Source organism: Bacteroides caccae (assembly GCF_002222615.2).
Taxonomy (GTDB): domain Bacteria; phylum Bacteroidota; class Bacteroidia; order Bacteroidales; family Bacteroidaceae; genus Bacteroides; species Bacteroides caccae.
The window spans coordinates 3,684,823-3,742,493 of the sequence record NZ_CP022412.2 but is presented as its reverse complement, the minus strand read 5'-3'; the positions used below and the strand labels follow the sequence as shown (position 1 = coordinate 3,742,493).

57 protein-coding genes and 3 pseudogenes (2 of these 60 only partly in view) are annotated in these 57,671 nt (G+C 41.7%); 47 read left to right on the top strand and 13 right to left on the bottom strand.

The features are described from left to right. Window positions 1-397, top strand: partial view of an AraC family transcriptional regulator gene (locus tag CGC64_RS15455; protein ID WP_005678022.1) — the end only. It extends 428 nt beyond the left edge of the window; 397 of the gene's 825 nt are visible here — the last part of the coding sequence; its start codon lies off the left edge, out of view; its stop codon occupies window positions 395-397. An 81-nt stretch (window positions 398-478) separates the two neighbouring features. Continuing rightward, window positions 479-895: a pyridoxamine 5'-phosphate oxidase family protein gene (locus CGC64_RS15450; protein ID WP_005681421.1), complete on the top strand. Its 417-nt coding sequence runs from the start codon at window positions 479-481 to the stop codon at window positions 893-895. Between the two features lie 133 nt (window positions 896-1,028). On the opposite strand, the gene CGC64_RS15445 is transcribed toward CGC64_RS15450, so the two are convergent. After that, complete coding sequence (locus tag CGC64_RS15445) at window positions 1,029-1,304, bottom strand: putative quinol monooxygenase (RefSeq protein ID WP_032855226.1); 276 nt, start codon at window positions 1,302-1,304, stop codon at window positions 1,029-1,031. Window positions 1,305-1,774: 470 nt separating this feature from the next. Here CGC64_RS15445 and CGC64_RS15435 point away from each other — a divergent pair, with 470 nt between their 5' ends. The 11 genes from CGC64_RS15435 to CGC64_RS15390 all read left to right on the top strand — a co-directional run bounded on the left by CGC64_RS15435 (window position 1,775) and on the right by CGC64_RS15390 (window position 11,721). Further along, the gene (locus CGC64_RS15435; RefSeq protein ID WP_005678027.1) at window positions 1,775-2,476 is read left to right on the top strand and encodes an SIMPL domain-containing protein; all 702 of its coding nucleotides are present in this window, start codon (window positions 1,775-1,777) and stop codon (window positions 2,474-2,476) included. A gap of 12 nt (window positions 2,477-2,488) precedes the next feature. Continuing rightward, window positions 2,489-2,644 (top strand): hypothetical protein, encoded by a 156-nt coding sequence (locus tag CGC64_RS18995; RefSeq protein ID WP_162532074.1) that lies wholly within the window; start codon window positions 2,489-2,491, stop codon window positions 2,642-2,644. 80 nt (window positions 2,645-2,724) lie between these two features. Continuing rightward, window positions 2,725-2,874 (top strand): hypothetical protein, encoded by a 150-nt coding sequence (locus CGC64_RS19345; protein ID WP_005678030.1) that lies wholly within the window; start codon window positions 2,725-2,727, stop codon window positions 2,872-2,874. Window positions 2,875-3,077: 203 nt separating this feature from the next. After that, window positions 3,078-3,392: a hypothetical protein gene (locus CGC64_RS15425; RefSeq protein WP_005678031.1), complete on the top strand. Its 315-nt coding sequence runs from the start codon at window positions 3,078-3,080 to the stop codon at window positions 3,390-3,392. Between the two features lie 86 nt (window positions 3,393-3,478). Continuing rightward, window positions 3,479-5,635, top strand: coding sequence for a TonB-dependent receptor (locus CGC64_RS15420; RefSeq protein WP_005678033.1), 2,157 nt, complete (start codon window positions 3,479-3,481; stop codon window positions 5,633-5,635). Continuing rightward, the gene (locus tag CGC64_RS15415; protein WP_005678034.1) at window positions 5,635-6,117 is read left to right on the top strand and encodes a DUF4625 domain-containing protein; all 483 of its coding nucleotides are present in this window, start codon (window positions 5,635-5,637) and stop codon (window positions 6,115-6,117) included. The genes CGC64_RS15420 and CGC64_RS15415 overlap by 1 nt, the downstream gene beginning before the upstream one ends. A 141-nt stretch (window positions 6,118-6,258) precedes the next feature. Beyond that, window positions 6,259-6,855: a cytochrome c nitrite reductase small subunit gene (gene nrfH / locus CGC64_RS15410; protein WP_005678035.1), complete on the top strand. Its 597-nt coding sequence runs from the start codon at window positions 6,259-6,261 to the stop codon at window positions 6,853-6,855. Between the two features lie 42 nt (window positions 6,856-6,897). Next, window positions 6,898-8,379 carry an ammonia-forming cytochrome c nitrite reductase gene (gene nrfA, locus CGC64_RS15405; protein ID WP_005678036.1) on the top strand — a complete coding sequence of 494 codons (1,482 nt, stop codon included), beginning with the start codon at window positions 6,898-6,900 and terminating at the stop codon, window positions 8,377-8,379. 11 nt (window positions 8,380-8,390) lie between these two features. Then, the gene (locus tag CGC64_RS15400; protein WP_005678037.1) at window positions 8,391-9,626 is read left to right on the top strand and encodes a cytochrome c biogenesis protein ResB; all 1,236 of its coding nucleotides are present in this window, start codon (window positions 8,391-8,393) and stop codon (window positions 9,624-9,626) included. Beyond that, complete coding sequence (locus CGC64_RS15395; RefSeq protein ID WP_005678038.1) at window positions 9,623-10,414, top strand: cytochrome c biogenesis protein; 792 nt, start codon at window positions 9,623-9,625, stop codon at window positions 10,412-10,414. The genes CGC64_RS15400 and CGC64_RS15395 overlap by 4 nt, the downstream gene beginning before the upstream one ends. 29 nt (window positions 10,415-10,443) lie before the next feature. After that, window positions 10,444-11,721 (top strand): alginate export family protein, encoded by a 1,278-nt coding sequence (locus CGC64_RS15390; RefSeq protein WP_005678040.1) that lies wholly within the window; start codon window positions 10,444-10,446, stop codon window positions 11,719-11,721. Window positions 11,722-11,793: 72 nt separating this feature from the next. Here CGC64_RS15390 and CGC64_RS15385 read toward each other — a convergent pair whose 3' ends face one another. After that, window positions 11,794-12,483, bottom strand: a complete 690-nt coding sequence (locus CGC64_RS15385; RefSeq protein WP_005678041.1) for a Crp/Fnr family transcriptional regulator — start codon at window positions 12,481-12,483, stop codon at window positions 11,794-11,796. A gap of 324 nt (window positions 12,484-12,807) precedes the next feature. Here CGC64_RS15385 and CGC64_RS15380 point away from each other — a divergent pair. The 5 genes and pseudogenes from CGC64_RS15380 to CGC64_RS15360 form a co-directional block, all read left to right on the top strand. Further along, window positions 12,808-13,143: pseudogene (locus tag CGC64_RS15380) on the top strand (site-specific integrase); the annotation flags it as partial. 37 nt (window positions 13,144-13,180) lie between these two features. Then, complete coding sequence (locus CGC64_RS15375; protein WP_032855260.1) at window positions 13,181-13,489, top strand: MobC family plasmid mobilization relaxosome protein; 309 nt, start codon at window positions 13,181-13,183, stop codon at window positions 13,487-13,489. Beyond that, a complete protein-coding gene (locus tag CGC64_RS15370) occupies window positions 13,479-14,438 on the top strand; it encodes a relaxase/mobilization nuclease domain-containing protein (RefSeq protein ID WP_005678045.1) in 960 nt (319 codons plus the stop codon). Before CGC64_RS15375 ends, CGC64_RS15370 begins: the two co-directional genes overlap by 11 nt. Window positions 14,439-14,471: 33 nt before the next feature. Then, on the top strand, window positions 14,472-14,876 hold the full coding sequence (locus CGC64_RS15365) for a hypothetical protein (protein ID WP_081447308.1): 405 nt from the start codon (window positions 14,472-14,474) through the stop codon (window positions 14,874-14,876). Further along, complete coding sequence (locus tag CGC64_RS15360) at window positions 14,876-16,171, top strand: restriction endonuclease subunit S (protein ID WP_050396682.1); 1,296 nt, start codon at window positions 14,876-14,878, stop codon at window positions 16,169-16,171. The genes CGC64_RS15365 and CGC64_RS15360 overlap by 1 nt, the downstream gene beginning before the upstream one ends. Window positions 16,172-16,201: 30 nt before the next feature. On the opposite strand, the gene CGC64_RS15355 is transcribed toward CGC64_RS15360, so the two are convergent. Then, a complete protein-coding gene (locus tag CGC64_RS15355) occupies window positions 16,202-17,005 on the bottom strand; it encodes a tyrosine-type recombinase/integrase (protein WP_005678049.1) in 804 nt (267 codons plus the stop codon). Window positions 17,006-17,094: 89 nt separating this feature from the next. Between CGC64_RS15355 and CGC64_RS15350 the strand changes: the two genes are divergently transcribed. Further along, on the top strand, window positions 17,095-17,538 hold the full coding sequence (locus CGC64_RS15350; protein ID WP_005678051.1) for a restriction endonuclease subunit S: 444 nt from the start codon (window positions 17,095-17,097) through the stop codon (window positions 17,536-17,538). On the opposite strand, the gene CGC64_RS15345 is transcribed toward CGC64_RS15350, so the two are convergent. From CGC64_RS15345 to CGC64_RS15315, 7 genes are all read right to left on the bottom strand, one after another. After that, window positions 17,533-18,954 carry a restriction endonuclease subunit S gene (locus tag CGC64_RS15345; protein ID WP_005678055.1) on the bottom strand — a complete coding sequence of 474 codons (1,422 nt, stop codon included), beginning with the start codon at window positions 18,952-18,954 and terminating at the stop codon, window positions 17,533-17,535. The genes CGC64_RS15350 and CGC64_RS15345 overlap by 6 nt on opposite strands. 5 nt (window positions 18,955-18,959) lie before the next feature. After that, the gene (locus tag CGC64_RS15340) at window positions 18,960-20,111 is read right to left on the bottom strand and encodes a PDDEXK nuclease domain-containing protein (protein ID WP_032855263.1); all 1,152 of its coding nucleotides are present in this window, start codon (window positions 20,109-20,111) and stop codon (window positions 18,960-18,962) included. A gap of 4 nt (window positions 20,112-20,115) precedes the next feature. After that, window positions 20,116-21,534, bottom strand: coding sequence for a type I restriction-modification system subunit M (locus CGC64_RS15335; protein WP_005678059.1), 1,419 nt, complete (start codon window positions 21,532-21,534; stop codon window positions 20,116-20,118). A gap of 3 nt (window positions 21,535-21,537) precedes the next feature. Beyond that, a complete protein-coding gene (locus CGC64_RS15330; RefSeq protein ID WP_005678060.1) occupies window positions 21,538-23,154 on the bottom strand; it encodes an HNH endonuclease domain-containing protein in 1,617 nt (538 codons plus the stop codon). Between the two features lie 4 nt (window positions 23,155-23,158). Continuing rightward, complete coding sequence (locus tag CGC64_RS15325; RefSeq protein WP_005678061.1) at window positions 23,159-25,864, bottom strand: type I restriction endonuclease subunit R; 2,706 nt, start codon at window positions 25,862-25,864, stop codon at window positions 23,159-23,161. 89 nt (window positions 25,865-25,953) lie between these two features. Beyond that, on the bottom strand, window positions 25,954-26,160 hold the full coding sequence (locus tag CGC64_RS15320) for a helix-turn-helix domain-containing protein (RefSeq protein WP_005678062.1): 207 nt from the start codon (window positions 26,158-26,160) through the stop codon (window positions 25,954-25,956). A gap of 293 nt (window positions 26,161-26,453) precedes the next feature. Then, window positions 26,454-27,308, bottom strand: a complete 855-nt coding sequence (locus CGC64_RS15315) for an AraC family transcriptional regulator (RefSeq protein WP_005678064.1) — start codon at window positions 27,306-27,308, stop codon at window positions 26,454-26,456. A gap of 133 nt (window positions 27,309-27,441) precedes the next feature. On the opposite strand from CGC64_RS15315, the gene CGC64_RS15310 reads away from it, so the two are divergent. The 4 genes from CGC64_RS15310 to CGC64_RS15295 all read left to right on the top strand — a co-directional run bounded on the left by CGC64_RS15310 (window position 27,442) and on the right by CGC64_RS15295 (window position 33,112). Beyond that, window positions 27,442-28,071, top strand: a complete 630-nt coding sequence (locus tag CGC64_RS15310) for a nitroreductase family protein (protein ID WP_005678065.1) — start codon at window positions 27,442-27,444, stop codon at window positions 28,069-28,071. 119 nt (window positions 28,072-28,190) lie between these two features. Then, on the top strand, window positions 28,191-28,730 hold the full coding sequence (locus tag CGC64_RS15305) for a flavodoxin family protein (protein ID WP_005678067.1): 540 nt from the start codon (window positions 28,191-28,193) through the stop codon (window positions 28,728-28,730). A gap of 252 nt (window positions 28,731-28,982) precedes the next feature. Continuing rightward, entirely contained in the window at window positions 28,983-29,804 is an 822-nt protein-coding gene (locus CGC64_RS15300; RefSeq protein ID WP_005678068.1) for an MBL fold metallo-hydrolase, read from the top strand. 20 nt (window positions 29,805-29,824) lie between these two features. After that, the gene (locus CGC64_RS15295) at window positions 29,825-33,112 is read left to right on the top strand and encodes a S41 family peptidase (RefSeq protein WP_005678070.1); all 3,288 of its coding nucleotides are present in this window, start codon (window positions 29,825-29,827) and stop codon (window positions 33,110-33,112) included. A gap of 84 nt (window positions 33,113-33,196) precedes the next feature. On the opposite strand, the gene CGC64_RS15290 is transcribed toward CGC64_RS15295, so the two are convergent. After that, a complete protein-coding gene (locus CGC64_RS15290; protein ID WP_005678071.1) occupies window positions 33,197-34,954 on the bottom strand; it encodes a 1-deoxy-D-xylulose-5-phosphate synthase in 1,758 nt (585 codons plus the stop codon). A gap of 455 nt (window positions 34,955-35,409) precedes the next feature. Here CGC64_RS15290 and CGC64_RS15285 point away from each other — a divergent pair, with 455 nt between their 5' ends. The 9 genes and pseudogenes from CGC64_RS15285 to CGC64_RS15245 all read left to right on the top strand — a co-directional run bounded on the left by CGC64_RS15285 (window position 35,410) and on the right by CGC64_RS15245 (window position 44,277). Next, window positions 35,410-36,441, top strand: coding sequence for an alpha/beta hydrolase (locus CGC64_RS15285; protein WP_005678072.1), 1,032 nt, complete (start codon window positions 35,410-35,412; stop codon window positions 36,439-36,441). 67 nt (window positions 36,442-36,508) lie between these two features. Further along, window positions 36,509-37,372 (top strand): DUF3737 family protein, encoded by an 864-nt coding sequence (locus CGC64_RS15280; RefSeq protein WP_005678073.1) that lies wholly within the window; start codon window positions 36,509-36,511, stop codon window positions 37,370-37,372. Window positions 37,373-37,375: 3 nt separating this feature from the next. Next, window positions 37,376-38,533 (top strand): MalY/PatB family protein, encoded by a 1,158-nt coding sequence (locus CGC64_RS15275; RefSeq protein WP_005678074.1) that lies wholly within the window; start codon window positions 37,376-37,378, stop codon window positions 38,531-38,533. A gap of 516 nt (window positions 38,534-39,049) precedes the next feature. Beyond that, window positions 39,050-40,156: pseudogene (locus tag CGC64_RS15270) on the top strand (PD-(D/E)XK nuclease domain-containing protein); the annotation flags it as partial. A 41-nt stretch (window positions 40,157-40,197) separates the two neighbouring features. Beyond that, a pseudogene (locus tag CGC64_RS15265) lies at window positions 40,198-40,365 on the top strand (carboxymuconolactone decarboxylase family protein); the annotation flags it as partial. Between the two features lie 539 nt (window positions 40,366-40,904). Next, a complete protein-coding gene (locus tag CGC64_RS15260; protein ID WP_005678077.1) occupies window positions 40,905-42,032 on the top strand; it encodes an OmpA family protein in 1,128 nt (375 codons plus the stop codon). Between the two features lie 56 nt (window positions 42,033-42,088). After that, window positions 42,089-42,604, top strand: a complete 516-nt coding sequence (locus CGC64_RS15255; protein ID WP_005678078.1) for a hypothetical protein — start codon at window positions 42,089-42,091, stop codon at window positions 42,602-42,604. A 152-nt stretch (window positions 42,605-42,756) separates the two neighbouring features. Next, on the top strand, window positions 42,757-43,713 hold the full coding sequence (locus tag CGC64_RS15250) for a manganese catalase family protein (RefSeq protein WP_005678080.1): 957 nt from the start codon (window positions 42,757-42,759) through the stop codon (window positions 43,711-43,713). 261 nt (window positions 43,714-43,974) lie between these two features. After that, window positions 43,975-44,277 (top strand): hypothetical protein, encoded by a 303-nt coding sequence (locus tag CGC64_RS15245; protein WP_005678083.1) that lies wholly within the window; start codon window positions 43,975-43,977, stop codon window positions 44,275-44,277. A gap of 84 nt (window positions 44,278-44,361) precedes the next feature. Here the strand turns inward: CGC64_RS15245 and CGC64_RS15240 are convergent, their stop codons facing one another. Next, complete coding sequence (locus tag CGC64_RS15240) at window positions 44,362-44,628, bottom strand: hypothetical protein (RefSeq protein WP_005678084.1); 267 nt, start codon at window positions 44,626-44,628, stop codon at window positions 44,362-44,364. Window positions 44,629-44,888: 260 nt separating this feature from the next. Here CGC64_RS15240 and CGC64_RS15235 point away from each other — a divergent pair, with 260 nt between their 5' ends. The 3 genes from CGC64_RS15235 (at window position 44,889) to CGC64_RS15225 (ending at window position 45,742) form a co-directional block, all read left to right on the top strand. Further along, the gene (locus tag CGC64_RS15235; protein WP_005678085.1) at window positions 44,889-45,149 is read left to right on the top strand and encodes a GlsB/YeaQ/YmgE family stress response membrane protein; all 261 of its coding nucleotides are present in this window, start codon (window positions 44,889-44,891) and stop codon (window positions 45,147-45,149) included. A gap of 30 nt (window positions 45,150-45,179) precedes the next feature. After that, window positions 45,180-45,476, top strand: a complete 297-nt coding sequence (locus tag CGC64_RS15230) for a YtxH domain-containing protein (protein WP_005678086.1) — start codon at window positions 45,180-45,182, stop codon at window positions 45,474-45,476. Between the two features lie 77 nt (window positions 45,477-45,553). Further along, window positions 45,554-45,742 (top strand): hypothetical protein, encoded by a 189-nt coding sequence (locus CGC64_RS15225; RefSeq protein WP_005678087.1) that lies wholly within the window; start codon window positions 45,554-45,556, stop codon window positions 45,740-45,742. 65 nt (window positions 45,743-45,807) lie between these two features. Here the strand turns inward: CGC64_RS15225 and CGC64_RS15220 are convergent, their stop codons facing one another. Beyond that, window positions 45,808-46,740 carry a YihY/virulence factor BrkB family protein gene (locus tag CGC64_RS15220; protein ID WP_005681397.1) on the bottom strand — a complete coding sequence of 311 codons (933 nt, stop codon included), beginning with the start codon at window positions 46,738-46,740 and terminating at the stop codon, window positions 45,808-45,810. Window positions 46,741-46,927: 187 nt separating this feature from the next. Between CGC64_RS15220 and CGC64_RS15215 the strand changes: the two genes are divergently transcribed. The 12 genes from CGC64_RS15215 to CGC64_RS15165 all read left to right on the top strand — a co-directional run. Further along, window positions 46,928-47,119 (top strand): hypothetical protein, encoded by a 192-nt coding sequence (locus CGC64_RS15215; RefSeq protein ID WP_005678089.1) that lies wholly within the window; start codon window positions 46,928-46,930, stop codon window positions 47,117-47,119. Between the two features lie 160 nt (window positions 47,120-47,279). After that, window positions 47,280-48,407 carry an OmpA family protein gene (locus tag CGC64_RS15210; protein WP_005678090.1) on the top strand — a complete coding sequence of 376 codons (1,128 nt, stop codon included), beginning with the start codon at window positions 47,280-47,282 and terminating at the stop codon, window positions 48,405-48,407. A 193-nt stretch (window positions 48,408-48,600) separates the two neighbouring features. Beyond that, on the top strand, window positions 48,601-49,674 hold the full coding sequence (locus CGC64_RS15205) for an STM4015 family protein (protein ID WP_032855268.1): 1,074 nt from the start codon (window positions 48,601-48,603) through the stop codon (window positions 49,672-49,674). 5 nt (window positions 49,675-49,679) lie between these two features. Then, window positions 49,680-50,690: an STM4014 family protein gene (locus CGC64_RS15200; protein WP_005678092.1), complete on the top strand. Its 1,011-nt coding sequence runs from the start codon at window positions 49,680-49,682 to the stop codon at window positions 50,688-50,690. Beyond that, a complete protein-coding gene (locus CGC64_RS15195; protein ID WP_005678093.1) occupies window positions 50,677-51,531 on the top strand; it encodes an STM4013/SEN3800 family hydrolase in 855 nt (284 codons plus the stop codon). The genes CGC64_RS15200 and CGC64_RS15195 overlap by 14 nt, the downstream gene beginning before the upstream one ends. Continuing rightward, window positions 51,528-52,802, top strand: a complete 1,275-nt coding sequence (locus tag CGC64_RS15190; protein WP_005678094.1) for an STM4012 family radical SAM protein — start codon at window positions 51,528-51,530, stop codon at window positions 52,800-52,802. The genes CGC64_RS15195 and CGC64_RS15190 overlap by 4 nt, the downstream gene beginning before the upstream one ends. Window positions 52,803-52,840: 38 nt before the next feature. Further along, the gene (locus CGC64_RS15185; protein WP_032855231.1) at window positions 52,841-54,370 is read left to right on the top strand and encodes an STM4011 family radical SAM protein; all 1,530 of its coding nucleotides are present in this window, start codon (window positions 52,841-52,843) and stop codon (window positions 54,368-54,370) included. Window positions 54,371-54,448: 78 nt separating this feature from the next. Beyond that, the gene (locus CGC64_RS19025) at window positions 54,449-54,604 is read left to right on the top strand and encodes a hypothetical protein (RefSeq protein ID WP_005681386.1); all 156 of its coding nucleotides are present in this window, start codon (window positions 54,449-54,451) and stop codon (window positions 54,602-54,604) included. A gap of 62 nt (window positions 54,605-54,666) precedes the next feature. Further along, the gene (locus CGC64_RS15180; RefSeq protein WP_005681385.1) at window positions 54,667-55,230 is read left to right on the top strand and encodes a Crp/Fnr family transcriptional regulator; all 564 of its coding nucleotides are present in this window, start codon (window positions 54,667-54,669) and stop codon (window positions 55,228-55,230) included. An 86-nt stretch (window positions 55,231-55,316) separates the two neighbouring features. After that, entirely contained in the window at window positions 55,317-55,643 is a 327-nt protein-coding gene (locus tag CGC64_RS15175) for a DMT family transporter (RefSeq protein ID WP_005678097.1), read from the top strand. A 228-nt stretch (window positions 55,644-55,871) separates the two neighbouring features. After that, window positions 55,872-57,236, top strand: a complete 1,365-nt coding sequence (locus CGC64_RS15170; RefSeq protein ID WP_005678098.1) for an MATE family efflux transporter — start codon at window positions 55,872-55,874, stop codon at window positions 57,234-57,236. A 224-nt stretch (window positions 57,237-57,460) separates the two neighbouring features. Next, window positions 57,461-57,671: the 5' end (the start) of an AraC family transcriptional regulator gene (locus tag CGC64_RS15165; RefSeq protein ID WP_005678099.1), read on the top strand. It continues 677 nt past the right edge of the window; only the first 211 of its 888 coding nucleotides appear in the window; it begins with the start codon at window positions 57,461-57,463; its stop codon lies off the right edge, out of view.

Sequence of the window (57,671 nt, the reverse complement as noted above, 5' to 3'; positions counted from 1 at the left end):
ATATTTGTTGTCGTATCTGTCTCGTCATTATGAGTCTGCCGATTCTCATATTGTTGTGGCGGTGGATATAATCAATCAGTTCGGAGGAAAACGTCCTGTTCGTAGTTTGATCGATGAGGTCTGTTTGTGTCAGCGCCATTTTGAACGGAAGTTCAAGTATTATACCGGATTCACTCCGAAAGAATACAGCCGTATTGTCAAATTCAAGAATGCCGTAGAATTGTTAAGGAATACAACATCTCCCAATTTATTGACTACGGCAGTGAATGCGGGATATTATGACTTGGCGCATTTCTCAAAAGAGATTAAGACATTATCGGGCAGCACTCCTGCCTCATTTCTTTCGATTACAATACCGGATGATACGACGTTGACCTATATCGAACCGCAAAAGTAGGTTTGTAAAAGTCGATTTTTTACAATAGAACAGAGGTTTATGCCATTATCTTTGCAGGTATAATATAAATCCAATAAGATTATGTCAACAAAAACAATGAAAGAGAAAGCAACCGAGTTGTTGCAGAGATGTGAAGTTGTAGTGCTTGCTTCTGTAAACAAAGAGGGATATCCCCGTCCTGTGCCGATGAGCAAGATTGCAACAGAGGGAATTTCTACTATTTGGATGTCTACCGGAGCGGACTCATTAAAGACTATCGACTTTCGTAAGAACCCGAAAGCCGGATTATGCTTTCAGGATAAGGGAGACAGCGTAGCCTTAACGGGAACTGTAGAAGTGGTAACGGACGAGAAAATGAAAAAGGAACTTTGGCAGGACTGGTTTATCGAGCATTTCCCCGGTGGCCCTACCGACCCGGGCTATGTACTGCTGAAATTTGAATCGAATCACGCGACTTATTGGATTGAAGGGACATTTATTCATAAGAAACTGGACTAGTCCTTCATACATTCTTATTCCCGTGGGATATGGAAATATAAAAAGAGAGAAACATTCTTTCCTTCCGAAGAAGAATGTCTCTCTCTTTCTGATGATAGTTGGATAGATAGTATATCTATTCTCCGTGTTTCATTTAGAATTCGAACTTCTCCAGTTTCATTTCAGCTAATTCCTGAATGATACCTACATATTTGCCGAAATGCGGAGACTTCTCGTGAGTTGCCAATACCTCAGCATTCTGCCATGTTTCACAAATCATGAAAACGTCGTGACGGGTACTGCTTTCGAAAGTATCATAAGCAATGCATCCTTCTTCCTTTAAAGAGCAAGTAGTTAGTTCCTTAGCTGCTTCAATCGCTTTTTCGCGGTTTGTCTCGCTTACGCGGACGAAAACATTCAATCTAATCATAGTCTTTATTATTAAATGATTAAAAATAGCTTTATCACATCTTGGTGAATAAATCGCAGGCAAAGATACTATTTTTGTGCTTTGTCGGATAGCTTGTTCTTTAAATTTCATCAAAACGTCATATAATCATCAAAAAAAACGATTATATTTATTCTGGAATCAAAAAGCAACTATTTTGGACGCAACTCTTAATTTTTTTCTGGCTTAATATTAGCCTCACGAACCACAGGCTAATTTCTTTCGTTTGAGTAATTCCACTCGAGCCGTTTTTCATTTTGTTATTTACTGCATAGTTTCTTTTCTTTTGGGCAAACAGCCTTATAAGTATAAAGTAAAGAAAGGAGATGTTATTTTGATACATAGAAAGTGCTTGTTTGATATTTTAGAATGAAGTTCGTAATATGGATTTTTTTTATAGCTTTGTGAACTGATGGCATATAAAAAGTAATAACACCCTAATAATCGAAGATATGAGAAAAGTATTTTTATTGGCTTTTGCCTTGTTCGCATGGAATATCCTTGCCAATGCTCAGGAAAGTGATGAAAGATATATTGAAGTGACCGGTTCTTCGGAGATAGAAGTCGTCCCGGACGAAATACACTTTCTGATTCAGATAAAGGAATACTGGGAAGAAGAATATACGGGTAAATCAAAGAAAGAGGAAGATTTTCGGACGAAAGTGCCGTTGACTGTGATAGAGAAAGATTTGCGTAAAAGTTTGCGTAAAATAGGAATATCGGATGAGGCTATCCGTACGCAGGAAGTAGGGGACTATTGGCGTCAGAGAGGGAAGGAATTCCTGATTGGCAAACAACTGGATATTCGTCTTACGGATTTCGAGCAAATCAATTCCATTATCCGGTCTGTCAATACATGGGGCATTGAATCAATGCGTATCGGGGAACTGAAACATAAGGACTTGCCGATGTATAGGAAGCAGGGAAAGATTGAAGCATTGAAAGCAGCCCGTGAGAAAGCATCCTATCTGGTGGCAGCAATGGGACAGCAATTGGGTGAAATCATTCGTATCATCGAACCTGCCGATAACAATATAAGCCGTTACCTTCCTTTCCAGGCACAGAGCAATGTCAGCATGGGGACGGCGGCTACCGAACAGTACCGTGTCATCAAGCTGAGATATGAAATGACCGCCCGTTTTGCCATAAAATAAAAAATGCCTATTTTGGGGTATAAGAAAACCGGATTCCTGCAAATCATCGAACCTAAGATTATCATCCGTAAGGCGGGTAGAAACAATGCGTATATAACTGCTGTTTTGGATAAAAGCTGTTCGGTTGCTCAGGCGAAGCGTGAGGAACTGAAGTTGAAATTCTCCTGATCTGGTAGTCGCTTGGATGAACTCTGCTTATCCGATGAAGATATCAGAGAAGATCGGAGTGGCATACAATCCTTCTTTCTTTGGATACACAAGCTATCGAAAAGTACCAGAATAAACTGGATGCGAAAACCACCGTCGGCGAACTGTTGGCTGTCAATGCGCAGCCGCAGAGATTGAAGTTGGTTGATACGCCGGAAGCGGAGAAGTATATATCCGTGAATGGGCATTGAATACTGCTGCCGTGACTAGAGCGGGAAGGAATGTGTTTTATGTATGGAAACAGGAAGAATGAGATGATTTAAAAATAGTTTTTCAGAGGTAATTTCAGAAAAGGAATATTGTCTGATAACACATATTAAGCCTGATAATTTGTCAGTTCTCTTTCATACCCCTATATTTGTTCCCGCTATTCTATATAATCAATAGAGGGAGAATGTATCATAAGAGAAAAACAAGAGCGTACATAGCATGGGTGTTGTTCATGACATTCATTCCGTTCTTTGTAGTGAAGACCTTTCACTATCATGGAAGCGAGGATGAAAAGTCATGTTCTCATGCCGGGCATTCTCACAAATCATCCGATGATTGTGCGATATGCCAATACTCCCTTTCTCTCTTTACTGAACCTCAACCGGTAGAATTTCATTGTACATTAACGCTCGTGCCTTACGAGCCGGTTGTTTATCAGGATAAGGTCGTTTACAAACGGACTTATTCACATCAATTGCGTGCACCCCCTGTTGCATAATTACATAATCAAACTTTTCAAGAAGGCAGGCTTATCGTAACCTGTCCTCACATTCATTTTACACATTATATAAAAGATTGTAATTGATGCGTATCGGAATTATTTCGGGCGTATTGGGGCTGACTGTAGTCTTACCCGCCCACGCACAGAAGTCCGATTCAATCAAGAGTTTACTTTTGCCTGATGTCGTTGTGACCGAGTCGTACCAGCAACGTCAAGCCAAAAAGTCTGCGCTTGCGGTTGATGTAGTGGATCAGGATTTTCTGCGCAAACATTTTACGGGAAACTTCATGCAAGCAATGGAGAACATCCCCGGCGTGCAAACAATGGATATAGGTTCCGGCTTCTCCAAACCGATGATCCGAGGAATGGGATTCAACCGGATTGCTGTACTCGAAAACGGAATCAAGCAGGAAGGACAACAATGGGGAGCCGACCACGGACTGGAACTGGATGCTTTCAATATCGGAACTGTCAATGTCCTGAAAGGTCCTTCTTCACTACTATATGGCAGTGATGCAATGGGAGGGGTGATTGACATAACTTCACCTCCCGTACCCTCGGTAGATATGTTATTCGGAGACGTTACACTTCTGGGAAAGTCCGTCAACGGAACGCTCGGAGGATCATTTATGCTGGGAATAAAGAAGAGTTTCTGGTATGCACAAGTCCGTTATTCCGAACAGCATTTCGGGGATTACCGCATCCCTACGGATACTATTGTTTACCTGACGCAAAAAATGCCTGTTTACGGGCGTAAGCTAAAGAATACGGCAGGTATTGAACGCAATATCGGATTCTTCGCCCAATATCAACGGCAAAGATATAAAGCGAACTATTCCGTAAGTAACGTCTACCAAAAAACTGGTTTCTTTCCGGGGGCGCATGGTATACCGGATGTATCCCGCGTAGAAGATGACGGGGACAGCCGTAACATGGAATTACCTTACAGCAAGGTGAATCATCTGAAGGTGACTACCCTTCAGCAGTATGCGTGGGAGAAGCTAGTTTTGTCGGGCGACTTTGGATTCCAGAATAATCACCGTGAAGAATGGAGTGTTTTCCATACCCATTACGGTTCGCAACCCGTACCGGAGAAAGACCCGGACAAGGAACTGGCTTTCAACTTGAATACTCTCAGTGCATCGGTAAAAGTCCGCTTTATCGGTTCTTCTTCGTGGGAACATGCATTGGGTTGGGACGGACAGCATCAACGGAACGATATTTCCGGTTATTCATTCTTATTGCCTGAATACTACCGTTCCACCACCGGATTGCTTTGGCTTACGACTTATAAGCCTAATAATGTTATCTCCGTCAGCGGAGGAATGCGGTATGACTATGGATATATTCATATATCTTCGCATGAAGACGCCTATCTTGCCGATTATCTCCGAAAACAGGGATATGATGAAGAACAGGTAGAACACTATAAGTGGAACAGCCATGCAGTGAAAAAGAAATTCGGTGATTATTCATTCTCTCTGGGATTGGTATGGACACCGTCCGAACGGCACATGGTAAAAGCAAACGTCGGTCGTAGCTTCCGTCTGCCCGGTGCGAACGAACTGGCGGCTAACGGTGTGCATCACGGGACCTTCCGGCATGAACAGGGAGATACAAATCTGAAATCAGAACAGGGATGGCAAATGGACGCTTCTTATAACTTACGGTATAACGGGTTTTCCATTTCCGTTTCTCCCTTCGTCAGTTGGTTTAGTAACTACATCTTTCTGCGTCCTACGGGCGAGTGGTCTGTCCTGCCGCATGCCGGACAGATTTATCGTTACACAGGAGCCGAGGCGCTGTTTGCCGGAACGGAAGCAACGATAGACATTCACTTTCTGCGTAGTTTCAATTACCGTATTTCCGGTGAGTATGTTTATACCTACAACTGCGACGAGCATATCCCGTTAAGTTTTTCTCCTCCGTTTAGTATGCGGAACACGTTGACATGGCAGAGGAAACAGGTTATGCTTTATGCAGAGTGGCAGTCCATAGCCCGGCAAAATCGCGTAGATCGTAACGAAGACCGTACACCGGGTGCAAACCTGTTCCATTTAGGCGGTTCGTTGAATATTCCCATTCGGGGGAATCAGGCAATAGAAATAACCCTGACCGCCCGGAATATTTTCAATACCCGATATTACAATCATCTTAGTTTTTACAGGAAAGTAGAAATCCCCGAACCGGGACGCAACTTCCAATTATTAATCAAAATTCCATTTAAAAAATTACTGTAATGAGAATTAAATTATATCTCCCGATAATCAGCCTTTTGGCAATGTCTGTTTTTGTATTTATCTCTTGTGACGATTCGGATAGTGATACCACTAAGCCGGTGATTGAACTGCACGAACCCGAAGAAGGGCAAGCGCTGAAAATAGGAAGTGAATACGGCGTGCATTTTGAAATGGATCTGTCGGACGACGTGATGTTGAAGTCGTATATGATTGAAATACACAGCAACTTCGATCACCATTCGCATGGAAAAAGCAGGGGGGCCGGAGAAACCATCGATTTCAGCTTCAACAAGTCTTATGATATTTCCGGAAAGAAAACGGTACATATTCATCATCATGATATTATGATTCCGAAGGATGCAACTCCGGGAGATTATCATTTAATGGTTTATTGCACGGACGCTGCAGGAAACGAGACGTATGTTGCCCGTAATATCGAATTGAGTAACGATGTAGAAGAAGAATATCATCATCATGAATAGAATAAAGGTATTATAAGTAGGTGCATTGTAAAAAATGCGACCTTTGTAGGTACAAAATTGGAGAAAGAAATTTAAAGGTGTAATAGATATTACACCTTTATTGTTTTCAAAGCTTTACTTTTGTGAAAAATACTTTTCCCTATGATAAAGTTGCCAATTATAAATCGAATTTTTCCTTCGTACAAATCGAAGATAATAGCTGTCATTGTTACCGGCGTTATCGTGGGCGGAGGAGTTTTATTTATGTATATGCTTCGGGCACATACATATTTGGGAGATGATCCGGCAGCATGTGTGAATTGCCATATCATGTCTCCTTATTATGCAACCTGGTTTCATAGTTCGCATGCCCGGGATGCTACTTGTAATGACTGTCATGTTCCTCACGAAAACGCGGTAAAGAAGTGGACATTCAAGGGGATTGACGGAATGAAGCACGTAGCGGCGTTTCTCACGAAAAGTGAGCCGCAGGTGATACAGGCACACGAAGCCAGTTCGCAAGTGATTATGAATAACTGTATCCGTTGCCATACACAACTGAATACGGAGTTTGTGAAGACGGGAAAGATAGATTATATGCTGTCGCAAGTAGGAGAAGGAAAGGCTTGTTGGGATTGTCACCGCGATGTCCCTCATGGCGGGAAGAACTCGCTGTCTACGGCTCCGGGAGCTATTGTACCGCTTCCCGAATCGCCCGTGCCGGAATGGCTCCAAAAAATGATAGATAATAAAGAATAAGCAAAATATAACTACGTAATAAAACAATAAAACCGATATAGAATGGAAAAGAAATTAAAATCATGGCAAGGATGGCTGTTGTTCGGAGGCTCAATGGTTGTTGTTTTTGTTTTGGGACTATGCGTTTCTGCATTAATGGAGAGGCGGGCGGAAGTAACTAGTATCTTTAATAATCGCAAGACTGTCATCAAAGGGATTGAAGCACGCAACGAACTCTTTAAGAATGATTTCCCTCGTGAATATCAGACTTGGGCGGAAACTGCAAAAACAGATTTCCAAAGTGAGTTTAATGGAAATGTTGCCGTTGATGTACTGGAACAACGTCCTAATATGGTAATACTTTGGGCGGGATATGCTTTCTCGAAAGATTATTCCACTCCGCGCGGACATATGCATGCTATCGAAGATATCACGGCTTCGCTTCGTACCGGAGCACCTGTGAATCCTACCGACGGTCCTCAACCGTCTACTTGCTGGACCTGCAAGAGCCCGGATGTTCCCCGTATGATGGAAGCATTGGGCGTTGATTCTTTCTATAACAATAAGTGGGGCGCCATGGGTGCGGAAATTGTGAACCCGATCGGTTGTTCCGATTGCCACGATCCGGAAACGATGAATCTTCATATCAGCCGTCCGGCTTTGATTGAAGCGTTCCAACGTCAAGGCAAGGATATCACAAAGGCTACTCCACAGGAAATGCGTTCGCTCGTATGTGCGCAATGTCACGTAGAATATTACTTCAAGGGTGACGGCAAATACCTGACTTTCCCTTGGGATAAAGGCTTTACTGTGGAAGATATGGAAGCCTATTATGATGAAGCCGGTTTTTATGATTATATTCATAAATTGAGCCGTACCCCGATTTTGAAAGCACAGCATCCGGATTACGAAATTGCTCAAATGGGTATTCACGGTCAGAGAGGTGTCTCTTGTGCCGATTGCCACATGCCTTATAAGAGTGAAGGCGGTGTGAAATTCAGCGACCACCATATCCAGAGTCCGTTGGCAATGATTGACCGTACTTGTCAGGTCTGTCACCGTGAAAGCGAAGAAACATTGCGTAATAACGTTTATGAACGTCAACGCAAAGCGAATGAAATCCGTAACCGTTTGGAGCAGGAGTTGGCAAAAGCGCATATCGAAGCTAAATATGCCTGGGATAATGGGGCGACAGAAGAGCAAATGAAAAATGTGCTTGCTCTGATTCGTCAGGCGCAGTGGCGTTGGGATTTCGGAGTGGCTTCCCACGGAGGTGCTTTTCATGCGCCGCAGGAAATTCAGAGAATCCTTTCTCATGGGCTCGATCGTGCTATGCAGGCCCGTTTAGCTGTATCTAAGGTGCTTGCGAAGAATGGATTTACCGGAGATGTGCCGATGCCTGATATTTCCACTAAAGGAAAGGCACAGCAATATATCGGTCTGGATATCGACGCGGAAAAAGCGGCCAAGGAGAGATTTCTGAAAACGACTGTTCCGGCTTGGTTGGAGAAAGCGAAATCAAATGGTCGTCTGGCACAAAAATAAGATAGTAGTATATGTGGAGCAAACCGTGGAGCTATAAAGAAGGTCTGATTATTGGTGCAGGATTATTGGTGATAGGTGCACTGCTGCAAATAACGGTAGGAGGTATCAATTGGAATCTGTTTGCCTGGCCGGTTAATTTAATAGTGTTATCAGTATATATCATTGTTCTGATAGCCATGCACCTTCTCCGTAAACGAGTCTATTTGTTTGAGTGGTTGAGCCATTATTCCGCAGCCGTTTCTTCCCTTGTCTGGGTGGTCGGTATGACGGTGGTAATGGGTCTTATCCGGCAGGCTCCTTCCGGTCATGCTTCGAATGACATACTGGGATTTTCACAGATGATTTCATCCTGGTCTTTCGTTCTGCTTTATTTATGGATGGCCACTGCATTGGGATTAACGATACTCCGTACCAGTTTCCCTTTGAAGTTCGGCCGCCTTTCGTTTCTTCTCAATCATATCGGATTATTCATTGCATTGATTGCAGCTACTTTAGGGAATGCCGATATGCAGCGACTGAAAATGACTACCCGAATGGGAAACGCGGAATGGCGGGCTACCGATGATAAAGGACAACTGACAGAACTTCCGTTGGCTATCGAATTAAAAGATTTTACTATTGATGAATATCCGCCGAAACTGATGCTGATTGATAATGAAACCGGACGTGCACTTCCCGAAAAATCTCCTGTACATTTATTGCTTGAAGAAGAAGTATACGGTGGGACTTTGCAGGATTGGGAACTGACTATTCAACAATCCATTCCAATGGCGGCCTCCGTAGCTACCGAGGATACGCTGAAGTTTACGGATTTTCATTCTATGGGAGCAACTTACGCTGTACATTTGAAAGCTGTGAACCGAAAGAACCGGCAGACGAAGGAAGGCTGGGTGAGTTGTGGGAGTTTTCTTTTCCCTTATAAGGCATTGCGCCTTGATTCTCTGACTAGCCTCGTAATGCCGGAAAGAGAACCGCAACGCTTTGCTTCGAAAGTGAAAGTCTATACGCAGGAGGGAACAATTACGGAAGATACGATTGAAGTGAACCGTCCTATGGAGATAGAAGGCTGGAAAATCTATCAGCTTAGTTATGATGAGTCGAAAGGGGGTTGGAGTGATATTAGTATCTTCGAACTGGTTCGTGATCCGTGGTTGCCGGTAGTTTATACAGGGATCGTTATGATGATGCTCGGGGCCGTTTGTCTGTTTGTGAATGCACAAAAGAGGAAAGAGGAGGAAAAGGAATGAGTTGGGAATATTTTATATTGTTTGCGGTAGTCGCATTGGTTTGTTGGAGCTTGGGGGCTTTTGCTGCTTGGAAAGGAAAGAAAACGGTATGGGCATACGGATTTACTCTGTTGGGATTGGCTGTATTTTTCTGTTTTATCCTCGGCATGTGGGTTTCTTTGGAACGTCCTCCGATGCGGACAATGGGAGAGACACGTTTGTGGTATTCTTTCTTTCTGCCGTTGGCTGGATTGATAACGTATATACGTTGGAAGTATAAATGGATTCTTAGTTTCAGTTGCGTTCTGTCATTAGTCTTTATCTGTATCAATATCTTTAAGCCGGAGATTCACAACAAGACGTTAATGCCTGCTTTACAGAGTCCATGGTTTGCTCCTCATGTTATTGTGTATATGTTTGCTTATGCTATGTTGGGGGCTGCGGTGGTAATGGCTATTTATCTGCTTTGGTTCAAGAAAGAAGAGATTGAACGGAAAGAAATGGATTTATGCGATAACCTTACTTATGTAGGTCTGGCTTTTATGACATTGGGTATGCTTACGGGAGCTATTTGGGCAAAGGAAGCTTGGGGACATTACTGGGCTTGGGATCCGAAAGAAACATGGGCAGCGGCAACTTGGTTCTCTTATCTTACATATATACATTTCCGACTGGGTAAACCGTTGAAAGTGAGTCCGGCATTAGTTATTTTGTTAGTATCGTTTGTTTTATTACAGATGTGCTGGTATGGAATCAATTATCTTCCGTCGGCACAAGGTGTCAGTGTACACACTTATAATTTGAATTGAAATATCAAATCATTTAAATTGCAATATTGATGAAAACATTTTATTGGTCATTAGTGCTTATGATGCTATTGCCAAGCATGGCATACACACAAAATACGGAGAAGGAAAATGAGTTCTCGATGTCGATGCAAATCAGACCTCGGGCGGAGTATCGGAACGGAGCTTGGTTTCCTCGCAATGAAGGGGTGAAAGCCGCATCGTCTATCAACAATCGTGCCCGTTTGTCAATTGATTACAAGCGGTCGGACTTGGAAATCAAGATGTCGGCACAGCACGTCGGAGTTTGGGGACAAGATCCGCAGATCGACAAGAACGGGCGTTTTGTCCTGAACGAAGCATGGGCAAAACTTGATTTCGGACACGGCCTTTTTGCCCAGTTGGGGCGTCAGGCATTGGTTTATGACGATGAGCGTATTTTGGGCGGATTGGACTGGAATGTAGCGGGACGTTATCATGACGCATTGAAACTGGGATATGCGAATAAGAATAATGAGGTACACCTTATTCTTGCCTTCAACCAGAATGACGAGAAGAAGATAGGCGGTACTTATTATGCTTCCGGTGCACAGCCTTATAAGAATATGCAGACTGTATGGTATCACTATAAGGCGGATGCAATTCCGTTCGGCGCTTCTTTGCTGTTTATGAACCTGGGATTGGAAACCGGGGATGCGGCTACGCAGGATTCGCATACCCGTTATCTGCAAACAATGGGAACGTATCTTACCTATAAGCCCGGTAGCTGGAGTCTGGACGGTGCTTTCTACTATCAGACGGGCAAGAATAAGGATGCTGAGAAAGTGTCGGCATTAATGGGAAGCGTGCAGGCTGCCTATGCTTTTGACAAGACATGGGGAGTTGTGGCAAGTTTCGACTATCTGAGCGGCGATAAGGGAAACGGCGACAAGTTTAAAGCGTTCGACCCTCTCTACGGAACACACCATAAGTTCTACGGAAGTATGGATTATTTCTATGCGAATCTATTTGTGAACGGTTATGCGCCGGGTTTAATGGACAGCCGTATCGGTGCTCGTTTCCGTGCGTCGGACAAGGTGGATATGGAGTTGAATTATCACTATTTCACTACCGCGGTTGAATTGCCGGACTTGAATAAGTCCTTAGGTTCGGAAGTTGATTATCAAATCAATTTGTCGGTGATGAAAGACGTAAAACTCTCTGCCGGATATTCTTTCATGCGTGGCACAAAGACGATGGATGTAGTGAAAGGCGGCAATCATAAGAGTTGGCAAGACTGGGGGTGGGTATCGTTGAATATCAATCCGAAAGTGTTTTTCACAAAATGGTAATTAAATAGGGATGACATTCTGACAAGTGTGGCGCAGCATAAAACCGAAAGTTTAAGCTGCGCCACATTTTTATTATATGAATTTCTCTAAAGCTGCTTTGTTCAGGATTTCCACCCGTTTCCCTTCCATGGTGATAAGCCCTTCCTTGATAATCTTATTAATTTCTTTCGATAAGGCAGGGCGGGATACATTGAGGTATTCGGCAAGTTGGGATTGCGTATGTGTAATCTCTACTATCAGGGAATCTTTCTTCTTATGCTCGAACAGATAAACAATGAATCTTTCCCGAACAGTCTTGCGGGAGAGGGGTTTCAGCCGTGATACGGTACAAATGTTGCAATTACCGGCAATGCAGAGAAAGTTGTGTAACACTTGCGGGTCTTGGCTGATAACTTTAAACGTAGAATCTTTGGTTGCCATAAGTATCACACTGTCTTCAAGGGCGGTGAACGTGGCAGGCAGTGTATTGTTTGGATTAAAAAGATGTGGAGTGGCAAAAGTGCGTGGCGCAATGATATATTCAATCATCACTTCGTTTCCCAGTCCGTCGATAATATCCGTGCGTAATTTCCCTTCCAACAACACATACAGTTTGTTACAAGGCGTTCCTTGTGTGACGACTATCTCTTTTTTGTCTGCTGCGTAGATTACGAAATCCAGTTTTTCTAATAAAGATTCTTTTATATTCAAGGGCAAATCCCGGAAAAGAGGGATTTGAAACAGTTTTTCTTTATGTGTGTCGGTCAGTTGTATTTTTTTCATTGCATCATGTTGTTCGTATCGTGGACAAACTTACGGAAAATCTCTGGAATAAACGAATAAAAAGGGAGAAATGGCACTGAATGGCTTATTAATAAAGCGTTTATGACGCTAAACGAAGCCAACGGGAAAAAAAGGGAAAATGCAAAGAAAAGCGGATTTAGGAAGCAGAACGGTTTTCAAATCGTTACCCGTGGAAATGTAAGATTTAACAGTTACCGTGACGTTTGCGCTGCTCTGCTTAGGTTTGCTTATCAAGGTTTAACTCGTTGATAATTAGTTTTGCAACCAAAAAAGTTAAGCATGAGCAGAAGCACATTCAAGGTGCTGCTCTACGTGAAAGGGAACAAGGCGAAAGGCAAGGGACAGGAAGCAAGGGACATCAACCTTACCTTAGACAACATCAAGGCGCAAATCATCAAGCACTATCAGCGCACATCCGACCGTGAAGCGTTTGTTACGGCTGAAATGGTGCGCAACGCCTATCAGGGTATCGGCAGCGAGTACGAAACACTTATCAAGGTATTCGACAAGGATTGCGCCAACTTCCTGAAACGTGTGGGCAAAGACCGCACCATCGGGACATACAAGGTGATGATGAGGGCACGTAATTATGTAGCCGCCTTTATCAAGTCGTTCTATAAACGAAATGATATCAAGCTACACAAATAGATTATTCACTGAAAAGCAGATAGAACAAATGAAGAAAAACAACATAGTTACCCTGCGTTTGACAGACGATGAACTCGGTTGGTTGGGTGCACTGTGCAGACGAAGCAGACAGAGCAAAAGCGAGACCATCCGTTCACTCATCATGAACAGCACGGTACGGGAACGAATCACTAAAGAGCACCTTACGGTCATCCGGCAGTTGATTGGAGAAAGTACCAATCTCAACCAGTTGGCAAGACAGGCGAATACCTACGGATTCTTTGCCGTAGCCGACAAGTGCGAGAACATGGCAAAGGAGGTGTCCCAACTCATAAACAGGCTGAAAGATGATAGGTAAACAGACGAAAGATACATCTTTCAGCGGTTGCGTGTGCTATGTGCTGAGAGAGGACAAGTCCAAATTGCTGGAAGCGGTCGGTGTGGAGGGAACGCCCGAACAGATGGCGGAGCTGTTCGAGTTGCAGACGTTGCTCAATGACAAGGTGAAGAACACGGTCGGGCATACCTCGCTCAACTTCTCACCCGAAGACGGTGAACGGTTACACCATGACGATGCGTTCATGTTGCAGATAGCCCGTGACTACATGGTGAAGATAGGAATAGTCAATACTCAGTACATTGTAGCCCGACATACCGACAGGGAGCATCCACACTGCCACATCGTTTTCAACCGTGTGGACAATGACGGCAAGACCATCAGCGACAAGAACGACTTTTACCGCAATGAGAAAGTCTGCAAGATGCTTACCGCCAAATACAGGCTGCATTTCGCCAACGGCAAGGATAATATCAAGGAAGAACGCTTGCGTCCATACGACAAGGCTAAGCATGAGGTTTACAAGGCATTGAAAGAGGAACTGCCCAATGCCCGAAGTTGGAACGGACTGAAAGAGGCTCTTTCCGAACGGGACATTGAAATGAAATTCAAGGTAAGCCGAACGACAAGGGAAGTGCAGGGCGTGAAGTTTGAGTATGGCGGCATATCCTTTTCCGGTTCAAAGGTAAGTCGGGAGTTCAGCTATATGAACATCGATTACCAGTTAAGACGGAATGCCTTTGAGGATGATTTCAACAACAGGCAGAGAGCTATCCGACAGCCCAAAGAGGAAACGGCGCAGACCGTATCGCAAAGCCATTCTGAAGATAATTTCAGCAGTGGGTTGGGATTGTTCAGCGGAATCGGTTCTTCTTTTAATGTGGCAGATGCGGAAGCCAACCAAGAGATGGCGGAGATATTAAGAAGAAAGAAGAAGAAACCCAAGCGCAAGCGTGGCATGAGATTATAACAGCTTATTTATCGATTCAAAAGATTAACGACAATGGTACAGAAAGATTTTCTATTGGATTTTGACCTCTACATTTGCGAGAGGTTCGGTTACAGAAACAGCCTTCACGTTATACCGACAATGAACGGTTGTTGCGTGGGCGTAAATATCAAGCCCGTAAAACTCTACATTCGCTTTTGGGAGTATAGCAAAGGTATGGGCGGCTTTCCAGACTGGTGCATCATTCTTGTACACTGCAACTTTGCCAAGAAGCAGGACGTGGAATTGCACGAACTTGTACGGTTCTTCAAGGAGTATGCACCACGATATGGGTACAAATACCTCTGCACCGAAGGCGGCGACTATAAGTATTATCAGACACTTGGTTTGAAGCTCATCCACAAAGGACTTTTCGGGCAATACAATTATGGATTGCCGATGAAAGATTTGAATGTCTAATACATGGTTTAGAGTTAAGGAGGGGATTTTTCCTCTCCTTTTTTCTTTCCGATACGCCACATTATCAGCAGGACGTTCCGTTTGAGGTGCCAGAGGGATGGGCGTGGACAACGATTGAAGAAATATGCTCAAAGATAGGTTCTGGTAGCACACCAAGGGGAAGCAACTATTCTGCGAACGGGATTCCATTTTTCCGCTCGCAAAATGTATATAATGACAGACTTGTCTATGATGACATCAAGTATATTTCCGAAGAAGTTCATCAGAAGATGAAAGGCACGGAAGTGCTTGCTAACGACTTGTTGCTGAATATTACTGGTGGTTCATTGGGAAGATGCGTCGTAGTTCCTGCTGATTTTAATTGTGGTAATGTCAGCCAACACGTTTGTATTATGCGTTCAGTTTTAGTTGAACCTGAATATTTTCATGCGTTAGTTTTATCTTCATACTTCGCTAAATCTATGAAGATTACGGGTAGTGGTCGTGAAGGTTTGCCAAAATACAATTTAGAACAGATGGGGTTTCCTTTGCCACCTTTAACAGAGCAACAACGCATAGTTGCCGAGATTAAACATTGGTTTGCTTTGATTGACCAAATAGAACAAGGCAAATCAGACTTACAAACAATCATTAAACAAACCAAGAGCAAAATTCTTGACCTTGCCATTCATGGCAAGGTCGTACCACAAGACCCAAATGACGAGCCAGCCATTGAACTCTTGAAACGTATAAATCCCGACTTCACACCTTGTGATAACGGACATAGTGAGAAGTTACCACAAAATTGGACTTGGGTAAAAGGAAAGAACATCTTTGCACCTATGAAATCGACAAAACCCAAGAATGAAGAATTTCAATATATAGATATTGATTCTATTGATAATAGACGACAAATAATCAGCGAAATTAAAACAATAAAAACAGAAAACGCACCAAGTAGAGCCAGCCGTTACACTCAAAAGAATGACGTTATATTTTCGATGGTTCGTCCGTATTTACGTAATATAGCAAAGGTTGCTAATGATAATTGTATAGCGTCAACAGGATTTTACGTGTGTAGTCCTATTCCACAACTTCTAAATTCAGACTATTGCTATTATCTTATGATTTCTGATAATGTGGTAAATGGATTAAACCAATTTATGAAAGGAGATAATTCACCTTCTATCAATAAAGGGCACATTGATGAATGGCTATTTCCGTTGCCTCCTCTTGCCGAGCAACAACGCATCGTCCAAAAGATAGAAGAATTATTCTCAGCTCTCGATAACATTCAAACAGCCTTAGAAGTGTAAACGAATACACTTCTAAGGGCTGATGTGGCTTTACCAATTTACCACTTTGTCCACTATCTTCTGCTGCTCACTGGCGGTTCTACGAAGATAGATACGGGTGGTCTCTATGCTTTCATGTCCCATTAGGTCGGCAAGAAGAGCAAGGTCATTAAAGCGGTCAAGGAAATTTTTGGCAAAACGGTGACGGAATGAATGAGGATAAACAACATCCTTGTTCATTCCGTATTTTTCAGCAAAATGTTTGAGTTGGGAAGCTATCCCACGAGTAGTAATGCGCTGTCCGAAACGGTTCAAGAAGATATATCCGGATGTTAAGCCTTTATTCTTCAACCATTTCTCTGCTTCTGTTCGTAGATTCTTGGGGATGTATAGCCGTCGTATCTTTCCGCCTTTGCTATACAGGTCAAGATAACCCACTTTAATATGCTCCGCTTTAATGTGGAGTAATTCACTAACACGTGCTCCGGTGGCAGCCATAAACCACACGACGAAATACCATTCATCGTAACCATCGGCTTTAAGTTGCGCTTTGAGAAATTTATAATCAGCATCGCTGATTACATTTTCCAAGAAGTTCTTTTGCTGCACCTTTACGAACTTTACTTTTAGTTTTTCTTGTTTCGTAAACTCCAAATACTGGTTGATTCCCTGTAACCGCAAATTGACCGTCTGCGGCTTGAAGTTTTCTACCAAATACCCCTTGTATGCCAAAAGGTTCCTCTTGTTCACTTCCCCATAATGGTTGAGGAAATACTGCACCGTCCAAACATACGATGTAACGGTGTTCCTGGCGAGATTAGTCTTTGCCAAATGATTTTTGAATTTTGTTACCATACTACATTGATTTAAAATGAATATGGTAGTAATATAAGGAACGTATCGGACATTATCCGCAGTTACCTAATAATTGGACGATTACGCCCATGCAAGTGTTATGCGCTTTAGTTGATGGTGATAAGCAAAATGGCATAGAAAGAGTAAATCTTGATGTCAAATATTTGCGTGGTGAGCGTGAGGCCAAGACTTTGAATTCCGGCAAATATATATCAGCAAATTCACTTTTGATTTTAGTAGATGGAGAGAACTCAGGTGAGGTATTCAGGACTCCGATTGATGGCTATCAAGGTAGTACTTTCAAACAGTTGTCTATTAACGAAAATATGAATACCGAATATGTATTACAAGTTATCAACTTGCACAGAAAGATATTGCGGGAGAATAAGGTGGGTTCTGCTATTCCTCACTTGAACAAGAAACTATTCAAGGAAATAGAAGTTCCAATTCCACCTTACAAAGAACAAATGAGGATTGTTGAAGCAATCAATGTTACATTCAAACATCTTGATGTAATAATGGAGAGTTTATAGACTCTCCATTATTACATCTAATTGGGCAAACACATCATTAACAGCATTTACAATCCTTTTTTGTTCTTCAGAAGGTGGTAAAGGAATATAGGTATTTATTATTTTTTCTTTTGATATGTTCGGCTGTGCTCCACCACCCCCCAATTTTATAAAATCTGCTCTATGAGATAGTAAAAAGTAGAAAAGAAACTCTTTTTCTATTCCGGTATAAATCTCGCAAGCACAACAAGCTTGATTTGTGGTTGCTGGATAAGTTAAAATTCCCAATTTACCTATTGTAGCACCATACATTGCCATTAATATACTACCTGTAGGATTAAGCTTTACAGAAGTTTCATTCAGAGCTTTTTCTGTTATATATTCAGGAATATGGGTAATATATCCATCGTTTAAATCTCCAGTTTTTAGCCAAGGAATATCACCATTATAATAATCTTTATTTAGTCTGCTCGGTGTACTGCCTGATTGCCATTTGCCAATTTCTCCAAGTGTAACCCAATTCCATTTTTTAGGTATATCAAATGGAAAGTTCGGATAATGTCCGTTATCACAAGGTGTGAAGTCGGGATTTATACGTTTCAAGAGTTCAATGGCTGGCTTGTCATTCGGGTCTTGTGGTACTAGCTTGCCATGAATGGCTAAGTCAAGAATTTTGGATTTGGTTTGTTTGATTGTAGTCTGCAAATCGACTTTGTCTTGCTCTACTTGGTCAATCAAAGCAAACCATTTTTCTATTTCTACCACAATACGTTGTTGCTCGGCAATGGGTGGTAATGGTATCATTCCTTTGCACGCATCATTTGTGCTTAATCTTGGCATTTTAACACCGTAACCACATTGTTGCGTATAATCAAGGAAATATGCAGACCGCAACACATGACACAAATAAAAATTGGAAATACCACAATATGAATTGAACGGAATAATTTCCGTTGTACAATACCCTGTTTTAGGAGCAACCAACACCTTATTTAAATATGTGCGCAATTTGGAATATAATACATCTCCTTTGTCGAATTTGTGACGTACACCTTTGATGTTTCTTTCTTTTTTCGATAGCATTTGAATAATGGAAGCTGTATCTTTTTCTAAATCTTCAAGTTCTAGTATCCATTCATCAGTGGCAATATCTATGATAGAAACATTATTGCAATCACCATAATTACTTATTTCTCCTAGTGTTGTCCAAGTCCACGAATCCGGCACTTCAAACGGTACCTGCTGATAATGTGGCGTATCGGAAGTCTTTACAGGCTTCTTGCTACGCTTGATTTTTCCTTCTTTTATCAGTCGTTCTTTTTCAGCCTTAATTCGTTCGAGCAAAACTGATGCAGGTTCATCGTTTGGGTCTTGCGGTACAAGTTTTCCATGTATCGCAAGGTTGAGTATCTTTTGACGTAATTTCTTTGTATCCATAACGATTAATTTTTATTCAAGAATAGATTGCAAAACTCATTCAGTTGTTGTTGCATACGTTCTTGTGGAATAAGGATGCGTTTGTATTCGGCTATCATCGTGGGACTCATGCTTCTGCTCATAGCATATTCCACTACTACTCGGTCAGCTTCCGGACAAAGAATTATGCCAATAGAAGGGTTCTCGTTAGAACGTTTCACATCCCGGTCAAGTGCTTCCAAATAAAACTCTAGCTGACCGAGGTCTCGCGGATGGAATTTTGTTTTTTTCAATTCTACTGCTACCAATGCTTGCAAACCGCGATGGAAGAATAGCAAATCTGCTTTGAATGTAGATGCGCCGATATTGAGACGATACTCTTGATCCATGAAGATGAAATCCTTACCAAGTTCAAGAATAAACTGCTTCATGTGTTCTATCAAACCATTCCTCAGCTTTGATTCGCTATGCTTCTTCGGCAAATTAAGAAAATCCACAAACAGCGTGTCCTTAAACATCATCGAAGCATTCGGATAAACATTGAGCAATCCTTTCGACATATTGCCCTTGCTGCTCAATAAAGCGGTATATGTTTGATTAGAGATACAACGCTGAAGCTCCCGTTTTACCAAATGTTCTTTGTTGGCATAGAGTATATAGAACATCCGTTCCTCACTGCTTTTGCATCGGCATAATATCTCAATATGATTGGACAAGGTGGTTAGTTTCAAGATTTTAGGCATTTGTCTAGTTCTTGGCTGGACAATTTGTGCAGATGTTGGCTGCACAATTACAGCCACCTCTTGTATTTGCTGGCTTGCTTCTATTTGTGCAGTTCTTGGCTGCACAAATTCAGAGTTCAGATACTTCTCTACAGTTACACTGAATGTTTCCGATGAATATTCATCATAGAACATCACCATGTTGTAAATGCTTCTCCGACTATAGCCCTTGATATCCGGTCGTTGGGTACGGATATATTCGGATAGCTGCGATACAACCTTGCTTCCCCATTCCTCGCTTTTCAATTTGGCTGATACATATCTTCCGACATGCCATGCCGTAAACAACAGTTCATTATTTACAGCTCTGGATGCACGGCTTTTATGTTGGAGGATAATATCTATGACTTCCCCAAACTGTTGCTCCATTGATATGGCGATCTTATTGTTTTCCATACACTCAATCTTCATTTATGTTTGCAAGTAGCTTTTCAAGTTCAACCACAGCAGCACTTATCATTTGGCTTTTGTCCTTTATATCAGCCATCAGTTCTACCAATGAACGGTCGTCCACCTCACCACCTTGTTTTATCCAAGTAATGTCAAGACTTGTCTTGTCTCGGACAATAATTTCATGTACAGGGTATTTACGCCAACGACCTTGCGGATTATTCTCGGCATCATAGGTTTCTACCCGATTATTGTAGCAAGAGACGAAATCATCCAAATGATGACGTTCCAGTTTATTGGTGGCAAGCGTGTGCTTTATGTCTGTACGGTAGTCGTAAAACCATATTTCTTTGGTTGGCTGTCCTTTGCTGAAAAACAACACGTTGGCTTTTACACCTTGGGCATAGAAGATGCCTGTAGGCAAGCGCAAGATAGTATGCAGATTGAAATCCCGCAATAGGCGTTTGCGAATAGTCTCGCCTGCTCCTGCCTCAAAAAGGACATTGTCGGGAAGCACCACAGCGGCACGCCCACCGGTTTTGAGCGTAAGCATCATGTGCTGGAGGAAGTTTAACTGGTTATTCTTGGTCTCTACATAGAAATCCGGGCGGTTGATGTCCACAGAACCAGCCGGACGAGTTCCAAAAGGAGGATTGGCAAGTATCACATCGACAAGAGTTGACGGTTCTTTTTCCAAAGAGTCCTCACACACAATCGGACTACGGTCTGTACCTACGCCATGCAAGTATAAATTCATGGAAGCAAGCGTCACCACTAAAGGCGTATTATCCACACCATGCAAAGCCTTGTCACGCAAGAAATCACGTTTTTCTTTACTTGCAGACTGCCCTTTCATGTAGTCGTAAGCTGTAAGTAAGAATCCGCCCGTTCCACAAGCCGGGTCACAAACGGTTTCACCCATTTGCGGATGGATGCAATCTACCATTGCCTGAATGAGTGGGCGAGGCGTAAAATACTGTCCGGCGCCACTTTTCTTGTCTTGTCCGTTCTTTTCAAGAATGCTTTCGTAGATAGCACCTTTCACATCACCGTCCATAATGAGCCATTGCTCTTCATCAATCATGGTGATAACCTTTTTCAGATAAACAGGCTTGTCTATCTTGTTTTGCGCTTTGGTATAAATGGTACCTATCAGATTGTCCTGCTCACTAAGCAATTTAAGTGTCTCTTCATATTGTTTTACCAAATCCAGACCATCAAGTGCTATCAAATCCGCCCACTGATAACCGCTTGGAATAGCCGACTCTTCTCCAAACATTTCTACATTTTCGGCATCCATCTTCAAGAATAAGAGATAGGTCAGTTGGGTAATATAATCAGTGAATCCAATACCTTGTCCGGCCAGAGTTGTTGCCAGGCTCCATACTTTTTTGGTGAGCGATTGCTCTGTTGCATTATTTGTTGCCATTATTTATACAGGTTTAATCATTTCTATAAGATTGAGAGGCGCAACAAGAATTTTCTCTCCATGTTGAGATTCACCTGTTTGAAATATCGTTTTCCAAAATGTGTAATTCTGTTTACCTCCAAAAATTGTTTGAGAAAACTCTTTATTCTTCCACATTGGAAGATTATATAAATTTTGAACAAAATTATCGATATTATTCCAAAGGGCTGAACTAAATTCTGACTCAAATAACTTATCATCATCAACTATCTGTCCAGTATTTACAAAATAGGTATTGATAACTTTTGAGATGTATCCAAGCCAAGCATATAGAATTTCTTCTTTCATCATTCTGTATGCAATGATATGCTCCCATGGAATATTCTCTCCTTGTTGTAATCGATTCTCTATTCTATACGTTCCTATGTCAAAATCATATTTTCCTATTAAAATACGGTCGGCTATTATATTCATGAGTTTAACAATTTGAGATTTTTCCAATTCTCTAGGATTTAAGCCTTCTTCTAGCTTAGCATCAATTCTTGTTCCTAAGGCTTGATTATAAATAAAAAAAGAATAGAATGTTTTTTCTACTGTTGAATATGATAGCGGTTTTTCTTTAGCACGACCACCCATGTCAATAAACTCTTTAAGCTTATTATCAGGATTATGTGTAATTGAATCTTTAATAGAATCTAGAATGTATCTCTTCATTTCACGAGATTCACCTTTATAAAAATTAATCAAATCATTTTCTGAAAATGAGAAATCATCTTCTTTACGTTCTGTTTTATTCTGAAAATGTTCAACTCTGTCTCGATATAAAGCATTACCCAAGTGTCTTTGAATAGATTTATCGAATGCTACTTGTTTTAATGTAGTGCCGGCTCTGAAATTTGTTTCTATCAATTTATCTTTATCTGGATTTATAAATACACGAACAGGGATTTGCCTTACACCTAACAACACCTGTGCAGCTGCCTTATGCTGTCCATCAAATATTTTAATTTGAGAATGACCATTATCATCAATATTTACCCAACCTAATGATACATGTAATTGAGGATTACCTTGGTAGAATTCAGCAAGTAATTTAGATATGTTTGCCCCTATTGTTCTTGGATTTATAAAATCATCATGATAAACATATTCTATAGGAAGTAATGTAAAAAAATAATCTAAGCCACTTAACTTATCCTTATATATGGGTAACATTTGAATATCAACATTCCCTATCTCAGAGAATGTAAAATGAATAAAATTATCATTTCTTTTTAAAGACAATTCATATTTAGAACCATCAACATCGCTAAGAATATCTGATAAATTAGGATTCCTATTCTCTGTACGCTGCAAGAGATTAACAATATCATAATAATGACAAATTACCCTTGCTAGATTTAAATCGGCGGCTTGCTTAGAACGATTTGCAGAGGAAAAGGTCAATGCGAAATTTTCTTTTGAATCTCTTCCATTGTTCTGCAAGGGAATAATGTGGTCAATATCCAATTGTTCTTTATGCAAATCCAAATCAATATCTTTACCAGAAATAAAGCATTTTCCTTTCTGAATAGTCCATAATTCTTTTATAAGGCTATTTCTTTCTTCCCTAGATAGTTTACTTAAATATTGTGATGTCATAATTCTATGCTGTCTTTTTTAATATTACAAAATTATATAATGAGTTCAATGCCTCGTCCGCTTTCCGCATATCCCCAAACGCCCGAATCATTTGAGCCGCTTGGGTTGCGTCGTCCTCACGAATATCTCTGACTGTACAAGCTCCGTTAGAAGCAATATAATCCACAATGCGACTGATAACCTCTCGCTGTTTGTCGGTTATTTCACGCTGGTTTTGTCCTAACCAAAGATTGAAAAACTGTTTGGAAGTGGTGACTATGCTATCCAATCGTTCGATTTGGTGGAAAGCAAAGCGAACCAGCTGTATAATATTTGTCAAAGCATCGCTCTCTTCTTTGGTAGTGGAACGCCTTACCGCTTTAGGATTGACTATGGCGTATGAATTCCAAAGTTGTTTGGAAGTGAAATGGTTGTTTGTCATTTTCAGTTTGTTTTCCAAATCCTTTAACATAGGATAGGTGATGGGCGTTCCTTCATTATTATATATAATGCGTAGTGCTTCTATTTCATCGCTGTGTTCTTTGCAAAATTCCTCGAAAGCTTCTGTCGTACTTTTTGCTTCCTCAATTGAAAACCCTTTGGAGATAAGCGTATCTTCACCCGGCATCAATGTATTGACGAATCCTGCGGCAAGAATAAGCAGATATCGCCGTGCATCCGCATGGTTGGCAAGCGGAGCGACCAACCCCTTACGTTCATTATTAGGATTATCTGTGCTGACAAACGGGGGAAGAATGCCTTTTTCCAGCGCATCGTATATTCTGGCGGAAAGTTCCTTCATGTCATCATGAGACAGACGGGCAAACTCTTTCCGTTGCGAATCATCCGCCTTGTAGTATATCCGGGCAAGCGTTGCCGCAAGCCGTTTGAGATACCCGTCAGGAATATAGCTATGACTAATACGTTCTAACAGCTCCTTTAGCGTAATCGTCTTTGTTGTTGGACCATCATCTATAGGTGCCACCGTTTGCGCATGTTCCGTCACGCCTACCGCATCCACCAAATAAAAACAATCTTTACTGAACGCGTTCGGGGTGACATTGCGAAGTTGTTCATCACCAATGGTACGCACTCCGCGTCCTTTCATCTGAATATACAACGGCAATGACTCCACATCACGCATGAACATGACCACTTCCAGCGGTTTCACATCTGTTCCTGTGGCAACCAACGTGCAGGTCACGGCCATACGGAAGTCAGGGTCGTTACGGAATTGACGTATCAGTTCGTTGCTGTCACCTGCCGAATAGGTGATTTTCTGAGCAAAGCGGTCATCAGTCCGCCCAAACACCTCTTTAGCTATCTGTACGATATTGGTAGCGTGAGCATCATTGAGGGCGAATATCAAGGTTTTGGGCAAATAGTCCATATTCGGCTCACGCTGCGGGTCATTAAACAATTCTGTATAGACTACATTCCGATAGGTGGAAAGGATTAACTTTATCTGTGCCGGATTAATGACACTCCGATTCAGTTCTTTAGGAGTGTAGGTTTTGGTTTCCTTACTATTTACAGTCTTGACCTCACCTGTATATCTTGTTTCTTCTTTAAGTTTTTCACCCTCCAAGATAGCCCCACCCGTTTCTGTGACTTGCGTTTTTATTCTATATACCCGGCAATCCACATTCACGCCATCCACAATACTCTTTTCCAATGTATAGTTGACAATGCAGTTATTGTTGAAGAATGCCATTGTTTCGGGAATAGGTGTTGCGGTCAGACCTACCAATCTTGCCGTATCGAAATACTCCAACACCTTGCGCCAGTTTCCATAAATGGAGCGGTGGCACTCGTCTATGATAATCATATCAAAGTAGTCATGTGGTAAGTTGGGATTGGGTGGCAAGGATATTTCTTCTATAAGTTCGTTCTCGTCATCATCCTCATTATCCCCAATATCTTCTCCTTTCAAAAAGGAGAACAGGCGTTGTATTGTCGAAATAACCACGTTACTATCAGCAGGGATGGAAGAAGAGCGAAGGCGATTGACCGTAAAGATGGCATTGAAAGCATCTCCGTTCTCCGTCAAGCGAAAAGTTCCAAATTCACCCTCCGCCTGTTTCCCAAGATTATTTCGGTCAACAAGAAACAAGACCCTACGCATCGGAGTATAAGAAAGCATCCTGTAAGCTGCCATACAAGCCGTAAATGTTTTGCCTGCTCCGGTGGCAAGCACCATCAACGCCCGATTTTGCCCGCTACGGAAACTCTTTTCAAGTTCAGTTACCGCCTCATATTGGCAATCACGAAGCCCTTTCCTTTTCAATGTAGGGAGTCCGGCAAACGTATCTTCAATTCCCAGTTTCTTAACCAACTCATGTGGCGTAGGAATTGCCATTATCTGCCTGAAATATGAATCTTGCTCGCGGAAATCGCAGAAATATAAATCTTTGCCATTCGATGTAAAGATAAAAGGCAAAGGCTTTTGATATGCCTGATAGACTTTTGGGACACTTCTTGCATATAGGGCTGCTTGCTCGCATACTTCTGAAGCGAAAGCATCGGTTTCTTCTCGCTTAGCTTCAAGTATTCCTACTGCTTTCCCGTTAATGAAAAGGAAATAATCAGCTTCAAGATTCCCTTTCAATAAACCTTCTCTTATAGCGACTGCCGTACAAGTAGGTTCATAATCATCCCTGTTGACTACTTCCCAACCTGCATCAGCAAACCATTGGTCTATCTTTATTCTTGCTTTTTCTTCAGGAGTCATATTCTTAATATTGTATATTATCGGAAGTTTATCGACACAACTACAATAGATTGCGAATATATCTAAAACTTCCAGACTAATAAATTCTATTACAACCTTTCTTTTTTATCGGTTATCAAATCCTTTAAATCTACCTGCAATATCTCTGCAATCTGTTGTAAAGTATCCAAATTAGGCTGAATCCTATTGCAAGCATAGGCATTAACCATACTGAAACTCTTATCAAGACGCTTCGCTAACCATGTCTGAGAGATACCTTTTTCGGATAAAACAGCCTTTATTCTATTCAGTTTCATTCTTTAGATGCAATTATATCGTGCAAATATAGCGAATTATATTCGGCAGTTTGATTTGTTTTTAGTATTTTTGTAAATAAAACGGGTTACTAAAGTAATATGCAGCAGAGCGCAGCAATAAGCACGGTTGCCAACTCATTACCTTAAAATCGGGTACTTCACCCAAAGCCTTTATAATAAGGAGATAAGAAATTCATTCCAGAATTACGGAAAATCTCTGTAATAAACGAATAAAAAGGGAGAAATGGCATTAAATGGTTAGGATATAAAATTGTCTTTGGAGAAAGAGATGACTATTGAAATCGTCTTCTGTATTTGGACGGAGACATTCCCAAGGTATTTTTGAAAACTCGGACGAAATGGGGCAAATCATTAAAACCGACCGTAAAACAAATTTCGGATACTTGCTTTTGTGAATGTTTAAGAAGTTCGCAGGCTGTATTTAAGCGATATTGGGTTACATACTGCGAGAAGGTCATTCCTTTGCAACGTTTGAAGTAGGAACAGAAAGCAGAGCGGTTCATGCCTACTTCTGCGGCAATATCATCCAAAGATATGGTATGGATATAGTGAGTCATTACATAAACACAGATTTGCTGCATACGTCTCACGTCACGTTCAATATTCATGGGCTTTCCGGCAAAGGTATGGTCGGATGAAGTAAATATGGCAGGTAGCAGACGAAACATTTCGCATAGGCGTCCCAACTCGTCCATATCGTTCATTTGTGACAATATCCGACGAATGGTTTGTGAACTTCCAGTACCGAATTTCAGTGCGTTCGTCGGGAATGTAATGCCCGTCAGACGATTACGCAGTTCGGGAAATACTGCCATACACCGTTCTACAAGCGAATGACTGAAAGCTACCATTAAATAACGGACATACCCGTCATCGTCTGCCGAATCCGGTGAATATTCCCAGTGGTGTAGCATGGACGGTGGTATTAACGCCACGTCGCCTGCTGCGAAAGGTTGCAATGTGTCGCCTGCCATTCGTTTGCCATATCCATGGACAACATAATACAACTCCCATGCATCATGCCGATGCAGTTTGGCTTCGATACTTGTTGTCACTCGTTGGTCTATAAAGAAAAAAGAGTGATTCTCCACTTCGGGCAATTCATAAGGAATGGCGGTATCTTCCATAAAAGTAATGCTTAAAATGACTTGTATGCAAATATACGACAAATCTCTAAGATGATACCACAAATATATGACAAGAAAGCCGGGTAACTTTGCTGCCGAAAACAATAAGTATAACTCTTAAAAATGTATTGTTATGGATTTCTATCAAGTTCTAGAGAATAGAAGAACTATTCGCGACTTTTCCGATAAGAAGGTGACGGATGAAGTGTTGGAAAAAGTATTGTCGGCCGCATTCAAAGCTCCGACTAATGACCATTTGCGGCAGTTTGAGTTTATTGTCGTGAGAGGGCAGGAAAACATTGCCCGACTCATATCGCCTGTGGCGGAAAACACCAAGAACATTCAGCAGACAGGGCTTGATGCTGCTGCCGACCTGATGGATAAGGATGAACACGCCATGTTTGTCGATGCGTTGCCCAAACAACAACGTATGCTTATGCAAAGTAATTGTCTCGTACTTCCATTTTTTCGGCAAAAGGATTTTCCTCTGTGCCAACCTGCCGACCAAAGTTCACTTAACTATTTCGCTTCTGCATGGGCAGCCGTTGAGAATATCCTGTTAGCAGCAACGGCGGAAGGACTGGCGTGTGCATTCCGTATTCCTATTGGCAACGAACCGGAGTATGTGAAACATCTCGTCAATGCTCCTGACGGATATGAGTTCACCTGTTTCCTCGCTATCGGCTATGCAGCGGAGAATGCACATATTTGTAAGCAGAAAGAAATCCGGGTAGGGGATAGGATTCACAGGAATGTCTGGTAATCTGTAATTAAGGTACATCTCTCTGTAATTTATATACATTCGCTATGTTATAAATTGCCTATTTTTGCAGAGTGAAAAGACTGAATCATTCTAAAAGATAAAACTAATAAAGTAAAGTTATGGCTAAAAAAGTTCTGATAATTTCGTCCAGTCCGCGGAAAGGCGGCAATTCGGATTTGCTTTGTGATGAATTTATGAAAGGTGCTCTCGAAGCGGGCAATGAAGTGGAAAAGATTGTATTGAAAGACAAAACGGTTCATCCTTGTACGGGATGCAGTGTTTGCAGTATGTACGGAAAGCCTTGTCCGCAGAAGGATGATGCGGCGGAAATCGTGGAGAAGATGATTGCTGCCGATGTGATTGTAATGGCGACTCCCGTGTATTTCTATACAATGTGCGGTCAGATGAAGATTATGATTGACCGTTGCTGCGCACGTTATACGGAGATAACGAACAAGGAGTTTTATTTCATTATTGCGGCGGCAGAGGATAATAAGGCAATGATGGAACGTACAATAGACGGTTTCCGTGGCTTCCTCGATTGTCTGGAAGGGCCACAGGAAAAAGGAACGGTCTATGGAATCGGCGCCTGGAAGGTAGGGGAGATTAAAGATACTCCATACATGCAGGAAGCCTACAACATGGGAAAAATGGTATAACTGTCACCGGCTTATTATAGTGACGCTATGCTTGCAGGATAGTGACGCTATAACAACAAGATAGTGACGCTATGACGACCGGATAGTGACGCTATCTTATGTGACCTTTTGAAGCATAAAAATGATATTTCAATCGAATAGATTGAAAAGTCAAGAATTTTAATTGACTGGATTGCTTGTTCTGCCACAGAATTATTATAATTTTGTGGCAGAACTTTTTATTTTGTATGATTCGTTTAATAACTAAGCATTATGGGCTATACAATAACGACTCTTGTAGAGAATTGTGTTTATGGATGTAAATTGCAGGCAGAGCACGGTCTTTCTCTATATATTGAGACATCGGAACATAGATTGCTCTTCGATACAGGAGCGTCCGATTTGTTTATCCGTAATGCCCGCCTGCTGCATATTGACTTGCAGAAAGTCGATTATCTGATATTATCCCACGGGCACAGTGACCACACGGGAGGTCTGCGTCATTTCTTGGAGCTAAACAAACAAGCAACAGTTGTCTGCAAACGCGAAGCCTTCTCTCCAAAATTTAAGGATGAACGCGAAAATGGAATGAAGCATACGCAGACTTTCGACCTTTCCCGTTTCCGTTTTATCGAAGAACAGACCGAACTGCTTCCCGGCGTATTTCTCTTTCCCTCTATTGATATTATCGACCGTGAGGATACCCATTTCGAACGCTTTCGGGTTCAGAAAGAAGATGGTTGCCATATACCGGATACTTTTCAGGATGAATTGGCGGTAGTGTTGGTAGAGCCGGACGGTTTTTCTGTATTGAGCGCCTGTTCTCATCGAGGAATTACAAATATCCTGCGAACAGTCCGTGCGGCATTTCCCGAATCTCCTTGTAACTTACTGTTAGGCGGTTTTCATATTCATAACGCAGAAGAACGGAAATATCAGATCATTGCAGATTATCTGAAAGAATATCTGCCGCGTCAGATTGGTGTCTGCCATTGTACAGGAGTAGATAAATATGCTTTCTTCTACAAAGACTTTGGTGACAGGGTATTCTATAATTACACGGGAAAACTAATTCAAACTGATTTGTTGAAATAAAATATATATAATAATTTGATATGAAGAAACTAATAACTTCTTTAGCACTGGCATTGACCGCATTGTCCAGCTATGCCATTACTCCTTTGTGGATGCGTGACGCACGTATTTCACCGAATGGAACGGAGATTGTCTTTTGTTATAAAGGCGATATTTACAAAGTCCCCGCACAGGGTGGGACAGCCGTTCAGTTGACAACACAAGCATCTTATGAAGCTAACCCCGTTTGGTCGCCCGACGGAAAACAAATTGCATTTGCCAGCGACCGGAATGGGAATTTCGACCTCTTTATCATGCCTGCTGACGGCGGAACCGCCCAAAGGCTGACTTATCATTCCGCTTCGGAGATTCCTTCGGCTTTTACTCCGGACGGAAAGTTTGTACTTTTCTCCGCATCTATTCAAGACCCCGCAGGTAGCGCTTTGTTTCCTACCGGAGCAATGACGGAATTGTATAAAGTACCTGCTGGCGGAGGACGTACCGAGCAAGTACTCGCTACTCCTGCCGAATGGGTTTGCTTTGATAAATCGGGGAAAAACTTTCTTTATCAAGACCGTAAAGGCTTCGAAGATGAATGGAGAAAACACCATACTTCTTCTATAACCAGAGATATTTGGCTGTATAACACACAATCGGGAAAACATACCAATCTAACGAACCGGGAAGGGGAAGACCGCAATCCGGTGTATGCGCCCGACGGCAATTCTGTCTATTTTCTTAGCGAGCGCAACGGCGGCTCATTCAATGTTTATAACTTTTCACTGAATACTTCGCAAACGTCGAATGTGCCTCAAGAGGTAAAAACGATAACTACATTCCGTACGCATCCGGTACGTTTCTTGTCAATCAGTGATAAAGGTACATTGTGTTATACCTATGACGGAGAGCTTTATACACAGGAAGCCAATGCCCGTCCGAAGAAAGTAAACGTCGAACTTGTCCGGGATGATGAAAAGGAGATTGCTTCCCTCAAATTTTCTCAGGGCGCTACTTCCGCTTCCGTATCTCCGGACGGCAAACAGGTTGCTTTCATTGTGCGTGGTGATGTCTTTGTCACTTCGACGGATTACACTACAACAAAGCAAATCACGAATACTCCGGGAAAAGAAGCCGCTGTGTCCTTTGCCCCGGATAACCGGACGCTGGTCTATGCCAGTGAAAGGACGGGTAACTGGCAACTTTACACCGCCAAAATAGCCCGTAAGGAAGAAGCCAATTTCCCTAATGCAACTCTTATCGAGGAAGAAGTCTTGCTTCCTTCAAAAACAGTGGAACGTGCTTATCCGCAATATTCTCCGGACGGTAAGGAGCTGGCTTTTATCGAAGACCGTAACCGCTTAATGGTACTTGACTTAAAGACGAAGAAAGTTCGTCAAGTGACGGACGGTTCTACATGGTATAATACCGGAGGCGGATTCGACTATGAATGGTCGCCGGACGGCAAATGGTTTACTCTTGAATTTATTGGCAATCGCCATGATCCTTATTCGGATATAGGTATTGTCAGCGCACAAGGCGGTACTATTACCAACTTGACTAACAGCGGATATATTAGCGGTTCTCCGCGTTGGGTACTGGACGGAAACGCTATTCTTTTCCAAACTGAACGTTACGGTATGCGTGCGCATGCTTCTTGGGGTTCACAACAGGATGTGATGCTGGTATTCTTGAATCAGGATGCTTATGACCGCTATCGCTTAAGTAAGGAAGACTTCGAACTGCTTAAAGAATTAGAAAAGGAACAGAAGAAAGCGAAAGACGGTGACAAGAAGAAAGATGTAAATAAGTCCAAAAAGGATGAAGCTGATGAGGACAAGTCATCCGAAGATAAAGCAGACAAGAAAGATATAGTAGTAGAGCTTAACGGCATTGAAGACCGTATCGTCCGTCTGACTCCCAACTCTTCCGATTTAGGCAGTGCCATACTCTCAAAAGACGGAGAGAATCTTTATTACTTCTCAGCTTTCGAAGGCGGCTATGACCTTTGGAAAATGAATCTTCGTGAAAAAGACACAAAACGTTTGCACAAACTCAATACCGGTTGGGCATCATTGATGTTGGATAAGAAAGGGGACATTTTCTTGTTGGGAAGCCGGATGATGCAGAAAATGGATGCGAAGTCGGATGCATTGAAATCAATCAGTTATCAGGCTGAAATGAAAATGGACTTGGCTGCCGAGCGTGAAGCAATGTTCGACCATGTGTACAAGCAACATCAAAAACGCTTCTACAATCTTACTATGCATGGGGTCGATTGGGATGCTATGACGGCTGCTTACCGCAAGTTCCTGCCTCATATTGACAACAACTACGACTTTGCGGAATTATTGAGCGAATGGTTGGGCGAACTGAATGTTTCGCATACAGGAGGACGTTATTCTCCGAGAGGCGGGGGAGATGTAACTTCTAATCTGGGCTTGTTGTTCGATTGGAATTACCAGGAAAAAGGAATGAAAATCGCTGAGGTAATCGAGAAAGGCCCGTTCGACCATTCCCGTACAAAAGTAAAAGCAGGCTGCATTATTGAAAAGATTAACGGTGAGGAACTGGCTCCGGATAAGGATATTACTGCTTTACTGAATAATAAAGCCGGAAAGAAAACCCTGGTTTCGTTGTATAATCCGCAGAATAAGGAGCGTTGGGAAGAAGTGGTAATGCCTATCACTAGCGGAAGACTCAACGGTTTGTTATATAAACGTTGGGTAAAACAACGTGCTGCCGATGTTGAGAAATGGTCGAACGGCCGGTTGGGGTATGTACATATCCAGTCCATGGGCGACGGAAGTTTCCGTACTGTTTACTCGGATATTTTGGGTAAATATAACAACTGTGACGGAATTGTGATTGATACCCGTTTCAATGGCGGCGGTCGTCTGCACGAAGATATCGAGATACTTTTCAGCGGTCAGAAATACTTTACGCAGGTAGTACGCGGACGCGAAGCCTGTGATATGCCGAGCCGTCGCTGGAATAAACCTTCTATCATGTTGCAGTGTGAAGCTAACTATTCCAATGCGCACGGTACGCCTTGGGTGTACAAACACCAGAAGATAGGCAAACTGGTCGGTATGCCTGTGCCGGGAACAATGACAAGCGTATCTTGGGAAACATTGCAAGACCCTTCACTGGTATTCGGTATTCCTATTATCGGTTATCGTCTGCCGGATGGAAGTTATCTGGAAAATAGCCAGTTAGAGCCTGATATTAAGGTTGCCAATAGCCCTGAAACGGTAGTGAAAGGGGAAGATATGCAACTGAAAACGGCTGTTGACGAATTGCTTAAAGAGATAGACAGTCAGAATAGATAGTAAATAGAAGTAGGTTGATGCATATCCCCCGTTACGGAAGTGCATCAACCTACATGAATATATAATGAACTGGTTAGGACTTCTTTAACCGATAATCTTTCTTATATCTTCTACAATCAGTTCATCTGTCAGATGATTGGCACGAAGTAACTCTTGTATGTCGTACCGGTCTACGAATTCTTTCTTCGCTCCATAATTAAGGACTTTCATATCACTGGTACCGTAATAACGGGCAATCTTTTCACCGAAACCACCGTCCAACACACCGTCTTCCAATGTAATCACTAGTTGGTGGTCGGCTTTCAGCTCTTCCATTAGCTCATTGTCAATGCCGGTGATATATCGGGGATTGATAAGCGTTGCATCAATACCTGCCTTTTCTTTCAGCAATGACAGCACCGACTGTCCTAATCCGAAGAACGAACCTAACGCAAGGATAGCTACTTTCGAACCGCGATGAGCGACTTTATAACGATTGAGAACGCTGTAATCGGATTCCACAGACTCGCCACAGCTAATCACATCTGTTGCGGGCACACGGATAGCCACCGGGTGTTCATTCTGACGGATACCCCATTCCAGCATGGCAAGATATTCCTCTTTACAGGTTGGCGCTAAATAGACCATATTCGGAATATTACTGATAAGCGGAATATCGAAGAAACAGAGATGAGTTACATCATTCATACCGGATAATGTTCCCCAAAATACCAAGAGGACTGCCGGATTATTATTGATGCAGAGGTCTTGCGATAGCTGGTCGTAAGATCGTTGGATAAATGTGCTATATACCCCATAAACAGGCTTTCCCCCATTAGCGGCAATACCGGAAGCAAGTGCCACTGCATGTTCTTCGGCAATACCGACATCAACAAACTGCTTGCCGGCTTCCTGACGACGGTCGGGAGTAAACCCGAGAACGGCAGGAGTACCCGAAGTAATTGTTACCACCCGCTTGTCTTCTTTCATTTTTTTCAGCAGATATTGAGCGGTTACTTCGCTATAATCTTCCGCAGTTTCGCCAAACTTGGATTCTCCGGTTTCTATATTGAACGGAGTACGCCAATGGTAAGTCTCTTTGTCCAGTTCTGCGCGTTCATACCCTTTGCCTTTCAGGGTATTAATATGTACTACTATCGGATGCTGAATATCTTTCACTTTAGAGAAAGCCTCAACCAATGCTTCCACATTATTGCCGTCGTTCACGTACATATAATCCAATCCCATAGCCTTGAAGAAATTACATTCGCACTGACCGTTGCTGTCACGCAAATCTTTCAGGTTCTTGTAAAGACCACCGTGATTCTCGGCAATAGACATTTGATTGTCGTTGACAATAATAATCATGTTTGTACCAAGCTCCGCCACATAGTCCAATCCTTCGAATGCTTCGCCGCCACTTAAAGATCCGTCGCCTATCACGGCTATGATATTCTCATTACCGCCGGTCAGGTCGCGTCCTTTCGCCAATCCGCTAGCCAGGCTGACGGAAGTGGAAGTGTGACCGATAACAAAAAAATCATGCTTACTTTCATGTGGCTCGGAATAACCGGATACGTTGTCATACTCTGCCGGATAGAGGAAAGCATCTTTCCGTCCGGTCAGCATCTTATGCACATAACTCTGATGCGATACATCAAAAACAATCTTATCTTCCGGTGAATTGAATACATAATGTAAAGCGATAGTCGCTTCCACCATTCCAAAATTAGGTCCGAAATGCCCGCCGTGTTCACTCAACTTTTGCAGGAGTGATGCACGGATTTCATTACTTAAATCGTTGAGTTCTTGAAACGATAACTTCTTTACGTCTGCCGGAGAGTAAATATTTTCTAAATACATATCAATTTGTTTTTTTACGTTTATACCTATTGCTTTTATCACACTGCAAAGATACTGCTGATTTTAGATTCGGTTTGTATATAGATTACGGATTATTTTACCTATATTACCGACCTTGGAAAATGTGACTGATGATAAACCTAAAAATAGTAGATAATATATATTGGTTTTTAGTTTCGACTTTTCTTATTTTGTTTAATGATTCTTTAGTTACTTCTCCTAATAAACTTGGCGTTCGCAAAAGCAGGAAGTTTGACTTTGGCTTCTCTGGTTTTGATACTTACTTCATTCCTTAAATAGGTTAGAATAGATATTATAGCAGATTGATAAAAACAGAATCTGTAATTCGGGTAATAATGTCAGTAATTCATCTACAAACAGTCTCTTTATTTCACCCTATTTTTGCAACGTAGAAAATAGATAATCAATTATTTAATTATTAAAACGCAAGAGATATGAAACGGATTTTATTATTAACAGCTGTATTTATTATGATGCTCGGAACTAATTTTTCTTCTGCACAGACAGATGCAGATAACTTTTATAAAAGTGATTTGGTAAGTGTGGAGAAAGTTTCTTTTTCCAACCAGTATAAAATGAAGGTAGCCGGAAATCTGTTTCTGCCTAAGAACATGAAAGAAGGAGACAGATACCCTGCAATCATTGTCGGACACCCTATGGGAGCAGTCAAGGAACAGAGTGCGAACCTTTACGCAACTAAAATGGCGGAGCGGGGTTTTGTCACACTCTCCATAGACCTTTCTTTTTGGGGTGGGAGCGAAGGTGAGCCGCGTAATGCCGTTCTGCCGGAAGTTTATGCGGAAGACTTTAGCGCTGCGGTAGATTTTCTCGGTACACGTCCGTTTGTCGACCGGAATCTAATTGGTGTAATCGGTATTTGCGGCAGTGGAAGTTTCGCTATCAGTGCGGCAAAAATAGACCCTCGTCTCAAAGCCATTGCAACAATCAGCATGTATAATATGGGTACTGCCAGCCGTAACGGATTGAAGCACTCATTGACTCTGGAGCAGAGAAAACAAATTATGGCGGAAGCGGCAGAGCAGCGTTATGTTGAATTCCTAGGTGGAGAAACAAAATATACAGGTGGTACAGTGCACGAACTGACAGAAAAATCCGGCCCGATAGAACGTGAATTTTATGAATTCTACCGTACACAAAGAGGAGAATTCACACCAGAAGGAGCAACTCCTTTGACAACAACTCATCCAACCCTTTCAAGTAACGTGAAATTTATGAATTTCTATCCTTTCGCAGATATTGAAACGATTTCGCCCCGTCCCATGCTTTTCATTACCGGAGAAAATGCCCATTCGCGTGAATTCAGTGAGGATGCCTATCGACTGGCTGCCGAGCCTAAAGAACTGTATATAGTGCCCGGTGCAGGACACGTAGACCTTTACGACCGTGTAAGCCTTATACCATTCAGCAAACTGGAATCTTTCTTCAAGGAGTATCTGAAGAAATAAGTAGTTTTCTTGTGATAACAGGAAATGTAAATGTGACTTTTGAAATAACAGACTAAAAAATAAACTAATGGAACAAATAAGAAATCAAGAATACGGAGGCGAACGTCCTCTGTTCGCAACCCACGACCTTCAACTGGAAGATGTGACGATTCACGCTGGTGAATCCGCACTGAAAGAATGTAGTAACATCATAGCAATCAACTGTCGCTTTGAAGGAAAATATCCCTTTTGGCATACCAATGGATTTATAGTGAAGAACTGTCTCTTTACAGAAGGCGCCCGTGCCGCGCTGTGGTATTCCCAAAGTCTGCAAATGGCAGATACCTTGGTAGAAGCCCCGAAGATGTTTCGCGAAATGGACGGGATAAAACTCGAAAATGTACAGTTGCCCAACGCTTTGGAAACATTTTGGTTTTGTCGTAATATAGACTTGAAGAACGTGCAGATAGACAAGGCGGATTATCTTTTTATACATAGCGATAATATCAATATCCAGCACTACGCTCAAAACGGAAACTATTCATTCCAGTACTGTAAGAACGTGGAAATCCGTAATGCGGTTATCAACTCCAAAGATGCATTCTGGAATACGGAGAATGTAACTGTCTATGATTCCGAACTGAATGGAGAATATCTAGGCTGGCATTCTAAAAACTTGCGTCTGGTGAATTGCAGGATTTCGGGCACACAGCCACTTTGCTATGCGCATGACCTGGTCATGGAAAATTGTACAATGGCCGATGACGCTGATCTCGCTTTTGAACACAGTAGTGTGAAAGCAACGATTAAGAGTCCGGTTCACAGCGTGAAGAATCCCCGTACGGGAAGCATTATTGCCGAAAGTTTCGGGACAATCATCCTGGACGAGAATCTCAAAGTACCAGGAAATTGTGAATTGAAACTTTGGGACGAACTGACTTGTTTTGATTGAAATATGAAGTACAACTTCGATGAAATAATTCCACGCCGAGGTACGAACTCCTATAAATGGGATTCTGCCGGAGATGCAGATATATTGCCGATGTGGGTAGCCGATATGGATTTCCGTACGGCTCCCCCTGTTGTGGAAGCGTTGAGGAAACGGGCGGAGCATGGTATCTTCGGATATGTCCGTGTACCGGATGCATACTACGCGGCGGTGACAAACTGGTTTGCAAGGCGACATGACTGGCAGATAGAAAAAGAATGGATTATTTATACCACGGGAGTAGTACCGGCATTGTCTGCTGTCATTAAGGCACTGACAATCCCCGGAGATAAAGTAATGGTGCAGACCCCCGTATATAACTGCTTTTTCTCCTCTATCCGCAATAACGGATGCGGAATGATTGCCAATCCGCTGATTTATAGAAATGGAACCTATCAGATAGATTTTGCGGATTTGGAACAAAAAGCTGCCGACCCAAGCGTAAAGGTTCTATTGTTATGCAATCCGCATAATCCTGCCGGAAGGGTATGGACAAAACAGGAACTTACCCGTATCGGTGACATCTGTATCCGAAATAATGTGTGGGTAATAGCAGATGAAATCCACTGCGAACTTGTCTTTCCGGGACACACCTATATCCCCTTTGCTTCTATCTCACAAGAATTCTTGATGCATTCCGTCACTTGCACCTCGCCCAGTAAAGCCTTTAACCTGGCAGGGCTTCAGATTGCCAATATCATTTCCGCTGATACGGATATACGGATAAAAATAGATAAAGCAATCAATGTCAATGAGGTTTGTGATGTGAACCCATTCGGGGTGGAAGCGTTAATGGCAGCCTATAACGACAGTGAGGAATGGTTGGAAGAGCTGAAACAATACTTGTTCGCCAATTACAATTATTTGAGGGCATACTTCGCAGAATGTCTTCCTAAATTTCCAGTGTCGATGTTGGAAGGCACTTATCTGGTTTGGGTGGACTGTTCAGTACTGAATCAGTCATCGGATAAGATAGTGAAAACCTTGTTGGAGAAAGAAAAACTTTGGGTGAACGAGGGCGGCTTGTACGGGGAGGCTGGTGAAGGATTTATCCGCATCAACATCGCTTGTCCGCGACAGCAGTTGATAGAAGGATTAAACAGATTGAGACGGGCCTTGAAATAATAAAATTAAAACTTATCCGGGACTTGACAAACGCTTTTTTATTTCGTATATTTGTAGTCTGGAAAAGGATGAAACCAATGAATAATGAATGAAAAAATAGACGAAATATGAATATGAAATGGATAGAAAATAGTATAATATTACAACGAACTTAGCTCATTCCCTTAGCTTATACTAAAGGATAGAACGGCAGATATACCCCAAAGGTTGCAAACTTTACAGAGTTTGCAACCTTTTTTGTTGCATATTATTGATGCTAAATTCGCAAATCCGGATTTTAAAGTTTATAATAAACGGAGGGGACGTTTATAATAAACGGTCACAGTATTTATTAATAACTCTATCAATGTTTAAGTAGTAAGTTGTTGCCTTTTTTGTATTACCTTTTTCTTAAGGGTAGGAACTTTATCATTTGTGGTGATAATAGTTGACATTATGACCAGGCGATTAAATCTAACAAATAGACTTTGAATGCATACTTCCCATCTGTCTGAAACTTCACGAAGCAGGATAATTAAACCATTGCTTCGTTCTATGCACAACCCGGAATTGCAAGGCAAATTCCGTGAAATGCTTACTGCTTTCTATACTGTACTGAAAGATGCTGACCCATGGTTGCGTTTCGTCTTTATCACCGGAGTTACCAAATTTGCTCAGATGGGTATATTCAGTACTCTCAACCAACTGATAGATATAAGTTTCGATCCACAATACAATGCTCTTTGTGGCATGACCCGCCTGGAAATTGAAGCCAATTTCGTCCCGGAACTGGAATGGTTGGCAGAAAGGAACAGTTTGACGAGAGAAGACTGCATGGTGTATCTCACCCGTATGTATGACGGATACCATTTCAACTATTTCCGTAAGGAAGGCATGTACAATCCGTTCAGTATCTTGAACGTGCTTCGAAGCGGAATGTTTGAGAACTACTGGTTTGCCAGTGGTACCCCCACCTTTCTGGCTGAAATGCTGAAGAAAACGCATTATGACTTGCGTGAATTGGACGGATTGGAAGTGATTGCCGCCTCTCTTACCGACGACCGTGCCGATGTGAACAACCCCGTGCCGATGATTTATCAAAGCGGTTATCTGACTATCAAAGGATATGACACAGAATTACGTCTCTACAAATTGGGTTACCCTAATGATGAAGTGAAATATGGATTCCTTAATTTTATCACTCCGTTTTATACTTCGTTGGACGAATCGAGAGCTCCCTTCTATATCGGGCAATTTGTAAAAGAACTTAGGGCAGGAGATGTCGAGGCTTTTCTCACCCGTCTTCGTGCTTTCTTTGCCGATTTCCCCTACGAGTTGAATGATAAAATGGAGCGCCATTACCAAGTGGTATTCTATCTCGTTTTCAAATTATTGGGGCAGTTTGTTGACGCCGAAGTGCAAAGTGCTCTTGGACGTGCCGACGCTGTGGTGAAAACGGCTAATGCTGTTTACGTCTTCGAATTCAAACTGAATGGTACCGCGGAAGAAGCATTGGCACAGATTGATAATCGCGGCTATCTCATACCTTATACCGCCTATGGTTGCCGTATGGTGAAAATAGGTGCGGAGTTTAGTAAAGAAGAACGTAACTTGAGCCGTTGGTTAGTGGAAGAAGAGGAGTAAGCGGGAATTGATGAACTGATAAATAAGAGTATAATATATAAATTCAAACACGCGAATTGGTTACGTTCTCTATTCTTGTTTCCTTAGGCAGCTGTGAGTCACAAGAAAAAGGACATATACAGGGAAACGTCAATGTGGGAAATAATAAAGATACATTGTTGGCTGTCGTAACACAGCTATTGCCATTCATCGGTGTATACCAAATGTGAATTGGAAAATGTTATTTTTAGTGATTTGTATATTTTGATATTGTTCTATTTTATATATTTTCTTATAGCAACATGATCGTTGTTTTGATTCGAAAAAGGCATATTTATGAATGTTGGTGACTGAATATGCTTTTGTCGTGTTTGTATATTGATTATTTATACAGTTTAGCTATTAGTGGAAGAATTGTTTTTTTAAAGGGTGAACAGCTTTTTTATGAGGAATGAGGTGTGTGTAACTATTTGTAATTCTTATGATTATATATTGATGTGTGTCGCTTTTTAATAGTGCTTGCTATTTGCTGTGTGTTGTTTGATAATTAATAATACTCTCCTCTTTTTTTGTCTGATCTTGATTTGTTTTATAGACTTATCTAATAAATATGCATATCTATTTTGTTTTTCAATAAATGGTGTATTCTTTCGATTCATAAAAACAAATATATGTTAATGTGAAATACATTTTACGAACTAATTTTTTTTAGGATATGTTGTTTTCGTGTAGATGATAAACAAAACGTCACATTAAATTATATTCGATTATGAAAAAGTCTATTATTTTATTAGCTTGTGTATTGGGCGCATTTTCAGCGAAGGCCCAAACAGTTATTGAAAGTACTAAATTTACGGATAATTGGTCGGTGGGAATCAATGCCGGTGCAGTGACTCCGCTTACTCATAGTGCTTTCTTTAAAAGTATGCGTTCCGCTTTTGGAGTAGGATTCTCGAAACAGTTGACTCCTAATTTCGGCTTGGGATTCCAGGGAATGGGGTATGTGAATACAACCCAAAGTAAAACTGCTTTTGATGCTTCTGATGTAAGTCTATTGGGTAAGGTGAATCTGATGAATCTTTTCGGCACTTATCTCGGTACTCCGCGTGTATTCGAAATTGAAGCAGTGGCGGGTGTGGGGTGGCTACATTATTATGCGAGTGGCGACGGTGACGAAAACTCATGGTCTACCCGTTTCGGAATGAACTTTAATTTCAATATGGGCGAATCCAAAGCATGGACGATTGGTATCAGGCCTGCTATCGTGTATGATATGCAGGGGGATTATAATCAGGCAAAAAGCCGTTTCAATGCCAACAATGCTACTTTTGAAATCACTGCGGGATTGACCTATCACTTTGCAACGAGCAATGGAACTCATTACTTTAATAAAGTGAGAGTCTACAACCAAGCTGAAATTGATGAATTGAATTCTTCCATAAATGCGCTTCGCGGACAAGTGAATACCAGAGATAACGAGTTGAATACTGCTAATCAAAGAATCAACGGACTGCAACAGGAACTGAATGACTGTCGCACAAAGATAGTTCCGGTAGAAACAGTAGTCAAGACAGCCCGTATTCCGGAATCAATCATTACTTTCAGACAAGGTAGGTCATCCGTTGACGCTTCACAACTTCCGAATGTGGAACGTGTAGCTTCTTATATGAATAAACATCCGGAAACGAAAGTTATTATAAAAGGATATGCTTCTCCGGAAGGTAGTGTTGAAGTGAACGCCAGAATTGCTGCCGCACGTGCAGAGGCTGTAAAGACAATTCTGGTTAAGAAGTACAGGATTGCAGCAGACCGCGTTACTGCCGAAGGGCAGGGAGTGGGCGATATGTTTACCGAACCGGACTGGAATCGTGTAAGTATCTGTACTATTGAAGAATAACAGGAAATGAGAGTTTTGTTTTAGATGAAATATATTATTAACTAAATGCCTTGATTATGAAAAAGTTTTTATTATTGATTTTGGTCGCAATGACCGCTTTCGGAGTGAATGCCCAAACGAGAAAAGGTGAGGGTTCTTTAATGGGAAGCCTTGGTTACCAGACTAATTACGAGAGATTCGGTTTACAAGCACAGGGACGCTATGTGATAGCCAATAATCTTAGAATAGCTCCTGACCTTACATTCTTTTTTCCGAAAGACAAAGCAACGGGACTGGATGTGAATGTAAACTTCCATTATGTGTTCAATTTCAGTAAGGATGGACAAGGATTCTCCGTTTATCCTCTTGCGGGAATCGGTATGCAGAACAACTTTTATGGAAAGCAGGATGTCGAGGTCAATGGTGTAACCACTCAGGTGGATAGAAGTAACTCGACCAAGTTTGCTTTTAATCTTGGAGGCGGTATTACATTACCTTTGTCGGAACGTAGCTTTTTAAATGCGGAAGCGAAATTTATGTTTGCCGAGGATGACAATGTCGTTATCATGTTAGGTTATGGTTATAAATTCTGATTCTTATTGTATGCCGGACGGCATTCATGCTATCCGGCATATTTTTTCTGACGATCTCACGTTAAAAGAGTACGTGAACATATAAAATAACATGTTATAAATATAGATGTACATCTTAATCAACCTGAATTATTAACTTAAAAAAATCGATTATGTTTTATCATGTAAAAGATTTGCAATTCAATGCCCGCGTCTCCAGACCGGATCCGCGTTTCGCACGCATATTGCTTGAGGCATTTGGCGGTGCTAATGGAGAATTGACTTCAGCCCTGCAATATTTTGTACAGGCTTTCAGTTGTCATAACCCGTTCCCGGATAAGTATGACATGCTGATGGACATCGCTACGGAAGAACTGGCGCATCTCGAAATCGTAGGAGCTACTATACAGATGCTTCTCGGCCCGGTAAACGGTGAGATGAAAGATGCTGCGGAGACAATGGAAATTCGCAAGCTGATGGATGGCAAGTCCGCTAAAGAAGAATTTATCCAGCAAGCGTTTACAAATCCGCAGTGTGTGGTGGTTGCCCCAGGTAGTCCGATGTTGACAGACAGCAATGGAAATCCATGGTGCGGAAGTTATGTATCTGCCAATGCGGAACTAACGGTAGACCTTCAGTCCAATATGGCGAACGAATGTCGCGCCAAGATTGGTTATGAAAATCTGCTGAAGTTTACTGAAGATCCGTCAGTAAGAGAAACTCTTATTTTCCTGATGACTCGTGAAGTTACGCACTTCCAGCAGTTTGAGGCAGCTCTGAATACCATTCAACCGAACTTCCCACCCGCAGTGTTGCAAACTTCACCGAAATATAGCAACCTTTACTTTAATCTGTCAAAAGGCGAAGAATTCCGTGGTCCATGGAATGAAGGCCAGAGCTCACGATTGAAAGAAGAGTGGCAGTATATCGACAATTCGTTGGAAGAAGTGAGAAAGACAAACGGACTGGTGGACAGAAAACCTGAAGGGACGGAACGTACTGAAAAACAGGTCGCCCAAATGGACAAACAGTTGTCTGACGAACGCAGCAATGAAGTGCTCTCTGCAACTCCTGAAAAGGAGCTGATGTGGTGTGATTATCAGAAATCAGAAAAAAGCAGCAAAAAATAAATAGCTGCATATAATCTATTTTTTAACTTTTAATTTTTTGTGTTATGAATAAGAAAACTGAAAAAAAACAGGAAGCAAAGAGTTCCAAAAAGGAAACTCAGGCTGAAGAAAGCAAATCTGCAACTTCCAGCAAGAAGTCGGATAAAAAGTAATGCTTTAGATTCTTAAATCAAGTTCAAGTTTTTTCCGGCGGAAGATGTTCGGAATACCTTTCGCCGGAATTTTTAATTCTATTTTATGAAATAACTAATTTGAGAGAATATGGAAACAAGAAAAATAATGTTCGCAGTTCTGGCGTTGATATGCGCTGTATCTTTGGCTGTAACTTCTTGCAAAGATAAAAAAACGCAGGATAAGGTTAACAATCGGATTGAGAATGCAAAGGAGTCTGTTGACAGGGCACTTGATAAAGTTTCTGATAAAATGGAAGTGGGAGCGGATAGTGTGAAGGAAGCTTGGAAAGAAACCAAGGAGCAGGTCAAAGAGGGAGCTGATAAAGCTAAAAAGGAAATAAAGGAAGGGTATAATAATGCCAAAAAAGAAGTGAAAAAGACACTTGATTGAGCTTTGTTGAAACATGTTTCATACATCGGAAACATCGTATTTTCATTATTTGCTTTCAGAAAGGACAGTGTCTATCCTGTCCTTTCATTTATCAGTTTCCAGTTTGTATAATTCTAGTTTGTATTGATTCAGATACCAGCAATTCCCGTCACATATTTTTTTGGTCAACGTTCCGAATAAGGAGCGGGTCATGCATCTGTTGCCAAACAGGTTGTTACAACGTAATCTGTATGCTTCGATAGCCAGTGCCCTTTCTGCCATACGTCCTTTGGTGTATGCGTCCGAACACATCTTATGTATGTTTTCATACTCGGTTTGACCTGTAAGAAATAAATTATCGCAATTTTTCATATTCCGGTATTTTTAATGTTTTATATTTAGTAAAACATATTGCGGAATGCGGAGGTTTAAGTTGAGCTTTTAATCATTCTTAATATTGCTCGTTATGTTGCTAAAATATGATAAATATAAAATTTGTGTTAAAATATAGGATTGAATTGGAACTAAATGATACTAAAAGTCGTTTTTTAATAAAATGAAAATCTTATTATAACTGGAGAAAATAGTAAACCCTTTTTTGAAATTTATATATAAACCTAAATTCTTTAATTATGAGTGTAATTTGGTACATTATCATTGGAATTGTTGCCGGTTTTTTGGCCGGTAAGATTATGAGAGGAGGAGGCTTCGGTCTTTTGATTAATCTGGTTGTTGGGATTATCGGTGGCCTTTTAGGCGGCTGGGTATTCGGTTTACTAGGTATCGCTGCCGGCGGTATTCTGGGTAGTCTTATAACTTCGGTTGTGGGTGCTGTGTTGCTATTATGGATTTTGTCCTTGTTTAGAAAACACCCTAGAAGCGAAGAACTCTGATTTATTAACTTTTAAAACTTAAACTTCATTATGGAAAGAGGAAAATCTAATTTTCTTATCGGACTGGGAGTAGGTTCGGTAATTGGTGCACTGGTCTATCGTTTCTGGCATTCACCTAAAGGAAAGTGTGTGAAAGAAAAAGTAAATCATGCATTTCAGAAAGTAACCGGAGACAGTGTTAATTTGATTGACACGGTAAATGACAAGGTATTGGACGCCGGAACAAAAGTGGCTGACAAGGTAGCTGACGGAACCTTTTATGTTGCCGAAAAAGCGGATGATGTAAGAGATAAAGTCCATGCAATGGTAGATAAGGCTAAAAAATAGTTAGGGTTTTGTTGTTCTGCAATGGGAGGATAGTGTGAGTGAAAGCTATTCTCCCCTTTTACTAAAACAAATTTATTATGAAAGCTAATAATTTCAATTTATGGTTTCGGTTGACAGTAGGCTCAGCTATTGGTGCAATTGTATATCATTTCTCATCAGGTCGGAAGACTGAGAAATTGAGAAAAATGGTACGTATGAGAAACCAGATAAAAGAAAGTGAGAATAAGGGCGAGATTTATACACTCTCGGCTAATGCCAGACGATAAGCTGCATGTTTGCCTGTCACCAGTTTCAGATAGATAATAGATGCTGCTGAAACTGGTGCTTGAAGTTAATTGACAGGTTTGTTTTCTTCACGTATTTCAATGACTTTGGTTGCTACGGCATACTCGTCCGGGAAAATCTTCCCGCCTAACTCGTTTGCCCACGCTTTCGTAAATTCCGCTCCTGTATATATGATAATGGCTGAATAATAAATCCATGTGATGAAAATAGCCATAAACGCCGCCGCTCCATATACGGTTTCTATATTTGCAAATCCGATATAAAAGGATATTCCCCATTGTCCGATCAATAATAAAACGGTAGTGACAAGTGCTCCTATAATTACATCTTTGCTTTTAATCTTTGCGTCCGGCAATATCTTGAATATGAGAGTGAATATAACAGTGGTTACACCTATATTAATTATCATTCCTATCGTTTTTACCAAAGATTCTGCTATATCCGGATTGTTGGTGATGAATTTGTTGCTTATATCTGTGATAAGATTGGTAATGGTAAAGGTGATTAGCAGGATAAAAGCGAAAGCAAGGATAACCGAGAAGGATAGCAATCTGTTTATGATATATTTAAGCCAGCTCTTCTTGGGGACGGCTTTTATTCCCCAAATGGTATTTAGGGAACTTTGTATTTCTGCGAAAACAGTCGTTGCACCGAAAATGGTGACACCTATACTGATAATGGTGGCAAAGGAAAATGAATCGGTTGTCTCTGCATTTTCCATAATTGCTTGAAGTGCATCAATCACTTTGGAGCCGACAATGGGTTCCAGTTGGGCATATAACTGATTGGTGAAATCGATATTGAGTAATACTCCGATAGTAACAAGGAGTGAGAGCAGAGGGATGATTGAGAACAGGGTTGCGTAAGCCAGTGACGCGCTCAATCTCATGACGTTGTCATCAATAAATCCTTGAAAAGTATCTTTTATTATTTTAATAGATACAGACAACTTTTTCTTGTTTTGGGCTAAGATTTTCATTGGCATTTTCTTTATTCTAACGAACATAATAATTTATTTGTTCGGGCATTATATAAAAAATCTATCAATAGGGTTTGCATTCTTGAATTTTTTGTTAAAAGATAAATTTGATGAAACCAACATATGCTTTTGTTGTTTATATATTGAAATGTGATTCTAAAATTATTTATAATAAAATTGTACTGTTATGGTTGGATTTGTAATTTGGATAGTTGGTTTGATATTAACTATTAAGGCGGCTTTGGAGATAGGACGTCTTTATGCACCCTGGGAAAAGAAGTTATTGGCTATTGTACTGATTCTTCTTACCAGTTGGATAGGATTGTTTTTCTATTATTTCTATGCTAGAAGCCGTATGACGGGTTGGCTGAGTGAATAGTTGTTAATTAGACGACAGGCGTATGAACTAATTTTTTATACAATATGTTGTTTAATGTAAATAACGAATTTGATTATAAACTAAAGAATTAGACATGGAACACATAAGACATTTCTAATGATTTAGCAAGCAAAACATCACAGTTTAAAAACATTTGATTATGAAAAAATCTATTATTTTATTAGCTTTTGTATTGGGCGCATTTACTGCAAATGCCCAATCAGTAGTAGAAGGTACAAAGTTTACAGACAACTGGTCTGTTGAAGTAAATGCGGGAGCAATCACTCCTCTTACTCATAGCGCTTTCTTTAAGAGTATGCGTCCCGGTTTTGGAGTAGGGTTCTCAAAACAATTGACTCCTATCTTTGGTTTGGGATTCCAGGGAATGGGATATATCAATACCACTCCGAGTAAAACGGCCTTCGATGTTTCGGATGTCAGTTTATTGGGTAAGGTTAATTTGATGAACCTGTTCGCAAGTTATCAAGGTCAGCCTCGTTTGTTTGAGATAGAAGCTGTGGCCGGAATGGGTTGGTTGCATTATTATGTAAATGGTGACGGTGATCAGAACTCATGGTCTACCCGTTTCGGATTGAATTTCAATTTCAATCTCGGTGAAACGAAAGCGTGGACATTGGGAATTAAACCTGCTATCGTATATGATATGCAAGGTAACTTCCCTGAGACAAAAAGCCGTTTCAATGCGAATAATGCAGCGTTTGAACTGACTGCAGGATTGACTTATCACTTCAAGACAAGTACCGGAAACCATTATTTCACCAAAGTAAAAGTCTACAACCAGGCGGAAATCGACGGGCTGAACTCTTCAATCAATGCTCTTCGTTCTGAAGTGAACAATAAGGACGGTGAGTTGAACACTGCCAACCGGCAAATCAACGGCTTGCAGAAAGACTTGGAAGAATGTCGTACAAAGGTAGTTCCTGTTGAAACAGTAGTCAAAACCGCTCGCGTTCCGGAATCTATCATTACTTTCAGACAAGGTCGTTCATCAGTAGACGCGTCACAGTTGCCGAATGTGGAACGTGTAGCTTCCTACATGAAGAAATATCCTGATTCAAAAGTGATTATCAAAGGATACGCTTCTCCGGAAGGAAGTGTGGAAGTCAATGCTAGAATAGCTGCCGCACGTGCGGAAGCTGTCAAGACTATCCTGGTCAATAAATACAAGATTAACGCTTCCCGTATCACTGCCGAAGGTCAGGGCGTAGGTGACATGTTTACCGAACCGGATTGGAACCGCGTAAGTATATGTACTATTGAAGATTAATACAGAAGTATAGAAACTGAATAGTAAGGGCTGCTCCGGAAAACGGGGGCAGCCCTTCTTGTTTGTATCTTCTAGTTTTGAAAGTTTAGTGTACGATTGCTTTGTACGTGGCGAAAAATAATTATTTTTGCAGACGTCGTTCATGCGTTCTTGCGCTTTGAATGGGCAAATATCAACCATTAAAAAAAGTATTATGAAAAGAGTATTCGTATTTCAAGACTTTAAGTCACAGAAATTCTGGAGTATAGATGTAGTTGGAACAGACGTAACCGTTAACTATGGCAAATTGGGAACAGACGGTCAGACACAAGTCAAAAACTACTCGACTGCTGAAGAAGCCGAAAAAGCTGCCAATAAACTTATTGCGGAGAAAACAAAGAAAGGCTATGTGGAAACAGCAGAGGAAACGGCACGCGAGATGAAAGTGGAAGCCAAGAAATACACTTTGAGTTATGATGAATACGAAAACGATGTCCGGCTATTGGATAAGATTTTGAAAGACAAGCATTTGCCCGAATATAAACAAATCACTATCGGTTGTTGGGACTATGAAGGTGAAGATTGCTCCGATTTACTGAAAGGAATACTCGAAAATAAAGATAAATTTGCACACATTGAAGGCTTGTTTTGGGGAGATATCGATCAGGAAGAACAGGAGATCTCCTGGATTGAACAGGCAGACCTCAGCCCGTTGCTCGACGCTATGCCCAAATTGAAAGACTTGAAAATAAAAGGTACGAATTGCCTGCGCCTGGGACAAACCTCACGTCCGGAATTGCGTTCACTGGAGATTATCAGTGGCGGTCTTCCTACGGAAGTCGTAGAGGATATTCTGGCGTCCGATTTTCCGAATCTGGAAAAACTGGTTCTGTATGTCGGCGTGGAAGACTACGGCTTTGAAGCTGATATTGAGATATTCCGTCCGCTTTTCTCTAAGACGCGTTTCCCGAAATTGACTTATCTTGGCATCGTGAACTCGGAAGAACAGGATGAGATTGTAAAAATGTTCCTGGAGTCGGATATCCTTCCTCAATTGGAGACAATGGATATTTCGGCAGGTGTCCTCAAAGATGAAGGTGCCCAACTCTTGCTGGACAATATGGACAAGATTGCCCATTTGAAGTTTATTAATATGCGCTACAATTATTTGAGCAAGGGTATGAAGAAGAAGTTGCAGGAACTTCCGATGAAGATTGACATTGCAGAATCGGAAGAAGCTGATGAGGACGACGGTGAAATGTGGTATTACCCGATGATTACGGAGTAGGGGAAATGCAGATAATCGTTGTCAGCAACTCTCCGTTCAAACGCATCGAATACTTTGTTGAAGCCGGCAGGAGCTTGCAGACGGGAGTCCGCTTTATGACTTACGAAGAATTGTTCAATTGCCTGCCATCATTGCGGCAGGCAGTTGTCAAATTGGAACCGTGGGTAAGCTGCGAAACGGATTTTCTGAAATATACCCTGTTTAATGACGAATACAAAACGATATTACAGCGGTTGGACGAGACGGCACTGCCTGACGATGTGCATTTCTTGAATCCGCCTCATGCATTATTGCAGGCTCTTGATAAAAAGGAAGCCAAACGGATTTTATCAGCCAATGATCTGAATGTAACTCCGATGTTGGATACTCCACATTCTTTCGATGAACTGGCGCAAGCTCTTTCCGGTTGTAGCAGGGGGTGTTTTCTGAAACCACGTTATGGTTCGGGAGCAGGTGGCATTATGGCAATCCGCTATCAGCCGCGTCAGAAGAAATGGGTGGTTTATACTACCTTGCAGAAAGTGGACAGAGTCATTCATAATACAAAACGTATTCATCGTCTGACTAAGGAGCAAGATATTCTTCCATTGGCGGAAGCGGTCATGCATACCGGGGCTATTTTGGAAGAATGGATACCTAAGGAGCAGTTGCAGGGAGAGAATTATGACCTTCGGGTAGTATCTGGAGAGGAAGAGATTGACTATGTGGTAGTCAGATGTAGCAAGGGGGGTATAACCAATCTGCACCTGAACAACAACGCACGCCTGTGGAGCGAACTTCCCTTGTCAGAAGATGTCCGTCAACGGATTTACCTCTTATGCAGGAAAGCCGTCCGCACACTGGGTTTGCGATATGGCGGAGTAGATGTACTGATAGAAAGAGGAACGGATACTCCTTATATTATTGAGGTCAACGGACAAGGCGACCACATTTACCAGGATATGTACGCTCACAATTCTATTTATACCCGACAGATAAGAACAATAAAAAAGAAATATGACCATGCAGATAGATGAACTGCCCGCTGGAGAACAAAACCAGTGTCCTGATATGGATATGAACCGGGTGGTAGGGACACATGATATACTTATGCTTTGCTTCGATACGTTGCGCTACGATGTGAGTAAAGCGGAAGAAGCTGCCGGAGGGACACCGGTTCTGAACAGTCACGGTGGTTTGTGGGAGAAAAGGCATGCGCCGGGAAATTTTACTTATCCCTCTCATTTTGCTATTTTTGCAGGCTTTCTTCCTTCGCCGGCAGAGCCTCATTCCTTGCGTAGCCGTAAATGGCTGTTTTTCCCTGTGCAGGCAGGGACGGGGCGTATCCCGCCCAAAGGCAGTTATCCGTTTACGGAAGCTACTTTCGTGCAGAGCCTTGCCAATAAGGGATATGAGACAATCTGCATAGGCGGCGTGAATTTCTTCAGCAAACGCAATGAACTGGGACGTGTGTTTCCCGGTTATTTTACGAAAAGTTACTGGCTGCCGATCTTTGGCTGTACGGCTCCTGACAGTACGGAGAAGCAGATTGATTTTGCCTTGAAGAAACTGGAGAATTACTCTGCGGACAAACGTATATTCATGTATATCAACTTTTCCGCTATCCATTACCCGAACTGTCACTATGTGAAAGGTAAAACGAAAGACGATAAGGAATCGCACGCGGCGGCATTGAGATATATCGACAGTCAGTTGCCCCGTTTGTTTGAAGTTTTTCAGAAGCGTGCCGACACACTGGTGATTGCCCTTTCCGACCACGGCACCTGCTATGGTGAAGACGGCTACGAATATCACTGCATATCCCACGAAACAGTCTACACGGTTCCTTACAAACACTTTATCCTGACGAAACAATGAATCAACCTCTATCCCGATATGTAGACTATATGTATAGTTATCCGCATAAAACGGCGTACCGTCCTTTTCCTGCTCCGGTTTCGTTGCTCCCATATTTGGAGCAACTGCAAGGCAGAAAGGCGTCACTCTACTTTCATATCCCTTTTTGTAGCCATAAATGCGGATACTGCAACTTATTCTCTTTGCAAACGAACCGTACAGAATATATCGCCACTTATCTGGACACCCTTCACAGACAGGCGCAACAACTCTCACCGCTCACTGCCGGACTGACGTTTGATAGCTTTGCCATCGGCGGCGGTACTCCGTTGCTGCTGACTGTTCCGCAACTGGAACAACTAATGGCTACCGCCGCTTTGTTCGGCGTGCATCCGTCCCATGCCTTTACTTCCGTAGAGACTTCACCGGAATATGCAGATCGTCCGCGTCTCAATGTCTTGAAAAAGGCGGGAGTATCTCGCGTAAGTATCGGCATACAGAGTTTTCAAGATGAAGAACTGAAAGCTATCAAAAGGCGTCCCCGGCAAAACACTATTTATCAAGCATTAGACGATATCCGCCAAATGGATTTTCCCTATTTCAATATCGACTTGATTTATGGTATTAAGGGACAGACGGTAGAAAGTTTCCTCTATTCACTGGAAGAAGCGCTCCGGTTCCAGCCGAACGAACTGTTTATTTATCCGCTATATGTACGTCAGGGTACAGGTATTACCGAACGGGAACCAGATGATGTCTGTTTTCGAATGTATCGTGCCGCTTGCAAGTTATTGCAAGCAAAAGGCTTTCTGCAAACATCCATGCGGCGTTTCATTCATCATCCGTCCACTGACGCGGAAGTCTCATGTGGCGATGAAGTAATGCTTTCGTGTGGGTCGGGTGGACGCAGCTATTTGGGTGATTTACACTATGCTACCCGGTATACAGTCTGTCAGCAATGCATTGCCCGCGAGATAGACGAATATATGGCAACCACTGATTTCACCGTAGCCCGTAACGGATTTATCCTTTCCGCAAAGGAACAACAACAACGTTTTATCATCAAGAATCTGATGTACTATATGGGGATTGACAAGGCTGAATATACTCGGCGTTTTGGAGAGCCGCTTGATAGGACTCCGTTGTTCCGCCAATTGGCGGAACAGTACTGGATAGAGGAAACTCCTGAACGTATCCGGCTGACTCCCGAAGGACTTGGTTATTCCGATTATATCGGTCAGCTATTTATCACTCCGGGAATCAGGCAATTAATGGAGACTTATTCCTATTGAATGAAAATTGAGTGAAGTTTAAATGATATTTGAATGAAATGACAAACGAGGGTTCTTTACTTTCCGTCCGACGTATATACTATCGGGGTAAATTGAATAGTTGTAACTACACTTGTTCTTATTGTCCTTTCGGCAAGAAGTCTCATCCTACATCTACGATGCAGGACAAACAGGCATGGAGTCGTTTTATTACTGCTATTGAGCAATGGAAAGGAGAGTCTTTGCAACTATTTGTCATTCCCTATGGTGAAGCACTCATACATCGCTATTATAGGGAAGGAATCATACAGCTTGCGTCATTGCCGCAAGTTACCGGAATTTCCTGTCAGACTAATCTTTCTTTTCCTGCCGATGAATGGCTGAACGAACTCCGGACTGCTCCGGCATTGATAAATAAGATAAAAGTTTGGGCTAGCTTTCATCCGGAAATGACTTCAGTAGAGAAATTTGTCCGGCAACTTCATACGCTCCATAATGCAGGAATACAGGTTTGTGCCGGAGCTGTCGGTAACCCGTTGGCAAAAAATATACTTGTTGATTTGCGAAATACTCTTTCACCGGATATTTATCTGTTTATTAATGCCATGCAGGGGTTAAAGTCTCCATTGAGCAACGAAGATGTTCGTTTTTTTACTCAACTGGATAATCTTTTCGAGTATGATTTGCAAAACGCTCCGGCTCAATGGGAGAATTGCTCAGGCGGAAGAAGTGCTTGCTTCATTGACTGGAAAGGGGATATCTTTGCCTGTCCTAGAAGTAAGGTGAAGATAGGCAATCTTTATCGGAGTCAAAAGCTAGACACTTCGCTTTCTTGTCAGCGGAAAGTTTGTGATTGTTACATTGCTTTCAGTAATCTGACTAATCATCCTTTGCATTCTATAATGGGCAAAGGTACATTTTGGCGGATACCGGAGAAGCCCTTGATTACTGCCGTTTTTTTCGATGTGGACGGAACATTGACCGATGCACAAGGAAAAGTTCCGGAAAACTATGCCAATGTCTTACACTATATGGCGCAATCTGTCCCATTATATCTGGCTACTTCTTTATCAGTGGAACAGGCGCGGAGAAAATTAGGTAAGACTCTTTTCAGTTTGTTCAAAGGTGGGGCATTTGCAGACGGTGGATTATTGTTGTATGACGGGCGGAACCGATGTTTATCGGTTGAATTACTACCGGATGTAAACGGGGAATCCGCAAAGATAACGGCGCATAGCTATGAAGGCCAAGTCTATAAGTATAGCATGCTGGTTTATGAGAAAGAACAGAGGGAGAACATTCTTTCCCGATTGAAAGCAAAACCTTATCAGGTATTTTATAAGCCACCCCTTATCACAGTTGTACATAAGGAAGCCGGCAAAAAGAAAGGAGTACTCCATATATGTAAAGTTTTAGCTTTCCCTCTGGAGCAAGTATTGATTGTCGGCAACTCGCAGAAGGATTGGGAAATGATGTCGGCAGTACCCCATTCTTGTGCAGTGATGAACTCCGAACCGTTTTTGACAGAACATGCCCGCTACACGTTGAATCCCGACCGCCTGCCTGCTTTCTTCCGTTTCCGCGAATAGAAAAGCAGATAAAGTTATTGTATATCAATTTAAAGTGATTATTTTCGCAGCCTACGTTATCTAAAAACGCATCAAGTTATGAAAGTACAAAACAACATATGTGAGGGAAGTCTCATCACCAATTACCTTCCGGCGGATTACTGTGATTCTTTTTCAAAAACAATAGTGAGTGATAAAGTGGTTACTCCCGAAGTATTGACGATTCTACTTCTTCTTTATTCGTCCTTTCCATAAAACGATCATGCGTTCCATTCTGAACAGAGTTGCCAAACAAATGAAATAAAGAATCTATGGATATGGACATCTATGACATTATTGATAATATTTACAAACTGCCGCTTGCATCCAAGGAAGCCCTGTTGAATGAAACACCGGAAGTAACCTATCCTAAAGGTTTCCACCTGTTTCTGGCAAACCGTAAAAGTTCCAAATTCTATCTGATGAAGAAAGGAATGTTGCATGCATATACCTATAAATCGGACAAGAAAGTGACATTCTGGTTCGGAAAGGAGGGCGACGCTATTTTCCCTTTGCAGACCCTTTACAATAATCAGGCGGGATATGAGAATATAGAATTATTGGAAGACAGTGTGCTGTATGAATTAAGTGTCGACAAACTGCACGACCTTTATCTGGCGGATATACATATAGCCAACTGGGGGCGGAAGTTTGCCGAAAGGGAGTGTATCAAATCAGAACAGCTATTTATATCACGGCAGTTCAAGACCTCATTGGAACGCTATCAGGATTTGATTGCTGATTACCCCGATATACTTCAACGTGTTCCATTAGGTATTATCGCTTCCTATCTGGGAATCTCCCAAGTTAGTCTGAGCAGAATAAGGGCGAAGATAAGATGATTTTTTATCAAATGTAAAATCCCTTTTTTACAAATGTAAAATAGAGGCTGCCGGAAATTCATGACCTTTGCAAATAAAAAAATGTTATGAATTGGATTCTTTTGATTTTGGCAGGTTGCCTTGAGCTGGTGTTTACTTTCTGCCTGGGAAAGATAAACAGGGTATTCGGAATGGAAAAATATGTGTGGTCATTCGTACTCTTGGTATCCTTATGTGTGAGTATGCTGCTTCTGATAAAGGTGACCAAGACATTGCCGGTTGGTACGGCTTATGCGATATGGACAGGCATCGGTGCGGCGGGCACGGTATTAATCGGTATTTTCTTCTTTAAAGAACCTGCAAGTGTGGGACGGTTGTTCTTTATCTTCACACTGATTTGCTCCATTATCGGGTTGAAATTGGTATCACATTGATACCCGATTGTATCCTGAAAAATAAAGTGCAGCTATAATTTGGTAGTTATGAAAACAAAGCCCATATTTGCAGCCCGAAAATAGGGACAGGCATAAAAATCCTCATCGGAGGGTGCTATAATAGATAATTATAGTGCTGGATAAGATGAATGGTGTAAATCATTCGCTTGTCCGGCACTATTTTTTATTGTAACAATTTAAGATAAGAAGTAAAGTATCGAAGAAACTATGAAAGAGTTGAATTTGACACAGGGGAGCGTTCCGAAAGTATTGCTGCAATTTGCAGTACCTTTCCTTATTGCCAATGTGCTTCAGGCACTTTATGGTGGGGCGGACTTGTTTGTTGTAGGGCAATACGATGATTCTGCCAGTGTGGCGGCTGTGGCTATCGGCAGCCAGGTGATGCAGACGATTACAGGTATCATCCTTGGCATTACGACAGGGACAACCGTACTGATTGCTATTGCCACCGGAGCAAAGGATAATAGGAAAGTGGCATCTACAATCGGTTCTTCCGTATGGCTGTTTTCAATCGTAGGTGTTTTGCTGACTTTAGTCATGGTCGTGTTTCACGGGCAGATAGCCGAACTGATGCATACGCCTGCGGAAGCAATGGCTGATACGAAAAGTTATATTTTGGTATGTTCGACAGGTATTTTATTCATTATTGGGTACAACGTAGTGTGTGGTATCCTGCGTGGACTGGGCGACTCCAAAACACCGCTTTATTTTGTAGGATTGGCGTGCGTGATTAATATTGTCCTCGACTTTATCTTGGTCGGCTATTTCCATTTGGGGGCTACGGGAGCCGCATTGGCTACAATAACAGCACAGGGGGGCAGTTTTGTTATTTCGCTTTGGTTCTTGCACGGTCATGGATTCCATTTCGAGTTTACTCGGAAAGATATCCGGCTTAACAAGAACTTATCCAAAAAGATTATGGTGCTGGGAGCACCTATTGCGTTGCAGGACGCGTTAATCAATATTTCATTCTTGATTATAACGGTCATTGTCAACCAAATGGGAGTCATCGCATCGGCGTCTTTGGGTGTTGTGGAGAAAATCATCGTTTTTGCAATGTTGCCGCCAATGGCGATATCATCGGCAGTGGCAACCATGACGGCACAGAATTACGGTGCGGGACTGATACAGCGGATGAACAAATGCCTGGCTTCGGGCATTGGGATTGCCCTTGTTTTCGGTGTATCGGTTTGTGTGTATTCCCAATTCCTTCCGGAGACGCTTACCGCATTCTTTTCCAAAGATGTGGCGGTGGTGACAATGGCGGCGGAGTATTTGCGGGGGTATAGTATCGACTGTATCATTGTAAGTTTTGTGTTTTGCATCAATTCTTACTTCAGCGGACAGGGGAATTCATTATTCCCGATGATTCACAGTCTGATAGCGACCTTCCTGTTCCGTATTCCGTTGTCGTACTGGTTCAGTCAGATAGACAGTTCCTCGCTGTTCCTCATGGGCTTTGCTCCGCCCTTGTCGACGGTGGCTTCGTTGTTGATTTGTATTTGGTATTTGCGATATAACCAAAAGAGAATGTACTCGAAAGGCACTGCGATGCCTGCTATATCGAATTAAGTGTTTTCTAAGTGACATATATTAACTAAAATCAATTTGTATGGAAGCTTATTTGAAGAAACTCTGTTTTGAGTATTTGGCGGGAAGTCAGAAATAAGAAAGCGTTTAGTTATCTATACTTTTAAAGATATTCCTTATCAGATAGTCTATTATTGTTTCCATTTCTCTCTAAAGTGGAAAAGCCTTGGATTATTTGATAAGGAATATTATTTTTGTACTTCATAATGAAGAACTCGATACCCCGATATACTTTCCACAAAAATAAGTATGGCAGTGAACTTTTGATTGATGTCGTCGAACTGAAATATGTGAAGAAGTTCCTGGCTGAAAGTTCCGTCCATACATTGACTTATTATGACATTACTTTTATAACGGAAGGAGAGGGGAGCTTTTCCATTGACAACCGTACTTATGAAGCTTTCCCTCAAGATGTGT

Bases quoted from the DNA above. Each gene is read 5' to 3' on its own strand.
- CGC64_RS15280 (WP_005678073.1), top strand. From the start codon at position 36,509: ATGGAACAAATAAGAAATCAAGAATACGGAGGCGAACGTCCTCTGTTC.
- CGC64_RS15315 (WP_005678064.1), bottom strand. From the start codon at position 27,308: ATGGAAGATACCGCCATTCCTTATGAATTGCCCGAAGTGGAGAATCAC.
- CGC64_RS15205 (WP_032855268.1), top strand. From the start codon at position 48,601: ATGAAAAGAGTATTCGTATTTCAAGACTTTAAGTCACAGAAATTCTGG.
- CGC64_RS15435 (WP_005678027.1), top strand. From the start codon at position 1,775: ATGAGAAAAGTATTTTTATTGGCTTTTGCCTTGTTCGCATGGAATATC.
- CGC64_RS15370 (WP_005678045.1), top strand. From the start codon at position 13,479: ATGATAGGTAAACAGACGAAAGATACATCTTTCAGCGGTTGCGTGTGC.
- CGC64_RS15290 (WP_005678071.1), bottom strand. From the start codon at position 34,954: ATGTATTTAGAAAATATTTACTCTCCGGCAGACGTAAAGAAGTTATCG.
- CGC64_RS15445 (WP_032855226.1), bottom strand. From the start codon at position 1,304: ATGATTAGATTGAATGTTTTCGTCCGCGTAAGCGAGACAAACCGCGAA.
- CGC64_RS15230 (WP_005678086.1), top strand. From the start codon at position 45,180: ATGGAAAGAGGAAAATCTAATTTTCTTATCGGACTGGGAGTAGGTTCG.
- CGC64_RS15215 (WP_005678089.1), top strand. From the start codon at position 46,928: ATGGTTGGATTTGTAATTTGGATAGTTGGTTTGATATTAACTATTAAG.
- CGC64_RS19025 (WP_005681386.1), top strand. From the start codon at position 54,449: ATGAAAGTACAAAACAACATATGTGAGGGAAGTCTCATCACCAATTAC.
- CGC64_RS15325 (WP_005678061.1), bottom strand. From the start codon at position 25,864: ATGACTCCTGAAGAAAAAGCAAGAATAAAGATAGACCAATGGTTTGCT.
- CGC64_RS15395 (WP_005678038.1), top strand. From the start codon at position 9,623: ATGAGTTGGGAATATTTTATATTGTTTGCGGTAGTCGCATTGGTTTGT.
- CGC64_RS15350 (WP_005678051.1), top strand. From the start codon at position 17,095: ATGCAAGTGTTATGCGCTTTAGTTGATGGTGATAAGCAAAATGGCATA.
- CGC64_RS15210 (WP_005678090.1), top strand. From the start codon at position 47,280: ATGAAAAAATCTATTATTTTATTAGCTTTTGTATTGGGCGCATTTACT.
- CGC64_RS15250 (WP_005678080.1), top strand. From the start codon at position 42,757: ATGTTTTATCATGTAAAAGATTTGCAATTCAATGCCCGCGTCTCCAGA.
- CGC64_RS15450 (WP_005681421.1), top strand. From the start codon at position 479: ATGTCAACAAAAACAATGAAAGAGAAAGCAACCGAGTTGTTGCAGAGA.
- CGC64_RS15420 (WP_005678033.1), top strand. From the start codon at position 3,479: ATGCGTATCGGAATTATTTCGGGCGTATTGGGGCTGACTGTAGTCTTA.
- CGC64_RS15275 (WP_005678074.1), top strand. From the start codon at position 37,376: ATGAAGTACAACTTCGATGAAATAATTCCACGCCGAGGTACGAACTCC.
- CGC64_RS15300 (WP_005678068.1), top strand. From the start codon at position 28,983: ATGGGCTATACAATAACGACTCTTGTAGAGAATTGTGTTTATGGATGT.
- CGC64_RS15240 (WP_005678084.1), bottom strand. From the start codon at position 44,628: ATGAAAAATTGCGATAATTTATTTCTTACAGGTCAAACCGAGTATGAA.
- CGC64_RS15255 (WP_005678078.1), top strand. From the start codon at position 42,089: ATGAAAAAGTTTTTATTATTGATTTTGGTCGCAATGACCGCTTTCGGA.
- CGC64_RS15355 (WP_005678049.1), bottom strand. From the start codon at position 17,005: ATGGTAACAAAATTCAAAAATCATTTGGCAAAGACTAATCTCGCCAGG.
- CGC64_RS15195 (WP_005678093.1), top strand. From the start codon at position 50,677: ATGCAGATAGATGAACTGCCCGCTGGAGAACAAAACCAGTGTCCTGAT.
- nrfA (WP_005678036.1), top strand. From the start codon at position 6,898: ATGGAAAAGAAATTAAAATCATGGCAAGGATGGCTGTTGTTCGGAGGC.
- CGC64_RS15390 (WP_005678040.1), top strand. From the start codon at position 10,444: ATGAAAACATTTTATTGGTCATTAGTGCTTATGATGCTATTGCCAAGC.
- CGC64_RS15340 (WP_032855263.1), bottom strand. From the start codon at position 20,111: ATGGAAAACAATAAGATCGCCATATCAATGGAGCAACAGTTTGGGGAA.
- CGC64_RS15400 (WP_005678037.1), top strand. From the start codon at position 8,391: ATGTGGAGCAAACCGTGGAGCTATAAAGAAGGTCTGATTATTGGTGCA.
- CGC64_RS15185 (WP_032855231.1), top strand. From the start codon at position 52,841: ATGACAAACGAGGGTTCTTTACTTTCCGTCCGACGTATATACTATCGG.
- CGC64_RS15365 (WP_081447308.1), top strand. From the start codon at position 14,472: ATGGTACAGAAAGATTTTCTATTGGATTTTGACCTCTACATTTGCGAG.
- CGC64_RS15175 (WP_005678097.1), top strand. From the start codon at position 55,317: ATGAATTGGATTCTTTTGATTTTGGCAGGTTGCCTTGAGCTGGTGTTT.
- nrfH (WP_005678035.1), top strand. From the start codon at position 6,259: ATGATAAAGTTGCCAATTATAAATCGAATTTTTCCTTCGTACAAATCG.
- CGC64_RS15425 (WP_005678031.1), top strand. From the start codon at position 3,078: ATGTATCATAAGAGAAAAACAAGAGCGTACATAGCATGGGTGTTGTTC.
- CGC64_RS15295 (WP_005678070.1), top strand. From the start codon at position 29,825: ATGAAGAAACTAATAACTTCTTTAGCACTGGCATTGACCGCATTGTCC.
- CGC64_RS15330 (WP_005678060.1), bottom strand. From the start codon at position 23,154: ATGACATCACAATATTTAAGTAAACTATCTAGGGAAGAAAGAAATAGC.
- CGC64_RS15345 (WP_005678055.1), bottom strand. From the start codon at position 18,954: ATGGATACAAAGAAATTACGTCAAAAGATACTCAACCTTGCGATACAT.
- CGC64_RS15375 (WP_032855260.1), top strand. From the start codon at position 13,181: ATGAAGAAAAACAACATAGTTACCCTGCGTTTGACAGACGATGAACTC.
- CGC64_RS15320 (WP_005678062.1), bottom strand. From the start codon at position 26,160: ATGAAACTGAATAGAATAAAGGCTGTTTTATCCGAAAAAGGTATCTCT.
- CGC64_RS15235 (WP_005678085.1), top strand. From the start codon at position 44,889: ATGAGTGTAATTTGGTACATTATCATTGGAATTGTTGCCGGTTTTTTG.
- CGC64_RS15225 (WP_005678087.1), top strand. From the start codon at position 45,554: ATGAAAGCTAATAATTTCAATTTATGGTTTCGGTTGACAGTAGGCTCA.
- CGC64_RS15180 (WP_005681385.1), top strand. From the start codon at position 54,667: ATGGACATCTATGACATTATTGATAATATTTACAAACTGCCGCTTGCA.
- CGC64_RS15335 (WP_005678059.1), bottom strand. From the start codon at position 21,534: ATGGCAACAAATAATGCAACAGAGCAATCGCTCACCAAAAAAGTATGG.
- CGC64_RS15285 (WP_005678072.1), top strand. From the start codon at position 35,410: ATGAAACGGATTTTATTATTAACAGCTGTATTTATTATGATGCTCGGA.
- CGC64_RS15415 (WP_005678034.1), top strand. From the start codon at position 5,635: ATGAGAATTAAATTATATCTCCCGATAATCAGCCTTTTGGCAATGTCT.
- CGC64_RS15305 (WP_005678067.1), top strand. From the start codon at position 28,191: ATGGCTAAAAAAGTTCTGATAATTTCGTCCAGTCCGCGGAAAGGCGGC.
- CGC64_RS15170 (WP_005678098.1), top strand. From the start codon at position 55,872: ATGAAAGAGTTGAATTTGACACAGGGGAGCGTTCCGAAAGTATTGCTG.
- CGC64_RS15190 (WP_005678094.1), top strand. From the start codon at position 51,528: ATGAATCAACCTCTATCCCGATATGTAGACTATATGTATAGTTATCCG.
- CGC64_RS15385 (WP_005678041.1), bottom strand. From the start codon at position 12,483: ATGAAAAAAATACAACTGACCGACACACATAAAGAAAAACTGTTTCAA.
- CGC64_RS15310 (WP_005678065.1), top strand. From the start codon at position 27,442: ATGGATTTCTATCAAGTTCTAGAGAATAGAAGAACTATTCGCGACTTT.
- CGC64_RS15245 (WP_005678083.1), top strand. From the start codon at position 43,975: ATGGAAACAAGAAAAATAATGTTCGCAGTTCTGGCGTTGATATGCGCT.
- CGC64_RS15260 (WP_005678077.1), top strand. From the start codon at position 40,905: ATGAAAAAGTCTATTATTTTATTAGCTTGTGTATTGGGCGCATTTTCA.
- CGC64_RS15200 (WP_005678092.1), top strand. From the start codon at position 49,680: ATGCAGATAATCGTTGTCAGCAACTCTCCGTTCAAACGCATCGAATAC.
- CGC64_RS15220 (WP_005681397.1), bottom strand. From the start codon at position 46,740: ATGAAAATCTTAGCCCAAAACAAGAAAAAGTTGTCTGTATCTATTAAA.